Genomic DNA, 49919 nt, shown 5'->3' on the forward strand with positions numbered 1-49919 from the left:
CGCCCGCGAGGACACAAACTCCTTGATCACCGGGGCGCGCCCGAGATCTTGGAAGACTTCGGCGGTCATGGGGGCTGTTCAGTCCCATGACATCTGTCAGCGTTGAAGTCCCGATACATGTGTCACGTGGTAGGGATCTTGGGTCGGGTGGTATGTGCTGCCGGGCATGGCTTCTCGGCGGCATGTGATGAACCTGCTGGACGCGCTGCTGGCGGCGGGGGTTCGGGTGAACGCGGCCGAGTTCGCGCGTGAGCACGGGGTGTCGGTGCGCACGGTGTACCGGCACCGCGCACGTATCCGGGCCGAGGGTCAGTGGCAGGAACGATCCCGGCGGCCGCGTACCAGTCCGCGGGTCACGCCGCCGGAGGTGGACGCGTGGATCTGCAAACTGCGCGCTGAACTGGGCCCGGACAACGGGGCTGACTTCATCCGAGACGCGTTGGACGATGTGCGCCGGCGCACCGACGCGTCCTGGTCGGTGCCGTCACGCTCGACGGTCAACCGGGTGCTGGCCCGGCATGACCTGCTCGTGGCTACTCCGGCTAAACGACCGCGTAGCTCGTGGCGGCGTTTCAGCTATGCCCGGCCCCGCGACTGCTATCAGATCGACGCCACCGAAGTGAAACTCGCCGACGGCCGCACTGTCGTCGTCTTCGACGTCCTGGACGACTGCACCCGCACCCTGGTCGCCTGCCACGCCGCCGCCGCGGAGACCGCCCGAGCCGCGATCACCGCGATCAGACAGGCGTTCACCGCCTACGGCGTGCCGGCCATCGTGCTCAGCGACAACGGCATCGCGTTCACCAGCCGCCGCACCCGACCCGGATCAATCTCCACCTTCGTGCAGACCCTGATCGACCACGGCACCCGCCCGATCAACTCCAGCCCCTACCACCCACAAACCTGCGGCAAGGTCGAACGCCACCACCAAACCCTCAAAAAATGGCTGAGCACCCAACCCCCACCACAGACCCTCACCGCCCTGCAAACACTCCTGGACACCTACCGCCGCTACTACAACACCCAACGCCGCCACAGCGCCCTACCCCACCGCACCACACCCGCCCACGCCTGGACCCACGCACCCACCCTCGGCGGACCCACCAGCCCACCCCTGCAAACCGACGCCACCCTGCACCACTGCCCCGTCGCCAGCAACGGCGCCATCGCCGTCGCCGGACACCGCACCAGCGTCGGCACCACCCACGCCGGCACCACCGTCACCGCCATCCGCGACAACAACCACGTCACCATCTACCACCCCGACGGCCAACCCATCGGCTACCTCCACCTCAACCCCGACAAGAACTACATCCCCCTCACCCCCACCCCCACGATCCACAACCCCTGACACATCTATCGGGACTTCCCGTTGACACATGTCCCGGGACATGACAGCGGTCATGGGGGCACTTTCCTTCCAAGATCTCCCGCGACTCGGGGATCAAGGAGTTCGTGCTGGCGTCGGCGTGGATGGACCCGAACTCCTCGATCGCGAGAGGCCACCCCCCACCCCGTTGATCAAGGAGTTTGTGTCCATTTTCGAGGGCGACGTCCACACGAACTCCTTGATCACCGCCGGTTTCGGGGCGGGGGTGCACGCTCCGACGGGCGGCTTGGGGTGGGCGCTGTCGATCATGGAGTTGTGGCCCGGGCCAAGCTCGCGAAAGGGGCAGACGGAGGGCCGCAACTGCAAGATCGACGCGCTGAGGGGAGGGAGGGGCGGGGAGGGAGGGGTGGCGGGCGGGAGGGAGGAGGGTCAGGGGGAGAGGGTTCGGCGGATGGTGCGGGAGCTGCGCATCCGCTGGCGCGGCTGGGCGGCCGCTGCCTTCGGGCGCTTGAGGTGGTAGCGGTGCAGCTCGTTGTTGCCGGGCAGCGACGGGTCCTCGCTCATCGCGACCAGTTCCCAGCCCTGGTCACCGGCCCGGTTCAGGTGGGCCAGCGCGGTGTCGCCGTACGGTGTCACGTCGATCATGGAGCCGTCCGGGCCGTACCAGATGAAGACGACCTCGAACCCGAGGTCGGTCGACGCGGGTTGACGACGACGGACCAGCAGCGCGTACTCCCACTTGAGCATGCGCTCATTGTGGACCCGCGCGCGCCGGTCGGCATGGATCAGTGTTCGGCGATCCGTCCGTCCGCCACGCGCAGCCGCCGGTTGACGCTCACCGCGTCGAGCATCCGCCGGTCGTGGGTCACCAGCAGCAGCGTGCCCGGGTAGCTCGCCAGCGCCGATTCGAGCTGCTCGATCGCGGCCAGGTCGAGGTGGTTGGTCGGCTCGTCGAGCACCAGCAGGTTCACGCCGCGCCCCTGCAGCAGCGCCAGCGCGGCCCGGGTCCGCTCGCCGGGGGACAGCGTCGCCGCCGGCCGCAGCACGTGGTCGGCGCGCAGCCCGAACTTCGCCAGCAGCGTCCGCACGTCCGCCGGGGCGAGATCGGGTACGGCGGCGCCGAACGCGTCGAGCAGCGGCTGGTCGCCGAGGAACAGTCCCCGGGCCTGGTCGACCTCGCCGACGACCACACCGGGGCCGAGCGCGGCGTGACCCTCGTCCAACGGGAGCCGCCCGAGCAGCGCGGCGAGCAGGGTGCTCTTGCCGGAGCCGTTCGCCCCGGTGATCGCCACCCGGTCGGCCCAGTCGATCTGCAGGTCCACCGGGCCGAGCGTGAAGCCGCCTCGGCGTACCACTGCTCCTCGGAGCGAGGCCACGACGGCGCCGGCGCGGGGCGCGGCGGCGATCTCCATCCGCAGCTCCCACTCCTTGCGTGGCTCCTCGACCTCCTCCAGCCGCTCGATCAGCCGGGCGGTCTGCTTGGCCTTCGCGGCCTGCTTCTCGGTCGACTCGGCGCGGAACTTGCGGCCGACCTTGTCGTTGTCGGTGGCCTTGCGCCGGGCGTTCTTGACGCCCTTCTCCATCCAGGCGCGCTGGGTGCGGGCGCGCGCCTCCAGGCCGGCCTTCGTGTCGGCGAACTCCTCGTACTCCTCGCGGGCGTGCCGGCGCGCCACCTCCCGCTCCTCCAGGTAGGCCGCGTAGCCACCGCCGTAGTGGTTGACCTGCCGCTGGTGCAGGTCCAGCTCCACGATCCGGTTGACCGTGCGGGTGAGGAACTCCCGATCGTGGCTGACCACCACGGTCCCGGCGCGCAGGCCGGTGACGAAGCGTTCCAGCCGGTCCAGCCCGGCCAGGTCCAGGTCGTTGGTGGGCTCGTCCAGCAGGAAGACGTCGTACCGGCTGAGCAGCAGCGACGCGAGCCCGGCGCGGGCGGCCTGCCCGCCGGACAGGCCGGTCATCGGGTGGTCCAGGCCGACGTCGAGACCCAGCTCCGCGGCGACCTGCGCGGCCCGCTCGTCCAGGTCCGCGCCGCCGAGGTCGAGCCAACGTTCCAGAGCATTCGCGTACGCGTCGTCGGCGCCCGCCGCCCCGGCGGTGAGCGCCTCGGTGGCGGCGTCCAGCGCGGCCTGCGCGGCGCTGACCCCGGTGCGCCGGGCCAGGAACTCGCGGACCGTCTCGCCAGGCCGGCGCTCCGGCTCCTGCGGCAGGTAGCCGACGGTCGCCGTGGGCGGGCTGAGCGAGACCGTGCCCTGCTCGCGTGGGACCAGCCCGGCGAGGGTACGCAGCAGCGTGGACTTCCCCGCGCCGTTGACCCCGACCAGCCCCACCACGTCGCCGGGCGTGACGACCAGGTCGAGGTCTTCGAAGAGGAGGCGGTCACCGTGGCCGGCGGTGAGGTCCTTGGCGATCAACGTGGCGCTCATCAGGGCACCGAGCCTACCGGCGCGCGCCTCCGGATTACCGCGACCCGCGCTCGCGGCGGCACCGATCTGAGGGAGACTCACAGCCGTGGTGACCACACTGGCGATCGACTGCGGTGGCGGCGGGATCAAGGCCTCCGTACTGGATGCCGCCGGGACCATGCGCGCGCGGCCGTTGCGCGTGCCCACGCCGTACCCGCTGCCGCCTGCCCTGTTCGTCAAGACGCTGCTGGATCTCGGCGCCCGCCTGCCCACGGCGGACCGGCTCACCGTCGGCATGCCCGGCATGATCCGGCACGGCGTCGTGGTGGCGACGCCGCACTACGTGACCCGGTCCGGGCCGCGCAGCCGCGTCGACCCCGACCTGATGGCCGAGTGGTCCGGGTACGACGCGCGCACCGCGCTGGCCGAGGCGTTCGGCGTGCCGGCGCTGGTGCTCAACGACGCCGAGGTGCACGGCGCGGGCGTGGTCGCCGGGACCGGCTGCGAGCTGGTGCTGACACTCGGCACCGGGTTGGGCAGCGCGTTGTTCGACGGTGGGGTGCTGGCGCCGCACCTGGAGCTGTCGCACGCGCCGGTGCGGTGGAACACCACCTACGACACGTACGTGGGGGAGCCGGAACGGCGGCGCCTCGGCGACGCGTTCTGGTCCCGGCGGATCCGGCAGGTGGTGGACGGCCTGCGGCCGGTGTTCCGCTGGGACCGGCTGTATCTCGGCGGCGGCAACTCCCGGCTGATCCGGCCCGAGCAGGTGGCCCGGATGGGCGACGACGTGGTGATCGTCCCGAACACGGCCGGAATCGTCGGCGGTGTCCGGGCCTGGGACCTGGTCGGCGGCCGGTACGACCCGACCACCTGATCTTTCGCCCCGCAGGAACACTCGCGCTCGCGCCGGTGTTGTGCCAGCGTCGGACCAAGGCCTGGCACGACATGAGGAGGTGGGTCGAGTGGATCTTCTGGCGGAGTACCGGCGGGCGACCATGTTCTTCGAAGCGGGTGACCCGACCGGAGCGGCCCGGCTGCTCGAACCGATCATCGAGGCCGAGCCGGACAACTCGTCGGTCCGGCAGCTGCTGGCCCGCGCCTACTTCCAGTCGGCCCAGCTCAACCGGGCCGAGGAGCAGTTGCGCGCGCTGGTCGACCGGGACCCGAGCGACCACTACGCGCACCACGTGCTCGGCCGCACGCTGGAGCGGATGAACCGGCCCGTGGACGCGCTGCGGCACCTGCGCATCGCGGCCGCGATGTACTCGACGAACACCGACTACGCCACCGCCCTGCGCCGGGTGGAGGGCAAGGTCGGTCGTTGACTGATCACGCGGAAGGGCAGCCCAGGCGGGCTGCCCTTCCGCGTACCTAGGATGGGACCGTGAAGCTCAAGCTCGACCTCCACGACATCTACAACAAGGGCCACGACATCGACCGTGCGCTGCGCGGGATCATGGACGAGGCGGTGGCGAAGAAGGCCACGCTCGTGGAGATCATCCCGGGCAAGGGGTCGGGCGCGCTGAAGAAGAAGGTGCTGCGGTTCCTCGACCAGAAGGACGTGAAGCAGCTCTACCACCGGGTCGAGAAGGACTCGAAGAACTTCGGCCGGCTGTTCGTGCACTTCCGCTGGAAGTAGAGGCCGCATGCCCCCAGACCTGCATCTTGGGTCGTTCAGAGGGGGCCGGAAGCAAGGTCATGCCGTTTCCAGGCCGTCTACGGGCTCCGCAGGGTCGTCGTCCTCCTGGTCCTCACCCAGCGCCTTGTCGATGGCTTGCCGGGTGCGGTCCTCACTCGTTGGCAGCAGGTGCGTGTAGGTCCGGAGGGTGAAGCCCGGGTCCGCGTGCCCGAGGTAGGCCGAGAGCGCCTTGATGCTCTCCCCGGCGTCGAGGAGCACCGAGGCGTAGGCGTGCCGGAGCCCGTGCATCCCGTTGTGCCTGTCGTCCGGTGCCCCTGTGGCCCGGATCGCGGGTTTCCAGACGCCGGAGTTGAACATCGAGCGGTGAGGGCCGTTCCGGCGGGCGTCGACAGGTGCGCGTTCTTGGCGAACTCTGCAATACTGGCCTCCGTTCCAGTTGGACCGGAGTGTTAACGTCGACTCCCTTGAAGTGACTGACCTCCATCGCGATGTTTGCCGATGATTGACGTGCCGCTACTAGATTGAATTCTTGAAGCCCTCAAGGCGGCGCTGAAAACATGGGTCAGCCGTAGTGATAGCCGCAGGCCAACGGCTACTAACAGAATTCCAGCGCCGAGGAAGATTGCGAAAGCTGCCAAGGTGATAGATGGCGGAATCCACCCCGCGATAGCGGCCAGGCCCATCACCGTCGTCGCGATGAGTGCAACGCTCACAGCGACTGCCGCAACAGGGTCCGAAATCTTGTCCATAAACTCTCCGATCACGCCGCTCTTGCCGGAGGCATACAAAACGAGAGCGGCAAGAATGAGTGGGAGTACTGCGAGTATGTGAAGGTACCCAGGGCCCCATTTCCAGAGCCCGAAGAGCGAAAGCACGGCACGAACGAGACCCACCGTAGCGGGAAGAAGTATTGCTATGGCCAGTAGGACGATCCCGGTTCCACCAAACACCGAATCATCGATGAGATTCTGATTGATCCGGCGCCAGTCGCCTTCAATCTTCCGCTTTGGCTTGCCTCGCCAAAACGCGCCGGAGGCCAGCGAAACTACCGCCTGCGGCGGGAGTGCCCGCCATAGCCGGATTGTTTTTGCTGTTACTCCCGCCTTGCTTAAGAAATCCAAGCAAAAGGGAAAAGCGTATCTTGGGCTCACCTCGAAAAGCAGCCTGCGTAATGTTGCAGGTGGGGCGGATTCCGGATGCAGCAGCTCGAACGAATTTGGTCGCGGCTTGCCGTCCTTCTTTGCGGCTTCTTCAATCAGAGACTTTAGGCGATGAACCAGTTCGCGGTCTCTGAAGGGTAAATACTCTGCCTTATATTCGTTTGCGGTGGCAAGCGAGGCAAGCGGCATGGCAAGTCGTGCGTTGAGGGCGGGAACGGCTTCGGAAACGATATCTTCTGGCGAATTTGCAATTAGAAACGCAACTCGTCCCATGATGTTTCGTATGTAACCTTCACCGAACGGCTCCCAAACCCAGTCATGCCGTCGAGCATTTCGCGGGAAATCGATTGACGAGAGGCGAATCTCTTCTTCCACGTCTGCGCTACCTATCAAGGCGCCTAGCCGCCAGGCCGCCCGGTATGCGACGCGCGAGTCGTCCCATATCAGCTCACACAGTCCTAAGGCTGCGGACGGTGTCCCGACTTCCGCAATATTGTCGATCGCCTTGAGAGACCCGGCACGCGCAAGTGCCACCAACTCCGGCACCGCTTGTTCGCCCATTGACCTCAACGCCTCGTGGGCGCTCGATTGGTGCGAGGCAAGACGAGCCAGCAGTTTGACAGCCGCCGGCAGTCGGGAGGCGGCAAGGGCCTGCATTGCGGCGCGGCTCCTGCCCTCGTCTGTGTCCATCGCGGTCTGCCGCAAGAAGCTAAAAACGGTCTTACCTCGCGGCCCTGCGTCGCCCGCCACCGCGCCAAGAGCGGCAGTTACCAGATGTGACTCGCTGTTGATTGTTCCGATACGGTTCTGGAAATGACTAATGATACGCAGAGCGACGAGGTCATCGATCTTACGGGCCTCGGCCAGACACTCTAGGGCTAGGACTGGGTCGCCTCCGATGCCGAATATCTCGAGGATGACGTTCGTGCAGTCGCGATTGACGCCGGCGCACCAGAGCTTAACGGTCTCGCGCCATCGCGCAGGGTTGCCGTGGTAAAAGCCCAATAGGCGGTTTGGGTCATCGCCGAGTTCTACCGCTGCGAGGTACTCCTGCAGCGTCAGGTGGGGGAACTCGTAACGTAGCCGGGCGCCATCTAAGGGAATTAGCAGCTCGCTTCTGTCAACTATCTCCTCAAACATTGGGCGGGCATGCATGGGTTCCATGTTGAGTTCGGTTAGTAGTGCCTTCATGAGTTGGAGGGCGTCGGTCTCCGATAGCGTGCGGCCGTCCGACCCAGGGCGATCGGCGCCTTGCGTATGAAGCGCAATCCGGCGTAGCGCTAATAGTTTTGGGCCCGCTTTATAAGCGGCGACTTTCTCGTGTCGCCCCAAATCGAAGTCGCGTCTCAGTAGATGCTCGACTGCTTCACGATAAAATTCGGCGCGTGAATGAAGGAAGGAGGGCCCCAGTCCTGGGTCCATCCCGTGCAACGAGGCCATGATGGTGAGGAGCAGAGGGCTACGCGCTAGGCGTAGAACCGAGGGATTACTGCGCAAGTCCGCCATCATGCGATCAACCTGCTGGCGAACATTCCCCTTCAGTTCTTCACGATGTGTGAACCAAAGCAGCAGGAATCGACGCATGGCCGCATCGTCGAAGGCGGCTATAGTTACAGGATTCTCAAATGTCGGTGCAAGCCCGCCATCGTATACCGCGTCACGGCACGTGACTATAAGCTGAGAAGCCGGATATGTTTCCGCCACTGATCTTATCTCCTGCAGTGCTCGACCCCGTCGAGTGGCAGAGACTTCATCTAGGCCGTCGAGCAGTAAGCTGATCTTTCCACCCTCCAATGCTCTCTCCAACATGGATCGTGTACCTCGAAGGCCATTCCGCGCAAGAGCTTCCTCTGCTAGTGAGATTAGGGTGGACCCCTCTTCGTTGTATCGGTGAAGTTCGACTAGGATCGGTAGTCGGACACCTTGCGGTCGTTCTTTGGCCCACCGATAAGCCGAAGACTTCAAGAGCATTGACTTCCCTGCCCCGGCACCTCCCAGAATTACTACCCGGTTCCTGCCCCGTATCTCTTTGTAGACGTCAACTCGTCGTCCGTTATCCGTCATCTGCAATGGGACATAGATTCGGTCAATCTGAATCGTTTGGTCGCGGAGGAAGCCGAGGGGGTGCTTGCTCGTGTTTGACAGTAAGTGCTTTCGGTAGCGGTTCTGCCGTCTCCTCCCGAGGGTGCGGTTGCCGCCCATAAGCCAAGTCGCGAAGCGCTTCCCGAGCTCCTTGAATGACTCGCCAAGGAACTGCTTGAGGCACCATAGCGCCACAAGTACCACCGCGAGACCCACCCCAAATGGCATGAGTGGTTTCAGAAATTCCATTTACGCCCCTCTTATCGCGCTACGGTGATGCACCCTAGCAAGGAGGCCGCTAGCGAGCACTGTCCGTTCATCTTGAATTCTGGATCGGGGGGCCAGGATCGCCAGCCTCAACAGCCCTTGTTGATGCCTGCGCACGTTGCCTGGGCGCTACCTGGCCAAGCGGCCATGCGAGTGAAAGTCGCTGCAGGGGCAGTACGAACGAACTGTCGTAGCTGCCTCGGTTGCGGTCGAAGGCCCTGGACTCGTCCTGATGCCGCGACGAGGCACTCTGCCGTGACGGCACCGTGTGAGAAGTTCTTTACGAGATCAAGGCGGCCCGCTTCGCAGGCCGCTCGCGCCGCCGACAGGGCCGGGCCGATGGCTAGCCGCCGCGCCTCTGGCCTTCGGCCGCCAGCCCGCCAGCGGCGCGACATATGAAGAAGGCCCCGGGCCGCCATGATCGATGAAGGTTCCGGGGCGTCACGTTGGTCGAGACACAAGAAAGTGCCTCCGGCGGGGCGCTCGGGCGCTCTGGGACGGTGGCGCCATCCCGACAGCCTCCGTCCGGGCAAAGCCGAGCAGGTGGGGCCGCCCGGTCAAGATCGTTCGGACGGTGGGGTGCACTCCACCTTTGCCGGGCAGGCCCCACCCACTCCACGATGTCCGGACGAAGGCCGACAGGATGGCAGCGGTGGGCTTGTCACGATCTGCCAGCATCAGGAATCGGTCGGCGTTGCCGATTACCTATCGAGTGATTGTGAGGACATGCAGATAATGGGGTCTTCATGGTGGGCCGTGCCGGTATTGTCTGGCATCTTGGCTCTTGCGGGTCTCCTGCTCGGGCAGGCTGTGGTGATCGGAAACGAGCGGTGGAAAGCGAAACGCGAGGACTTGCATCGTTGGCACGATGAGCGCCTAAAGCTTTATCTGGATTTCGAAAATGCGTTCGAATCGTTTCGGGAAGAAGTCGCTCAGTTTTTGAAGCATGGGGTCGAGAGAGTGCCAGATCTGGGAATTGAAAACGCCAAACCCATGTTCGATCTAACGAACAAGATGCGGCTAATCTCGACAAAGCCTGTGAATGATGCGGCAGCAACAGTATGGGCAACTTCATTCTGCTATGTTGGTGAGCTGGTTGGAGCATTCGAAGACCACGTGAATTCTTTAGATGGGGATGGGCGCGGTGAATTCATTGAGCTACTGAAAGAGAATCCTGAGTCGGCACTGGGGTTCCTGGAAGAGGTAACTACGGCCTTTGGTGAAGACATGAGCAGGGCTAGCGTCGCTTTCATTGAAACCGTGCGGGCTGAACTTGGCGTGCCAGGCAGTACGGCTCCGCCGGAGTGGAGGCGGCGTAGATGGTTTACTCTTAAGCGCCTTCGCGCTAGACGTGCCTAAGGGTGACCAACGTGCAACTAGCGGCAGTGCGTATAAAAAGGTTGCGCCAATTCACCCCTGCGCTCCTGCGCTCGGGTTCATCTGGACTAGATCCGCCCCGACGCAGCTTCCAGAGTCATGCCGTTCTCATGCCGTCAAATGGGAGCTAGGCCGTGTTTCGTAGGGCGCGGAGCCATTGGTTGATGGCGGCGATGGTGAGGGTGGCTTCGTAGCGCACGGCGAGTTTGTCGTAGCGGGTGGCCATGGCGCGGTGTTGTTTGAGCTGGTTGATGCCGCACTCCACGGCGTGGCGTAGGCGGTAGAGGTCGGGGTTGAAGGCGGGTGGGCGTCCGCCTTGGGATCCTTTGGCCTTGCGGTGCGCGTCCTGGTCGGCCTTGCTCGGGATGCACGCGCGGATGCCCCGCGATCGCAGGTGGGCGCGGTTGGCCTTGGACGTGTACGCCTTGTCGGCCAACACGGTGTCGGGGCGGGTCCGTGGTCGGCCACCACCGGCTCGCCGGATGCGGATCTTGGCCAGCACGGGGATGAACTGGGGGCTGTCGCCGCGCTGTCCGGCGGTCACGACCAGGGCCATCAGTTTGCGGCCCTGCTCGCAGGCCAGATGGGTTTTGGTGGTCCAGCCGCCCCTCGATCGGCCGAGCCCATGATCTGCCGGCTCGGCCTGCACACCACCAGCAGGCTCCTTCTGCGCCTGGCCGTCGCGGCGGGCTCCTGCGGCGTGCTGGTGGGCGCGGCTGATGGTCGAATCCACGCTCACCGTCCAGCCAATCAACCCCGCCTCGTCCGCTCGGGCCTGCAACGAGGTGAGAATCCGGGCCCAGACACCGTCACGCTGCCACCGCCGAAACCATCGATACAAGGTCTGCCACGGCGGATACTCCGCAGGCACATCGCGCCACGGCGATCCGGTCCGGACCCGCCACCGGATCCCGTCGATGATCATTCTCATGGTCCATCTGCGCGGCCGAGCATGACCCATTCCGGCAGGCAGCAACGGCTCCAGCGCCGCCCACTGCACATCGGTCAGGTCATGTCGCCTCACTGCCGTTACGCTCGGCACGAGGTCTCCGGTGTGAAGTTCTAGCTTGGTCGCTGAACCAACTACCGGAGACCTCTCCCATTAGCGACCACCGCCACGCCCAACAACGACGCCCTACGAAACACGGCCTAACAGTGACCATCCACGCCATGTGTAGTCGCAGGTCGGAGGGATGCTCGTCCGGTTCGACCTCCTACGGTCCGACCCTTGATCAATACCGCTGGAAGTAGCCCCGCTCGCTCATGCTCCCCGGTCAGTCGGGGTCAGCACCGTTATGGGGGAGCCGAAGGTGGGTGTTCCGGGACCGTGGCCGGTGTGGATCAGGACCCGGTTGCCGAGCGGAGCGGCCAGGCGCACCACCACCTCACGCTCCTCGGCGTAGTCCAGCCGGATGCCGTCCCCGTCCAGGTCGACCTCTACCGGCGTGACGAGCACCGCCGTGTCCGTCTCGAACACCTCGGCGTCGGGGTAGTCGGCATACTGCCTGGGCGTCCCGGTGAACCGGTAGGTCAGAGTGCGCCCGTCGTCTGCGAGCACGGCTTCCTCGTGATGAACGGCTGCCAGGCCGGATGGCCGCCATGTCATCCGACGCTTCACGTCCGGGTCCATCGCGATGAACGGCCATCGCCGGTCGTCCGGGTACATCATCCACGCCGGGAGGTCACGTACGCCCCGGTCGGTGGCGAACGGCCCGTGCGCCCGGATGATGCGCGCCAACGGTCGCTGCGCCCCGCTCTGCACGTCCCGGCAGTAGTCGATGGCGTCTGGCGCGATCTCCGGCGGCAGGTCAGCCTCTGAGACGCCCGGACCATCGAACAACGCTCGCCACTCGGTGTCCGCCTTCAGCCGATCGAGTGCTGCGACGCCCATCTCCGTCAGCACGATCGGGCGCGGCTCGCGGTGGACGGGGAAGTCGTCCCAGAGTGCCAGCGCCTGCCGCGCACCCTCCACATCGATGGGCATGTCGCCAGCCTAGCCACCTGTGGATACTTGTCGGGGTGTCCCAGCCGGCGACCCGCCCCCGCCGCATCGATACCGCTGGAGGTGGCCGTGCGTGATTCGCTCCAGCCCACCGAAGCGGTGCCGCGTCAGGTCATCGGCCGGGACCTCGTCGCGGTCACCGAGGCCCGCCACTGGTCGGGCGGCCGGCGTAGTGGCGACGCGGAGAGCCTGTTGCACTTCTGGCTGCATTTTCAGGGCGTGCCAGTCCTCATGGCCCATGGATCCGGCGAGTCGCTGCGTCTTCAGTTCGCCGAGCCGTACGCCGCCTACGACATGGGGGAATTCGGTGAGACGCGCGTCGAACCGGCGCAGCGTCCTGATCTGCTGGCGCTGCTGCCGGGGCATCGGCTGCTGAACGCCGCGCCCATCCTCGGCGGCACGATGCAGCCCGCAGGTCTCCTGCTGCGGTTCGATCATTGCAGCCTGGTCGTCGCATCTCTGGGTGACGAGTGGCTGCTGCGGTTGGCAGACCACGAGTAGCCGGTTACGCCGGTCGCCCGCCGAACACCCAGTTGTGCACCTCGACTTCGGCGTACCGGTCGGCGGCCAGAACGGCGCGTGCCTCGTCCGGCCCGGTCGCCCGGACCAGCGCCGCAGTCCCCACCCACGTCCCGCCGTCGTCGGACAGCAGCGGCCCGTACGCGATCAGCTCGTCCTGCCGCTGCGGCAGCACCGGCCCGGCGCCCTGCTCCGGACCGAGGCCGAGCACCAGGTAGCGGTTGCCGCCCGTCCGGCCCCCGGGGAACTCCCACATGGTGCGGCCCAGCATGTTCGTCCACCGCCGCAGCATCACGTCCCGGTACGCGCCGGCCTGGTAGGTGGGCTCGTCGAAGGCGAACGCCCGGGCGGCGGCGGGGTCGTGCAGGCTCAGGATGTGCACGCTGCCGGTCGGTGAACCGTCGTCGGCGAGGGTCGGCCCGCGAGCGATCATCTGCTCCGCGTACCGGTCCATGTAGGACCAGTGCTCCTCGATCAGCTTCTGGCGCAGTGTTGCCGAGCCGAGCCGATCGCGGTGGTAGCAGAAGAACTCCATGACCCGAGTCTCGCCGTCGATCAACAGGCGTAGCCACTTTTTTGTGGGTACTTGTCCGCGTGCGCGACCGCGACGAACCTGGTTGTGGGTGGAGGCGGTGTCAGGAGGCGGTGCGGGCTTCGGCGAGTTTGTCCAGGCGGCGGTGGCCCCAGTCGGAGAGGGGAGCCAGCGCCTCGGCCAGTTCGCGGCCGAAAGTGGTCAGCGAGTACTCGGTCTTCAACGGCAGCACCTCGTACGCCTCCCGGTGCACCAGTCCGTCGCCCTCCATCTCCCGTAACGCCTGAGTCAGCACCTTCTCGGTGAGGCCCGGAAGCTGCCGGCGCAGCTCTCCGGGGCGGCGCGGGCCGGATTCCAGCAGCCAGAGCAGGGCTGTCTTCCACTTGCCGTCGATCACGGCGATCGCGGCTGTCACTCCACAGACGTTCAGGTCCTGGGCCCGGCTGCGCGTCATCTGCGTTCCGTTCAACAAGAGGAGTCTGCGTGAACACCAATCCCGACAAGTCTGTCACGGTGCTCGGTCTCGGGCCGATGGGTCGCGCGCTGGCCGGCGCATTCCTGGACGCGGGAGTGCCCACAACGATCTGGAACCGCACGCCCGGCAAGGATCGCGAGCTGGTCGAGCGGGGCGCGACAAGCGCACGGACCGCAGCGGAGGCGGTTGCCGCGAGCGAACTGACTGTGGTCTGCGTGGTGAACTACGACGCGTCGGACGCCATTCTGCGACGCGATGCGGTGGCTGCCGCGCTCACGGGTCGAACGGTCGTCAGCCTGACGGCCGACACCCCGGACCGCGCCCGCGACACCGCGCGGTGGGCGGCCGACCACGGCATCCGGTATCTGGACGGCGCGATCATGACGCCGACCACCACCATCGGCACCGCGGACGCGGTGCTCATCTACAGCGGTCCCGCCGGCCTCTTCCAGGAGCACCAGCCGGTGCTCGACGCGTTGGGCGGCACCCACACCCACCTCGGCGAGGAGATCGGGCGCGCGGCGGCGTACGACATCGCGCTGCTCGACATCTTCTGGACCGCGATGGCGGGCTACGCGCACGCGCTGGCGGTGGCGAGGACGGAAGGCGTCACGGGCCGGGAACTCGCGCCGTTCGCCACTGGCATCGCCGCGATCCTGCCGCCCATCTTCGAGGAGGGCGCGGTGGAGATGGACACGGGCACGTTCCCCGGAGACGGCAACCCGATCACCTCCGCGGTGTCGTCCATGGCGCACATCGTCCACACGTCCGAGGCGCACGGCATCGACGCCGGGGTGATGCGTGCGGTCGAAGGCATGGCTCGTCGGGCCGTTGGGCTGGGCCACGGCGCGGACGGTTTCCTGCGGGTCGCCGAGGTGCTGGGGCGGCGTTGATCCACTCCAGTACGCCGAAGTGGCGGCATCCCGGCATGGGAATACCGCCACTTCGGCGAGGTGGTGTCGATCAAGCGGTGGTGTCGATCAAGCAGGCCGGTCAGAGCGGGTACGTACGTGCCACCGCCAGCATCTCCGAACTGTGCGAGCCGACCACGCCCACATCGTCCGGCCGGGGCCGGAACCCGGGCACGGAGGAGAGCCCGTCACTGGCGTCCATCGCGCGCACCGACACGGCACCGCCGCGCGGCACAACAGTCAGCGTGACCTCGACACCCTCCGGCGGCGGGGCGTGGAACACGATTCCGAATCCCCACTTGCCGTCGCCCGGCTCGACCGGCACGTCCCGCCCGGCCACCGAGGCGGACCGAACGGTGGCGGTGCCGGTGTCGACGTGCAGCGTGAGCAGGCGTACCTGCCGCTGCGGCACCACCCGCACCCGCAGCACGCGCTGGTCACGCGAGGGAGGGTCGGAGAAGGAGCGGGTGTCGGAGAGCAGCTCGACCTTCGGGGCGGGCAGGGCCGCGGCGGTGGCCGGTCCGCCGCGCAACTCGGTGGCGCCCAGCCCGGGGAAGTCGTCGGCGATCGAGACCGTGCCGTCGACGTAGCCGTCGGTCCAGGGCTGCGGCTTCTCCTCCCGGGTCAGCCAGGTCGCCTTGCCGGTGCCCGCGTCCAGCGCGTACATCAAATGGGTCGGCACGGGATGCGCGGCGTCGAAGCGGTCCACGGCGAGGCCGACCCCGGCGAGCACCACCGCCGCCAGCGCGGCGGCCGCGGCGGGCAGCGCGCCGAGCCGGCGTGCGCGCAGCGCGAGCAGGCCGCGCTGGCCGCCGGCCCGGGGGTGCAGCAGGTCCACCACCGGGAGTACGGCGAGGCCGAGCAGCACCGCGACGAGCGCGGCTACCGCGCCCATGCCCATGCCGAGCGCGGGGAACAGCAGCACCACAGGAGGCAGCAGGATCACCACCGCCACCGCGGCGGCGAGCGTCACCGCGACCACCGGCCATGGTCCGTCGCGCCGGGTGGCGAGCGCCACGAAACCGGCGAGCGCGCCGGCCAGGGCGGGCAGTGTCGTCAGGTACGCCCCGCCGGGCACCGCCACCGCCAGCAGCACGCCGAACACGGCGAGCCAGGCCAGCCCGCCGAACGCCAGCGCGGCCGGGCCGACCCGGCGGCGCAGCAGCGCGTACCAGCAGAACAGCACCGCGGCGGAGAGCGCCACCACGGCGAGCCGGTACCAGACCGGGCGGTACGGGTCGAGCAGTTCGGCGTACCCGGGGCGGATCGTGGTGATCGCGGCCCAGAGCAGCCACGCGCCCAGCGGCGCCACGACGACCGGCAGCAGGGTCAGGCCGAAGCCGGCGGCGAGCGTGCCGGCGGTGGCCCGGCCCCGGCGGCGCAGGAGCCAGCCGAGCGCGCCGACGGCGAGCAGCGCGGCGACGGCGAGCGGCAGCGTCAGCCAGCCGGGGTAGCGGACGAGCCCGCCGAGCACGGGGAAGTAGGTGTCGTCGTGGCCGGCGCGCAGGTCGCCCAGGTCGGTACGGCCGAACTCGCGGGCCAGGCCGAGCGCGTTGTCGCCGTGCATCTGGAGGCTGCCCCGGTCCACCCGGGCCGGCACGTCCAGCGGGGTGTGGTAGATCGCGCCACCGTCGATGTACGCCGAGTTGAGGCCCACGAACTTGCGGTCGAGGAACGCGGTGAAGTCGGTGTCGTTCGGCAGCGCCCGGTAGATCTCCACGGCGAACGAGGTGCCCACCGGGTGCGGTGCGGCCTTGCCGAACACCTCGACGAGCTTCGCGTTGTTCCGGGACGTCTCGAACATGATCACCGGGCCGGTGGAGCCACGCGCCTCCAGGTTGAGCACCACCCCGCCGTCGCGGGCGAGCGGGTGGTCGGCGGCGAACCCGGCGGCCCCGCACAGGCACGCCTCCTCCGCGTCGGTGAGCACGAAGACGATGTCGTTGCGGGGGCGCGGGCCGGTGGTGAGCGCCCGGGCCACCTCCAGGATCGTGGCGGTGCCGGCGGCGTCGTCGTTGCCGCCCGGCCCGGTCTGCACCGAGTCGTAGTGGGAGACCAGGAACACCTTCCCGCTCGGATCGGTGCCGGGCAGGCGGGCCACCACGTTGCGGACCCGGGCCAGCGTGGCCCCGCCGGCCGCGCCGGACAGCTGTCCGGCCTCGGGCGCGACCGCGTCCTGCACCTCGGTCTGAAGGCCCAGCCCGCGCAGCGTCGCCACCAGGTGCTCGCGTACCCGGTCGTTGGCGGCGCTGCCTGCCACGTGTGGCTCGGCCGCGATCACTTCGACGTTCCGGTACGCCCGGGCGGCGCTGAACTCGCGCTCGGGCGCGTCGGCCGGGGCCGGGGCCGGGGTGGAGAGGCCGACCAGGACGCCCGCCCCGACGGCGAGCAGCGCGACCAGCGCGGCGACGGCGCTGGTCAGCCGTCGGCGGGGCCTGGTGAGCGCCCGGTCGGCGGGACGGGTGGGGGGTGCGCCCACGGGGACTCCTCGGGGTGGATCTACGGGGTGGGCATCATCCTGCACCCCCGAGGGCTGCGGCGGCACTCCCCGTCGGTGCGCCGCCGGTGCGACAACAGTTGCCGCGTAACATCGTCTGTCGACCGTGCCGCTATGGAAGTGGACCGGTCACACGCTCCGCCGCACCGGCAAGGTTCGCGTTGTGTGCGACTGTTGTCTGAGTCAGGATCAGCAGGGCATTCGGAAGGAGCCCGACATCACCAGCGAACTCCCGCGACTCGCGGCGGTTACCCGACCGCAGCGGGGTTCCGGCGCGTCGGGCGCCGTCCACGTGCCGTCGGCCGGGGCGGGGCTGCACGGCGGCGTACCGCCGGGCGAGCGGCTGCGGGTGCTGCTGGTCGAGGACGACGAGGGCGACGCCTTCCTGGTCGGCGAGCTGCTCGCCGAGACCAACTCGATGATCGACCTGCTGGTGGCGACCAGTCTCAGCGAGGCCCGGCAGCGGGTGATGGGCGTGGACTGCGTCCTGCTCGACCTGGGCCTGCCCGACGCGCAGGGGCTGGACGGGCTGCGCCGGGTGCTGGAGATGGCCAGCGGCGCGGCGGTCTGCGTGCTGACCGGCCGCTCGGACGAACACCTGGGCATCGTCGCGGTCGCCGAAGGGGCGCAGGACTACCTGGTCAAGGGCCAGGTCGACGGGGTCCTGCTGACCCGGGCGCTGCGGTACGCGGTCGAGCGCAAGCGGGCCGACGAGAACGCCCGCCGGCTGCGCGAGGTGGAGCTGCGCCAGGCCGAGTCCGCCCGCCTGGAACGCGGCCTGCTGCCGCAGCCGCTGATGACCACCGACGAGGTGTCGGTGCACACGTTCTACCGGCCCGGCCGGCACGCGGCGCTGATCGGCGGCGACTTCTACGACGTGGTGCAGACCCAGCCGGACCGGATCGACCTGATCGTCGGCGACGTCTGCGGGCACGGCGTGGACGAGGCGGCGCTCGGTGTCGAGCTGCGCGTGGCCTGGCGGGCGCTGGTGCTGGCCGGGGTGCCGGACGACGAGGTGCTGCCCGCGCTGGAGCAGGTGCTGATGAGTGAGCGCCGCCTCCAGGAGATCTTCGCGACGGTGGCCACCACCCGGCTCGACCTGGCGTCGGCGCGGGCCACCGTACGCCTCGCCGGCCACCCGCCGCCGCTGCTGCTCAGTGGCGGCAAGGTTGCGCCGGTGCCGGCCAAGGGCGGGCTGCTGCTGGGCGTACGGCCGCGCCGCCCGATCGCCTTCGACCTGGAGTTCGACACCGACGACTGGTCCCTGCTGATGTACACCGACGGCCTCATCGAGGGCCGGGTGGACGGCGGTGACGAACGGCTCGACGTGCCCGGTCTGACCGACCTGCTCGCCGACCCGGCCAACCGGGCGGTGCCGCTGTCCGAGCTGCCCGCCTGGCTGGTGGGGCGCGCCGAGCAGATAAACGGTGGCCCGTTGGCCGACGACGTGGCGATGTTGCTGGTCACGCGGGGCAGTGGCCGGTGAGCGCGAGGAGTGAGCCGATCCTGCGAGCCCCGCAGTCGCGAACGAGGACGACACGGTGAGCGCGAGGGCGAAGGGCGACGGGGAGGAACCGGTGAAGGCGTACCAGCAGGGGTGGACCCTGCGGCGGCGGGTCGGCGCGCTGCTCGGCGTGGTGGTGGTGCTGCTGCTCGGGCTGGCCGGCGCGGAGGCGGCGGTCGCCGCGCAGAACCGCCAGAACATCGACGCGGTGCTGCTCAAGACCGGTCCGCTGCGGGTGCAGGCGCAGGAGCTGATGAGCGCGCTGCTCGACCAGGAGACCTCGGTTCGCGGGTACGCGGTGAACGGCGACCGCAGCGACCTGGAGCCGTACCAGGAGGGTGTGAAGCGCGAGCAGAGCCTGGTCGCCTCGATCCGCGATCTGTCCGCCGACTACCCGGACGTGCGCCGGTCGCTGGACGTGGTGGAGCAGGAGACCGCGCAGTGGCGGAGCCAGGTCGCCGAGCCGGTGATCACCACCGTCGAGCGGGACGGCGCGGAGGCGGGCCAGGCGCTGATCACCGACGCGACGCGGCAGCAGTTCGACGGCATCCGTTCGTCGGTGAACACGCTCCAGGACGAGATCCTCACCGTCCGGGAGGAGACCGCGGACCGGGTCAACGCGACGAGCAACACTCTGGTCGTGCTGCTGATCATCGCCGCGCTGGTGGTGACGACGGCCGGCGTGGTCATGCTGCTCTCGCTGGACCGGATCCTGATCCGCCCGCTGGCCGCCCTGGTCAGCCAGGTGCGCGAGGTGGCCGACGGCGACTACCGGCACCGCATCGAGGGGTCCGGGCCGCCGGAGTTCCGCCGCCTCGCCGAGGACATCGACCAGATGCGGATGAAGATCGCCCGCGAGCTGGACGAGGTACGCGAGGCGCGGGAGCGCATCGAGTGGGTCAACAGCCAGTTGCAGAAGCAGGCCGAGGAGCTGACCCGCTCCAACCGTGACCTGGAGCAGTTCGCGTACGTCGCCTCGCACGACCTGCAGGAGCCGCTGCGCAAGGTGGCCAGCTTCTGCCAGCTTCTCCAGCGGCGCTACGCCGGGCAGCTCGACGAGCGGGCCGACCAGTACATCGCGTTCGCGGTGGACGGCGCGCAGCGCATGCAGCGGCTGATCAACGACCTGCTGGCGTTCTCCCGGATCGGGCGGTTGACCACCGGTTTCACCGAGGTCGACCTGAACAAGGTGATGGGCGACGTGGCGGGGCAGACCGAGGCGGCCGTGCAGTACGCCGACGCGGAGCTGACCTGGGGCGAGATGCCGACCATCCGCGGCGAGGAGCCGCTGCTGACCAACCTGCTGGTCAACCTGGTCAGCAACTCGGTGAAGTTCCGCCGTCCGGATGTGCCGCCGAAGGTGCACGTGTCGGCGCGGCTGGTCGGCGACGAGTGGGAGATCAGCTGCCGGGACAACGGCATCGGGATCGAGCCGGAGTTCGCCGACAAGATCTTCGTGATCTTCCAGCGGCTGCACTCGAAGGACGCGTACCCGGGCACCGGCATCGGGCTGGCCATCGTCAAGAAGATCGTGGAGTATCACGGCGGCCGGGTCTGGGTGGACACCGAGGCCGGCGAGGGCACCACGATCCGGTTCACGCTGCCCGCGCTGGAGGCGGACATCGAGGCCGCCCGGGCGGCGGAGGCCGCGCAGAACGCGGACGACGCCGCGGACGACGCCGAGGCGCCGGCCGCCGAGGGCGCCGAGGGTGACCCGGCGGCCGTCGGGCGGCAGCCGGACGGCGAAGCACGCGAAGAGCCGCCCGCGGAGGCGGACCGACACGGTACAAACGGTGGCATGAAGGAGACGGTGGGATGACCGCGCCCGCGGACGGCAAGAGCCCGATCGAGGTCCTGCTCGTCGAGGACGATCCGGGCGACGTGCTGATGACCCAGGAGGCGTTCGAGGAGCACAAGCTCCGCAACCGCCTCACCGTCGTCTCCGACGGCGCCGAGGCGCTCGCGTACCTGCGCCGCGAGGGCCAGTACGCGGACGCGGTGACGCCCGACCTGATCCTGCTCGACCTGAACCTGCCCCGGCGTGACGGCCGGGAGGTGCTGGAGGAGATCAAGAAGGACGGGGAACTGCGCCGGATCCCGGTCGTGGTGCTCACCACCTCGCAGGCCGACGAGGACATCCTGCGCAGCTACCAGCTGCACGCCAACGCCTACGTGACCAAGCCGGTGGACTTCGAGCGCTTCATCTCGGTGGTCCGCCAGATCGACGAGTTCTTCGTCAGCGTGGTCAAGCTGCCTCCTCGTGGCTGACCCGCTGCTGGAGGACGTCGGCACGCTGCTGCGGGAGGCGGCGGCCAAGGTCGTCGTGCCGTTGTTCCGCCGGCTCGACGAGGCCGACATCTCCGAGAAGGCGCCAGGCGAGGTGGTGACTGTCGCCGACCGCGAGGCCGAGGCGCTGATCTCCGAGGGTCTGCGTCAGTTGCTTCCCGGTTCGGTGGTGGTCGGCGAGGAGGCCGTTGCCGAGGACCCGGACCTGCTGCGGCACCTGCGCGGCAGCGGTGACGTCTGGCTCGTCGACCCGGTCGACGGCACCTCCAACTTCGCCGCCGGGCGGCGGCCGTTCGCGCTGATGGCGGCGCTGCTCACCGACGGCGTACCGGTGGCCTCCTGGGTGTACGACCCGCTGGACGGCACGATGGCGGCGGGCCGGCTCGGCGCGGGCACCCGGCTGGACGGAGCGACGCTGCGGACGCCGCCGGCGGAGCCGCGGGTGGGCGCGCTGCGGGGCACCGCGGCGACGAAGTTCCTGCCGCCGGACTTCCGCCGCCAGGTGGAGGAGGGCGGGCGCCGCATCGGTGAGCTGCTGCCCGGCCAGCACTGCGCCGGCCGGGAGTACCTGGACATCCTCACCGGGGCGCAGCAGTTCGTGTTGTTCTGGCGCACCCTGCCGTGGGATCACACGCCCGGCACGTTGCTGGTGCGCGAGGCCGGCGGTGTGGCCCGCCGGTTCGACGGCGCCGACTACCACCCGGCCGACGACGGCAAGGGACTGCTCGTGGCGGCCAGCCCGGACGTCTGGGACGAGGTGAGCGCCGCCCTGCTGGGCGGTTGAGCGGCGCTGCGCGACGGCCACGGCACGCTGCGTCGACGTCAGCCGCCGTACGCCGTCGTCGGCCTGGCGTGTCGCGCGTGTTCCGGTATCGTGACCGGCGGTCTCCGCCAGCAGGCCGCCGCCCGGCGCCGGCGGAGACGCCGCTCGGTGTACGGGGGCCGGCGGTCGACGGAAGGACCATCACGTGCCCAGGACCAGCTCTACCGGCCGGCGCGCCCGGCGGTCGCTGCTCGCCGCGTTCGCCGCGCTGGCCGTGCTTCTCGGCTCCGGCGTTGCCGCCGGGCCGGCCGCCGCCGTACCCAGCCCGAACGCCCCGAACGAGGGCGGCAGCAAGCAGCTGCGGGCGGCGCTGGAGGCGGCGGCGAAGGGCCACATCGAGGCCCAGAACAAGCTGGAGAACTCCAAGCGCCGGCAGAAGGCGCTCGACACCCAGCTCAAGGACATCGAGGTACGCCTCGTCGGGCTCAGCGCGCAGGCCGGTGAGGTGGCCGCGCAGTCGTACCGGATGGGCCGGCTGACCGCGACGTCGATGCTGCTGGCCAGCGCCGACCCGAACGACTTCCTCAAGCGCGCGGCCGAGCTGGACGTGATGGCCCAGCGGGACAGCAAGCGTCTGCGTGAGCTGGCCGACGCGAAGGCCGAGGCGGCCGAGGCGAAGCTCGCCATCGACGCCGAGGTGCGGGAGCAGGCCAAGCAGGTCGCGGTGCAGGCCCGCAAGAAGAAGGACGCCGAGGTGGCGCTGGCGAAGGTCAGCTCCGGCGCCGGGTCCGGGTTCAACGGCACCTCCTCGTCGGCGAAGCCCGCGCCGCGCAACTCGGACGGCTCGTGGCCGTCGGAGTCGTGCTCGGTGGACGACCCGACGCCCGCGTCCGGCTGCATCACGCCGCGCACGCTGCACATGCTCCAGCAGGCCAAGGCGGCCGGTTACAAGCGTTACGCCTCGTGTCACCGCAGCGGTGGCGGCGGCGAGCACCCCAAGGGCCGGGCCTGCGACTTCTCCGCCGCCAGCGGCGGGTTCGAGGACAAGACGGCCACCGGCGGCGACAAGGCGTACGGCGACAGCCTCGCCGCCTGGGCGAAGAACAACGCGAACCGGCTCGGCATCATGTACGTCATCTGGTATCGGCAGATCTGGATGCCGAACACCGGCTGGCGCGCGTACAGCGGTGGCGGCAGCCCGGCTGCGGACCACACAAACCATGTTCACATCTCGATGTATTGACGCGGCCCGCCGCCGGCGCTGCGTACCATCGCCACGGTGAGCAGCACATCGTCCGACGTCATGGCGGAACCGGCGGCCGACGCCCCGGTTCCGCCGCGGGCCCTCCCGAACGGGCTCGCCGCGTTCCTCGTCTTCTTCTCCAGCGGTGCGGTGCTGGTGCTGGAGACCGTCTCGTTGCGCCTGGTCGGCCCGTACGTCGGGGTGACGCTCCAGGTGACCAGCTCGGTCATCGGCATGGCGCTGGCCGCGATCGCCTACGGGGCGTGGTTCGGCGGGTGGCTCGCCGACCGGCGTGACCCGCGTACCCTGCTCGCCCCGGCGCTGGTGCTGGCGGGCATCGCCACCGCCGTCACGCTGCCGATCGTCAGGTACGCCGGTGAGGTGCTGCGCGGTGGCGCGGCGAGCGCGGTGCTCCTGCTGACCGCGCTGACAGTGGTGCTGCCGGCGGCGCTGCTGGCCGGGATCACCCCGCTCGTGGTGAAGCTTCAGCTCGCCGACCTGCGCCGCACCGGCCAGGTGGTGGGCAAGTTGTCCAGCATCGGCACGCTCGGCGGCATCACCGCCACGCTGGGCACCGGCTTCGTGCTGGTGGCCGCGCTGTCCAGCTCCGTCATCGTGCTGGGGCTGGCTGCCGCGCTCGGGGTGACCGGGCTGGGGCTCGGCGTGTGGCTGCGGCGGCAGGCCGGGGCCGGCGGGCCGTCCACGCCGGGCCGGGTCAAGGCCGCGCTGGCGTTGCTCGGTCTCGCCGCGGCGGGGCTCACCGCGGCCGCGCCGAACCCGTGCGACGTGGAGACCGCGTACCACTGCGCCCGGGTCGAGGTGGACCCGTCGTGGCCGCAGGGACGCACGCTCTACCTCAACTCGGCCGAGCACTCCTACGTCGACCTGAACGAGCCGAACCACCTGAAGTACGCGTACACGCAGTGGATCGGCCTGGTTGCGGACGTGGCGCGGCCGGCGAAGCAGCCGATGGACGCGCTGCACCTGGGCGGCGGCGGCTTCACCGTGCCGAACTACCTGGCCGCGACCCGGCCCGGCACCGACAACCTGGTGTTCGAGCTGGACGGCGGGCTGGTCGAGCTGGACCGGCGGGAGCTGGGCCTGCGCACCGGCCCGCTGATGCGCGCCGAGGTGGGCGACGCGCGGGTGCTGCTGCGCGGCGAGCCGACCGACAGCCGTGACTTCATCGTCGGCGACGCGTTCGGGCACCTGGTGGTGCCGTGGCACCTGGCGACCCGGGAGATGGCCGCCGACATCCGGCGGGTGCTGCGCCCGGACGGGATCTACGTGCAGAACGTCATCGACTACCCGCCGGGCCGGTTCATCCGGGCCGAGCTGGCCACGGTGAAGGCCGAGTTCGCGCACGTCGCGCTGATCGCGCCGCCCGGCGCGATCGACGGGGAGCAGGGCGCCAACTTCGTGATCGTCGCCTCGGACGCGCCGCTGCCGCTGGCCGCGATCCCGCCCGGGCTGAAGCTGCTGCCGGAGCGGGCCGAGCTGATGGACGAGGCGCGGGTGACCGAATGGGTGGGCGACGCGATGGTGCTCACCGACGACTACGCGCCGGTGGACCAACTCCTCGCGACCGCCTGAACGGGTGACTTTCCTGACCGATTCCGACCGCTGAGGTGTACCGGGGCCCACTTCGGGCAACAGGACCGACCATGGGTGGACCGGTCAGGAACGGCGTGCAACTGCTCGGCGAGCGATATCGGCTCGTCGAGCAGTTGGGTGCGGGCGGCATGTCGGTCGTCTGGCGCGGTTACGACGAGGTGCTGGGCCGCCAGGTGGCGGTCAAGGTGCTGGCCTCACGGCTGGCCAGCGACAAGGCGTTCCGGCACCGGATCCGGGTGGAGGCGCAGGCCGCGGCGCGGCTGTGCCACCCCAACATCACCAACGTGTACGACTACGGCGAGTCGGTCCAGGTCGGCCTGACCGTGCCGTACGTGGTCATGGAGCTTGTCGACGGCGGGCCGCTCAGCGGGCGGCTCGGCCGCGACGGGCAGCTTCCCTGGAGGGAGGCGATGACCATCGGCGCGGAGGTCGCCTCGGCGCTGGCCGCCGCGCACGCCCGTGGCGTGGTGCACCGGGACGTGACCCCGGGCAACGTGATGCTGACCCCGACCGGGGTGAAGGTGGTCGACTTCGGCATCTCGGCGCTGGTGGGGGAGAGCGACAAGGGGCCGGACGGCGCGCTGCTCGGCACGCCGGCTTACCTGGCGCCGGAGCGGCTGGACAACGGGCACGTCTCGCCCGCCACCGACGTGTACGCGGTCGGGCTGCTGCTGTACCGGATGCTCACCGGCCGTCTGCCGTGGCAGGCCAGCACCACCACCGAGATGCTGCGCGCGCACATGTACCGCGACCCGGACCCGATGCCGCCGGTGCCGGGCCTGCCCGAGCCGGTCGCCGCGCTGGTGCAGCGGTGCCTGGCCAAGCGCCCCGAGGACCGCCCGGCGACCGCCGAGGTGGCCCGTACGCTCGCCGAGGCGGCCGGTATCGCCGCCGTCGTGCCGGTGTCACCGGCGTTCGGCCGGATGGACCCGGCGCTCGCGGAGAACGCGGGCACCACGATCCTGCCGTGGTCGGCGGAGACCGACGCGTTGCCGTTCTCGGCGGTGCGTACCCGCACGCGGCGGGCGGTGGTGCGGCGGCGCAAGGTGGAGGCCGGTGTCGCCGCCGTCGGCCTGATCGCGGTGACCGCCACGATGTGGGGGCTGACGTCGCGGAGCCCGGCCAGCGGCGGTGTCGAGCCGACCGAGGCGCGGATGAGCCTGCCCGAGCCGACGCTGTGCGCCGTCGACTACTCGCTGCGCCGCGACACCGGCAAGGAGTTCTCCGCCGAGTTGACGCTTACCAACACCGGTGACCGGGAACTGCGCGGCTGGACCATGAACTTCACGTTCCCCGGCAAGCAGACGGTCACCACGGCCAAGCCGCCGGCGCGGCAGGAGGGGCGTACCGTGTCGATTCCCGCGCCCACCGCGACCCCGGCGCTGGCTCCCGGCGCGTCGGCGAAGCTCACGCTGGCCGGCCGCTACACCGGGAGCAACACGCTGCCGGTGGAGTTCACCGTCGGCGGCAAGAGTTGCGGCGTGCAGGTGTCCGGGATCGCCGGGTCGGCGCCGACCACCGCGCCGCCGGTGAAGACGCCGGTCAAGTCGCCCACCAAGACCACGGCGAAGACCACCACCAAGAGCGGGCCGGCGAAGCCCAAACCGGCGAAGCCCAAGGCCGCACCGAAGCCCGGCAAGGGCAAGGAGGGCCCCAAGGGAAAAGCACAGTAGACCAGTCGAAGGGGGGTGGGCCGGGCAAGGGCAAGGGCAAGGGCCCGAAGAAGGACTGACGGTCAGGCCAGCGCGGAGAAGCGTTGCACCTGGGTGATGCCGCCCTCCACGATGAGCACGCTGTCCGCCTCCAGCACGGTGTCCGGTCCGACGTACCGGAACGGTTCCCCGGCCTGCTTCTCGCCCACCACCATCACGCCGTACCGGTCCTGCGGCGCGATGTCGCGCAGCGCCCGCCCGACCAGCGGCGCCGGCACCTTGATCTTGGCGATGGCGAAGTCGTCGTCGAACTCGATGAAGTCGAGCATCCGGCTGACGATCAGATGCGCCACCCGCTCACCGGTCTCCGCCTCGGGAAAGACCACGTGGTGCGCGCCGACCGAGTGCAGGATCTTGGCGTGCTTCTCCGAGGTGGCCCGCGCCCAGATCTGCTCGATCCCCAGCTCGGCCAGGGCCAGTACGGTGAGCACGCTCGCCTCCAGCGACGCCCCGATCGCGACCACCACCCGGCCGAAGTCCGCCAGCCCGAGCTGGCGCAGCACCACCTCCTCGGTGGTGTCCGCCTGCACCACCCGGTCGAGGTCGGCCGACCAGTGCTGGACCCGCGCCGGGTCGTGGTCGATCGCCAGCACCTCGTAACCGAGGCGGGACAGCGAGTCCGCGAGGCGCGAGCCGAACCGGCCCAGGCCGATCACCGCGATGCCGGTCTCCTCCGGGCGTCTAGCCGACAATGGGTTGCTCCTCCGGGTAGCGGTACAGCCGTCGACGGGTGTTCAACGCGATGGCCGAGCCGAGCGTGAGCGGCCCGACCCGGCCGATGTACATGAGCGCGATCAGCACGTACTGGCCCGGCGGGGAGAGCTGCCCGGACACCCCGACGGTCAGTCCGGTGGTGCTGAACGCGGAGGTGACCTCGAACAACGCGGCCGAGAACGACACGTGCGAGGTCAACCCGATCAGGCCGACCGTCCCGCCCGCCACCAGCGCCACGCTCAGCAGCGCCACCGTCAGCGCCTGCCGCTGGCTGGCCGCCGCCACCCGGCGGCGCCCGACTAAGCGTTTGCATTCCACTTGGTCCACACCCACGTGAGGAATATGCCGGACCGCGTCTAGACTCTGAAAGAACATTCACTCGATTTTCGTTTAGAAAAAAGAATAAGCATACGCCCAAGGTGCTAGTCGTCCTGATGTAGGCAAGCGGCAAAGGTTATAGGCTGTACCTGACTAGCCATGATGTCCGCAGATTTCTTGAGAAATAGACGTTGTCCATTGTCGGCCTACGATGCTGCCGTTGGGCATCTTTGACCCTACAGGTCTTTAACTATGGAGCGCACTCTAGGCAGTGCACATCCCCCATTCCATGCACGTGACTATGGCTTCGCGTGTACGCGTAAAAACCCGGCGGCGCCCGACGGTGGTGTCCAGCTCGCCGCGCAGCTCGGCCCAGATGGCGAAGCCGAGCAGGAAGAACGTGGAGACCTTGATGCCGCCGGCGGTGCTGGCGCTGCCGCCGCCGATGAACATCAGGCCGATCAGCATGGGGTAGCTCTCGTCGGTGAGCCGCCCGACGTTTATGACGTCGAAGCCGCCGGTACGGCTCAACGCGATCTGGGTGAACGACGCCAGCAGCTTGCCCGGCACGTCGAAGGTGCCGATCGTGAACGGGTTGCCCCACTCGGCCATCAGCAGGTAGGCGACGCCGAAGACGGTCAGCACCACACTGCCCCAGATGGTCAGCTTCGTGGCGACCGCCCAGCGCGCCGGCTGCCGCCACTCGCGTACCGCCTCGAACAGCGCCGGAAAACCGAGGCCGCCGATGATCGCGCCGATGCTGAGCGGCAGCGCCACCCAGCCGTCGCGGGAGAACGCGATCAGGCCGTCGGAGTAGAGCGCGAAGCCGCCGTTGTTGAACGCCTGCACCGAGTGGAACACCGCCGACCAGAGCGCCCGGCCCGGCCGGTAGTCGTAGGCCAGGAACAGGCGCGCGGCGACCACCGCCGTCATCAGGGCCTCGGTGACGAAGACGGTCGCCGCGATGCGCAACAGCAGCCGGCGTACGTCGCCGAGGCCGAACTCGGCGGTCTCCGCCTGCACGAGCAGCCGGTTGCGCAGGCCGAGCTGGCGGGAGACCGCCAGGATCACCAGCGACGCCCCGGTCAGGATGCCCAGGCCGCCGAGCTGCGTCAGCACGGTGATCATCACGAGCCCGAAGCCGTTCCAGTAGTTCGGCGTGTCGGTCACCGCCATCCCGGTCACCGACACCGCCGACGTGGACGTGAACAGCGCGGTGACGAACGGGGTGTACCGCTCCTCGCTGGTGGCCCAGGGCAGCATGAGCAGACCGGTGCCGACCAGGATCACCGCCAGGAACCCCAACGGCACCAGCCGCACGGGCTTCCGGAGCAGGCGGCGCATCCCGTCATCTTCCGTCCGGAGATTCACCGGCAGGTCAGGAACCGACCAACTGGCGGTCAACCGCGCCCGGTCTGCTGTGCGTACCCATCGACGACAGGAGACGGCGTTGCGACGTACCCTTTCCGCCCTCGGCGTGGCCGGCGCGCTGCTCGCGGCGGCTGTGGTGGTGCCGGCCGTGGCCGCCCAGGCCGGCCCGGACCACCGCGCCGCCGAGCAGGCCCGCGCGACCCAGCGGCCGATCGTGATCGGCCACCGCGGCGCGAGCGGCTACCGCCCGGAGCACACCCTGGAGGCCTACCGGCTCGCCATCCGGCAGGGCGCCGACTTCATCGAACCGGACCTGGTCGCGACCAGGGACGGCGTCCTGGTCGCGCGGCACGAGAACGAGATCTCCGGTACGACAGACGTGGCCGCCCGCCCCGAGTTCGCCGCCCGCAAGGCCACGAAGACCATCGACGGGGTGACAGTCACCGGCTGGTTCACGGAGGACTTCACGCTGGCCGAGCTGAAGACGCTGCGGGCCAAGGAGCGGCTGCCGCAGGTGCGGGTCGCGAACACCGCGTTCGACGGCAGGTTCGAGATCCCGACCTTCCAGGAGGTCATCGACCTGGCACGGGCCGAGTCGAAGGCCCGGGGCCGGACCATCGGTGTCTACCCGGAGACCAAGCACCCCACCTACTTCGCCTCGATCGGCCGCCCGCTGGAGGAGCCGCTGGTGGCGGTGCTGCGCCGCAACCGGCTCACCCACCGCGCCGACCCGGTGTTCGTGCAGAGCTTCGAGACCGCCAACCTGCGCAAACTCGACAAGATGATCGACGTACGGCTGGTGCAGCTCATGGACGCCAGCGGCGCGCCCTACGACTTCGTCGCGGGCGGCGACAAGCGGACCTACGCGGACCTGGCCACGCCCGCCGGGCTGGCCTGGATCTCCCGGTACGCCGACGGCGTCGGCCTGAACAAGAACCTGATCGTGCCCCGGGACTCCGCCGGACGGCTGCTCGCGCCGACCCCGGTGATCCGCGACGCGCACCGGCAGAAGCTGGTGGTGCACGCGTGGACGTTCCGGGCCGAGAACCAGTTCCTGCCGGTGGACTTCCGCATCGGTGCCGACCCGAACGCGCGTGGTGACATCACGTCCGAGTACGAGCTGTTCTTCGACCTGGGCCTGGACGGCGTGTTCAGCGACCACCCCGACACGGCGGTCGCCGCCCGAGCCGGCCGCTGACCGTTGCTCCTGTTCACGGGGTGCCCGCCGCAGCGGCGGGCACCCCGTTAGGGTGCCCGGGGTCCGTCGCGCTCGCCCGCTCCCGAGATCTTGGTACGAAACGGCCCCCCGAGGGGCTGTTCAGTCCCATGACATCTGTCAGCGTTGAAGTCCCGATACATGTGTCACGTGGTAGGGATCTTGGGTCGGGTGGTATGTGCTGCCGGGCATGGCTTCTCGGCGGCATGTGATGAACCTGCTGGACGCGCTGCTGGCGGCGGGGGTTCGGGTGAACGCGGCCGAGTTCGCGCGTGAGCACGGGGTGTCGGTGCGCACGGTGTACCGGCACCGCGCACGTATCCGGGCCGAGGGTCAGTGGCAGGAACGATCCCGGCGGCCGCGTACCAGTCCGCGGGTCACGCCGCCGGAGGTGGACGCGTGGATCTGCAAACTGCGCGCTGAACTGGGCCCGGACAACGGGGCTGACTTCATCCGAGACGCGTTGGACGATGTGCGCCGGCGCACCGACGCGTCCTGGTCGGTGCCGTCACGCTCGACGGTCAACCGGGTGCTGGCCCGGCATGACCTGCTCGTGGCTACTCCGGCTAAACGACCGCGTAGCTCGTGGCGGCGTTTCAGCTATGCCCGGCCCCGCGGCTGCTATCAGATCGACGCCACCGAAGTGAAACTCGCCGACGGCCGCACTGTCGTCGTCTTCGACGTCCTGGACGACTGCACCCGCACCCTGGTCGCCTGCCACGCCGCCGCCGCGGAGACCGCCCGAGCCGCGATCACCGCGATCAGACAGGCGTTCACCGCCTACGGCGTGCCGGCCATCGTGCTCAGCGACAACGGCATCGCGTTCACCAGCCGCCGCACCCGACCCGGATCAATCTCCACCTTCGTGCAGACCCTGATCGACCACGGCACCCGCCCGATCAACTCCAGCCCCTACCACCCACAAACCTGCGGCAAGGTCGAACGCCACCACCAAACCCTCAAAAAATGGCTGAGCACCCAACCCCCACCACAGACCCTCACCGCCCTGCAAACACTCCTGGACACCTACCGCCGCTACTACAACACCCAACGCCGCCACAGCGCCCTACCCCACCGCACCACACCCGCCCACGCCTGGACCCACGCACCCACCCTCGGCGGACCCACCAGCCCACCCCTGCAAACCGACGCCACCCTGCACCACTGCCCCGTCGCCAGCAACGGCGCCATCGCCGTCGCCGGACACCGCACCAGCGTCGGCACCACCCACGCCGGCACCACCGTCACCGCCATCCGCGACAACAACCACGTCACCATCTACCACCCCGACGGCCAACCCATCGGCTACCTCCACCTCAACCCCGACAAGAACTACATCCCCCTCACCCCCACCCCCACGATCCACAACCCCTGACACATCTATCGGGACTTCCCGTTGACACATGTCCCGGGACATGACAGCCCCCCGAGGGGCCATCCCGTACCAAGATCTCGGGCCGCTCCACGGTGATCAGCTCGCGATCGTGCAGCAGTGAGAGAGCGCGGGACGCCGTGTTCATGTGGACTCCAAGATCGGCGGGGCGGGGCGGGATGATGCCGCCACCTCGGCGTAGTGGAGTTGATCAGGCCGGGGCGGCGAGTGATCAGCTCGCGATCGTGCAGCAGTGAGAGAGCGCGGGACGCCGTGTTCATGTGGACGCCGTAGGCTTCGGCGAGTTCACGGGTCGAGGGCAACTTGTCGCCGGGCTTCAACTCGCCACTCTTGATCTTTGCGGCGAGTTCGTTGGCGATCTGACGATACGGCGCTTCGGCTGTAGGCATGGTGAGGACTCCGGTCGGTTCGGCACCTCCGATCATGCCGGGCCTACACCAGTAACTGCAACAAGCAGAAAGCCCGATGTGGACGCTCGACCTACACAGGTATTTTGGGTAGGCTGACCCGCGTCCGGCTCCGGTTGGTTCGGCAAACCTCGGGAGTCGGACCCGGATTGGGCTCCGGGGTCGTACCGCCGAACGGGCTGCGGTCTCGGGGTCGGCGGCCCGCTCGCGTCCCCTGTCTGCGGGCGGGCCGCCTCCACGGCTCGGTGAGGAGGATCGGCGTGCGAAACGTGCTCAACCTGTTCCAGTCGGCGCGGCGTAACCGGACCCGGAGGCCGCCGAACCAGGGCTGGTACCGCTCGGAGTCGTGCCGGCCGCTGAGCGTCGGGCAGATCCGCGAGCGGAAGTTCCGCACCGTGCGGCACGGACTCGACCCGGCGGAGGTGCACGCCTTCCTCTACCGGGTGGCCGGTGACCTGGCGCTGGCCCGGCGCGACGCGTCCCGGTACGCCGAGGAGAACACCCGCATCAAGGCGGCGCTCAAGAGCTGGCAGTCCCGGTTCACGCCGGGCGCGCAGCGGTGAGCCGGGAGCGGTTCGTCGTACACCTGCCGGTTCTTGCGGCCGACCTCGACGGCGCGCGCGGGTTCGCGCGGGCCATCTGCCGGGCGCTCGGGTTCCTGGCCGACGTGGAGCGCGCCGGGACGACCGTGTCGCGGGAGGACGACCAGTCGGTACGCCACTGGGTCTGGTGCGACCGGCCGCGCGACGGTGGCCGGCGATGCGCACGGGCGGCCGACCACGACGGGGACTGCGGCGGGCGGTGACCGGCGCGCGATGGCGTGGGCCGACATTCCCGGCGAGCTGCGCGTGGTGGGTGCGGCCATCCCGGGTCGGCGCGGTTACGTGCCGATGTCCGGCGTTGTAACGAGCGGCCATCCTGTCCCGGGCACTTGTGTGCGCCGACCACATAGCCCGTGGGTGACGTCACTTCTAGCGTGAGCCGACAACTGACATTCCCCCTGTCCTCACCTGGAGTCGCAATGACGATCCGGCACACGCGACGGGTGTTCCTTACCGCCGCCACCTCGGTGGCGGTCGTTCTGGCCGCCACGGCCTGTGGCAGCCCGCAGGACACCGCATCCGGCGGCGGCGACGCCGCCGCCCCGGTCAAGGTCGGTCTGGTCTACTCCCAGTCCGGCCCGCTCGCCAGCTACGGCAAGCAGTACATCGAGGGCTTCAAGGCCGGCCTCGACTTCGCCACCAAGGGCACCGGCAAGGTCGGTGACCGCACGATCGAGGTGACCGAGGCCGACGACGCGGGCGACCCGGCCAAGGCCGTGTCCGCCGCGAAGGACCTGATCGGCAAGGGTACGAAGATCATCGCCGGGTCCACCTCCTCCGGGGTGGCGCTCCAGGTCGCGCCGATCGCCGCGCAGAACAAGGTGCTGTTCATCTCCGGCCCGGCCGCGACGGACGCGGTGACCGGCGCGAACAAGTACACGTTCCGTTCCGGCCGGCAGTCGTGGCAGGACGTGGTGACCGCCCGTTCGTTCATCGGCGACGCGGGCGGCAAGAAGGTAGTGGTGTTCGCGCAGGACGGCGCGTTCGGCGACGCCAACGAGGCCGCCGTCAAGGCCGTCATCGGCGGCGCGGGCGCGAACGTGAGCAGCGTCCGGGCCCCGGCCAGCGCCACCGAGTTCACGCCGTTCGCCAGCCAGATCAAGGCCGCCAAGCCGGACCTGCTCTTCGTCGCCTGGGCCGGCACCACCGCGGGCGCCATGTGGCAGACGCTCGACCAGCAGGGCGTCCTCGCCTCCACCACCGTCGTCACCGGTCTGGACATCCGCGCCTCGTGGCCGACGTTCGGCGCGGCCGGCAGCAAGATCTCGTTCCTGTCGCACTACTTCGACGGCGCGAGCGACACCGAGGCCGCCAAGGCCGCGAAGGCGAAGGTGCCGGGCGGCACGCTCGACCTGTTCCACCCGGACGGGTTCGCCGCCGCGCAGATGGTCGTCCGGGCCGTGCAGGAGGGCGGCGACGACGTGGAGAAGATGGTGAAGGCGCTGGAGGGCTGGGAGTTCGAGGGCGTCAAGGGCACCATGAAGATCCGCGCCGAGGACCACGCCCTGCTCCAGCCGATGTACCAGGCGAAGCTCTCCGGCAGCGGCACCACCTTCACGGCGACCGCGCAGAAGTCGCTCACCGGTGACGAGAGCGCGCCGCCGGTCGCGCAGATGAAGGGCTGACCGATGCTCGCCACCCGCGGTCTGACCTGGCGGATCGGTGAGGTCGCCATCGTCGACTCCGTCTACCTCGATCTGGCGCCGGGGGAGTTCCTCGGCGTGATCGGGCCCAACGGCGCCGGCAAGACCTCCCTGTTCAACCTGATCACCGGCCTGCGCCGGCCCACCGAGGGCACGGTCCTGCTGGACGGCGCGGACATCACCGCGCTTGCGCCGCACCGGCGTGCCCGGCTCGGACTGGGGCGTACCTTCCAGGCGTCCTCGGTCTTCGGCTCGCTGAGCGTGCGGGAGAACGTCCGGCTCGCCGTACAGGCACACCGGGGTGGCTCGATGAAGCTGTGGCGGCGGGCGGCGGCCGACCGGGAGGTGGCCGCCGCCGCCGACGCGGCGCTCGACCGGGTCGGCCTGCACCACAGGGGTACGGCGCTCGCCGGCACCCTGGCCCACGGCGAGAAGCGCAAGCTGGAGATCGCGCTGCTGCTCGCCGGGGAGCCCCGGGTGATGCTGCTGGACGAGCCGATGGCCGGGGTGAGCGCCGAGGACGTGCCCGAGCTGGTCAGCGTGATCAAGTCGCTGACCGGGGACAGCGGCCGGGCGGTGCTCATGGTGGAACACCACATGGACGTGATCCTGGAGCTGGCCGACCGGATCGCCGTGATGCACCACGGCGCGCTGCTGGCGTGCGACACCCCGGAGACGGTGATGGCGAACGCCACAGTGCAGGAGGCGTACCTGGGGGAGGCGCTCTGATGGCGGAACCTGTCCTGTCCGTGGTGGACCTGTCCGTGCGGATCGCCGGGCTGCACATCCTCCAGGGCGTGTCGTTCGAGGTCGCGCCGACCGGCGTGACGGTGCTGCTCGGGCGCAACGGCGTCGGCAAGACCACCACGCTGCGCGCGATCGTCGGGCTGACGCCGCGCGGCGGCGAGGTGCGCGGCAGCGTACGCATGGGGGCGCGCAGCCTGCTCGCCCGCCCCACCCACCGGCTGGTCCGCGACGGCCTCGGCTACGTGCCGGAGGACCGCTGCGTCTTCGCCGGGCTCACCGTCGCGGAGAACCTGCGGCTGGCCGAACGGCGCGGTGTCGCGCCCGCGTACGACAAGGTCTTCGCTCTTTTCCCAGAGCTGGAGCGGCGCGGACGGCAACGGGCCGGCTCGCTGTCCGGCGGGCAGCAGCAGATGCTCGCGATCGGCCGGGTGCTGCTCAACGACAACCGGCTGCTGCTCGTCGACGAGCCGACGAAAGGGCTGGCGCCGAAGGTGGTGACCGAAGTGGCCGAGGTGCTGGAACGGGTCGCGGAATCCGTGCCGGTGCTGCTGGTCGAGCAGAACCTGGCGGTGGTACGGCGGCTGGCGACCGACGCGGTGGTGCTCTCCGCCGGCAAGGTCGCCTGGACCGGTGACGCCCAGGAGTTGCTGCTGGAGACCGCGTTGACGAAGTCGTTGCTCGGTGTGGGTTCTGGCTCCGGGGAGGTGCACGCGTGAACACCGTGGTCCTGCTGACGCTGACCGGGCTGGGCCTGGCGGCGCTCTACTTCCTCGTCGCCTCCGGCCTGTCGCTGGTGTTCGGCCTCGCCGACGTGCTCAACTTCGCGCACGGGCTGTTCCTCGGCGTGGGCGCGTACGCGACGTGGTGGGCCTCGGGCAACCTGCCCGGCGCCGGACCGGACGGGTTCGGCTTCGTGCTCGCCGTCGTCTTCGGCGTGCTGGCCGGTTCGCTCGTCGCCGTGCTGGTGGAGCTGGTGCTGATCCGGCCGCTCTACTCCCGCACCATCGAGCAGGTGCTCGTCACCGTCGGCCTGTCGCTCGCCGGGGTGGCGCTGCTCCAGGCCACCTGGGGCGCCGACCCGCGACCGTTCCCGCGCCCGGAGTGGAGCCGGAACGTGACGTCGGTGCTCGGCGCGCAGGTGCCGAACGCCGGGCTGCTGCTGATCGTCGCCGCCGCTGTGGTGCTAGGCGCGTTGCTGGCGTTCCTGCGCTGGACCCGGTACGGCCTGATCATCCGGGCCGGCGTGGAGAACCGGGAGATGGTGACGGCGCTCGGCATCGACGTGCGCAAGGCGTTCACGCTGGTCTTCGCGATCGGCGGGGCCGCCGCCGCGCTGGCCGGCGCGCTCGGCGGCGTCTACTTCGGCACCGTCTCGCCGGGGCAGGGCGGCTCACTGCTGATCTTCGCGTTCATCGTGGTGGTGATCGGCGGGATGGGCTCGGTGGTCGGGTCCGCGTACGCGGCGGTCGCGGTGGGGCTGCTGCAACAGTTCGTCAACTACTACGGCACGTCCGGGCTGGGCGACCTGTGCGTGGTCGGTCTGCTCGCCGTGGTGCTGCTGCTGCGTCCGCAGGGCCTGGCCGGAAAGGTGGCTCACGCATGACCAACTCGGTGGTCGACGCGCCTCCGGCGCAGGTGCCCGACGAACTGACCCCCGGGCGTTCCCGCTGGCACGGCCTGCGTCCGTACCTGCCGTTGGTGGCCCTGGTGGTGGCGGCGATCCTGCCGTACTCGACGCTGAACCTGCCCGGGATCTTCGAGGGGCCGCTCAACTCGCCGGGCACGCTGCAACTGCTCGCCATCTGCCTGGTGTTCGGCGGGCTCGCGGCCGGATACGACCTGCTGTTCGGGCGTACCGGGATGCTCTCCTTCGGCCACGCCCTCTACTTCGCCGCCGGGGTGTACGGCACCGACATCCTGGTCACCAAGGCCGGGCTGCCGCTGTGGCAGGCCGCCGTGCTCACGGTGATCGGCGGAACCACGCTCGCCGCGCTGCTCGGCGCGGTGGCGCTGCGCACCGTCGGTATCGCGTTCGCCATGGTGACGCTGGCGTTCGCGCAGGTCGGGGCGATCCTGGTGGCCCGCGACTTCGGTGGCCTCACCGGTGGCGAGGAGGGCCTGCCGCTGGACGTGTCGGGGCTGCCGGCTGCCTTGGTGGGCGTCACCAACACGGTGAACCTGTACTGGCTGGCGCTGGCGTACCTGGCCATAGTGGTCCTGGTCGTGCACCGGGTCAGCGCCTCGCCGACCGGGCGGGTGCTGGCCGGGCTGCGCGACGACGAGCGACGCATCGGCGTGCTCGGGCTCGACCCGTACCGGTTCAAGCTCGTCGCGTTCACGCTCGCCGGTGGTCTCGCGTCGGCCGGTGGGGTGGTCTACGTGCTGATCGTCGGCGGCGCCAGCCCGCACATCACCTCGTCGGAGCTGACGCTGTCGCTGCTGGTCATGGTGGTGCTCGGCGGTCCCGGTACGCGGTGGGGGCCGGTGCTGGGCGGCGTCCTCTACATGTACCTGGACCACCGGCTCACCGCGTTCGGCAGCAGCGACGCGGTGAACAGCCTGCCCGCGTTCCTCAGTCACCCGCTGAGCCAGCCGCTGTTCGTCCTGGGCACCGTCTTCATCCTGGCCGTCTACTTCTTCCCCGGCGGCCTGGCCAGCCTGCGCTCCCGCGTGACCCCCCTCCTGAAGGCCCTCCACCGCCCCCGCTGACCTCCGGCCCCCTCCCTCCACCCCGTTGATCAAGGAGTTTGTGTCCTGATTTCGCGGTTAGGATGACGCAAACTCCTTGATCAACGGGGAGAGCGGGGACAGCGGGAAGGGGAGCGGTCATGGGGGAGCGGCGGCTGGCTGTGGTCAGTGGGGGTGGGACCGGGATCGGGGCTGCCGTGGCGCGGGGGCTCGTCGGGGACGGGTTCGACGTTCTCGTGGTGGGGCGGCGGGGGGACGTGCTCGACGCCGCCGCACGCCGGATCGGTGCCGAGAGCGGGCGGGACGGGGCGGTCACGGCCGTCGTCGCCGACCTGACCGATCCGGGGCAGGTCGGCGCGGTCGTGGACGCCGTGGGTGAGCGCGCCGTGGACGCCGTCGTCAACAACGCCGGTGGATTCCTGGGCGGGTCCACCGACTCGCTCGGCGGGGTGGCGGACTGGTGGCGGGCCAACCTGGACGCCAACGTGCTCACCGCCGTACTGCTCACCGAGGCGCTGCTGCCCGCCCTGCGCCGCCCCGGCGGCCGGGTTGTCCTGCTCAGCTCGATCGCCGCGCAGCGCGGCGGCGGCGGGCCGTACTCGGCCGCGAAGGCCGCGCTGCACGGCTGGGCGTACGACCTGGCCGCCCAACTCGGCCCGGACCAGATCACCGTGAACGTGGTCAGCCCTGGCTACGTGGCCGAGACCGAGTTCTTCGGCGACCGGATGACGCCCGAGGGGCACGCCAAGCGCGTCGCCGCCACGCTCGTCGGCCGGGCCGGTGTGCCGGACGACATCGCAGCGGCGGTCAGCTACCTGGTCGGCCCGTCCGCCGGGTACGTCACCGGGCAGGTGCTCGGCGTCAACGGCGGTTCCGTACTCGGCCGCTGACACGCGGAAGGGACGGCGGCCCCCGCCGCTCCTGGTAGAAATGCCGGATGAGCCAGGATCGGACGGCCGTACGGGAACGCGCCGAAGCGGTGCTGCGGCGGCTGGCGGGTGACCACGCCCGGCTGCGCGAGGACCAGTGGCGGGCCATCGAGGCGCTGGTGGTCGACCGGCGGCGGGTGCTCTGCGTGCAGCGCACCGGCTGGGGCAAGTCGGCCGTCTACTTCGTGGCGACCGCGCTGCTGCGCGAGGGCAACCGGCACGGGCCGACGGTGATCGTCTCGCCGCTGCTGGCGCTGATGCGCAACCAGGTCGAGTCGGCCGCCCGCGCCGGCATCCGGGCCCGCACCATCAACTCGGCGAACCTGGACGAGTGGGACGAGATCACCGCCGAGATCCACGCCGGGGCGGTCGACGTGCTGCTGATCAGCCCGGAGCGGCTGAACAACCCGGACTTCCGCGACGGCGTACTGCCGAAGCTCGCCGCCACCACCGGGCTGCTGGTGGTGGACGAGGCGCACTGCGTCTCCGACTGGGGGCACGACTTCCGCCCCGACTACCGACGGCTGCGGACGTTCCTGGCCAACCTGCCCGAGCGCACGCCGGTGCTCGCCACCACCGCCACCGCCAACGCCCGGGTCACGCAGGACGTGGCCGAGCAACTCGGTGACGCGCTGGTGCTGCGGGGCACGCTGGACCGGGAGTCGCTGCGCCTGGGCGTACTCGACCTGCCGACCCCGGCGCACCGCCTGGCCTGGCTGGCCGACCACCTGGACCGGCTCCCCGGCTCGGGGATCGTCTACACGCTCACCGTGGCCGCGGCCACCGAGACGGCCGACTTCCTGCGCGGCCGGGGCTGGTCGGTCGCCTCCTACACCGGGCAGGCCGAGGACGCCGACCGGCGGGCCGCCGAACAGGACCTGCTCGACAACAAGATCAAGGCGCTGGTCGCCACGAGCGCGCTCGGCATGGGCTTCGACAAGCCCGACCTCGGCTTCGTGGTGCACCTGGGCGCGCCGCCCTCGCCGATCGCCTACTACCAGCAGGTCGGCCGCGCCGGCCGGGCCGTCGAGCACGCCGAGGTGCTGCTCCTGCCCGGCGTGGAGGACGCGGCCATTTGGCGGTACTTCGCCTCGCTCGCCTTCCCGCCCGAGGAGCAGGTCCGCGCCGTGCTCGCCGCGCTGGACACCGAGCGGCCGATCTCCACCCAGGCCCTCGAACCGGTGGTCGACCTGCGCCGGGCCCGGCTGGAGCTGATGCTCAAGGTGCTCGACGTGGACGGCGCGGTCCGCCGGGTGCGCGGCGGCTGGCTCGCCACCGGCGAGCCGTGGGTCTACGACGAGGCCCGGTTGCGGCGCGTCGCCGACGCGCGCGCCGCCGAGCAGCGGGCCATGCGGGAGTACGCCTCGACGTCCGGCTGCCGCATGCGCTACCTGCGGGAAGGGCTGGACGACACCGGGGCGGCCGACTGCGGGCGGTGCGACAACTGCGCCGGCCCGCTGTTCGAGGCAGCCGTCTCCGACGAGGCGCTGACCGCCGCGCAGACGTTCCTCGGGCGCCCCGGCGTCGCGATCCCGCCCAAGAAGCTCTGGCCGACCGGGTTGGAGGCGGTCGGCGTACCCCTGAAGGGCCGCATCCCCCCGGCGGAGCAGGCGCTGCCCGGCCGGGCCGTGGGACGCCTCTCCGACCTGGGGTGGGGCGGGCGGCTGCGCGGGCTGGTCGGGCCGGAGGCGCCCGACGGCCCGGTGCCCGACGACGTGGTGGCGGCCGTGGTCGAGGTGCTGAAGGCGTGGGCGCACGGTGACGACCCGTGGCCCCGGCGGCCGGTGGGCGTGGTGGCGGTCGGCTCGCGGACGCGACCGCTGCTGGTGGGCTCGCTGGCCGAGCGGATCGCCGCCGTGGGCCGGCTGCCGCTGCTCGGCCACGTCGTCCCGGCCGGTCCGTCCGGCGGCGGCGGGCCGCGCGGCAACAGCGCCCAGCGGGTACGCACGCTGCACGACGCCTTCCGCCTGCCGGACGAGCTGGCCGACGCGCTGCCGGGGCTGGACGGGCCGGTGCTGCTGGTGGACGACCTGGTCGACTCGGGCTGGACCATGGCCATGGTGGCGCGGCTGCTGCGCCGGGCCGGCGCGCCGGACGTGCTGCCGCTGGCGCTCGCGGTGGCCGCCTGACCCGTCGCGTCCGCGTGACAGGTCCCGGCCGTCGAAAAGTTCCCGGCGCGGCCGGAATGCGAGCGTCGCCACCGTCGGCGGACCGTCGGCGGAGCCGCAGGTGACCGGCGGTACCGTGGGGCCATGACCGAGCAGCTACCCGTCGTCCAGACGTACGCCGTGACCGGGATGACCTGCGAACACTGCGTCCGGGCGGTGACCGAGGAGCTGTCCGCGCTGCCCGGCGTCGAGGAGGTCCGGATCGATCTGGCCGGTGGCACCGCCACCGTCACCAGTGACGCCCCGCTGGCGGTCGAGTCGGTCCGTGCCGCCGTGGACGAGGCGGGTTACGAGCTGGTCGGCGGCGGTGCCTGAGTCGTCGTCCGGCACGTCCGGCACCGGCGTCGTCCCCGACGACGCCGTGGCCGGCGCGACACCGCCCCGCGCCGGGGTGGCCGCGGGCGGCCCGGTCGCGGTGGATCGGGAGACGCTGCGGTTGGCCCTGGTGGTGGGCGGGCTCGTGCTCGCCGTGCTGCTCGGCTTCGGGCTCGGCCGGATGAACGCGCCCGCCGACCTGGCGCGGCCCGCAGCCACGGCGAGCGGGGCCACCACGGGCGACGGCGGCATGCACGCCCACGCGCCTGGCACCGGCGCGCACTCCCACGACGGCGCCACCGTCACCCAGGGCGGCGGCGACGGCGCGGCCGGGCTGTCGATCACCTCGGCCGGTTACACGCTGGTCCCGTCGAACGCCGAGCTGACCGCCGGCCGCGCCGGTGAGCTGCGCTTTCAGATCCGCGACGACAAGCGCCGCGCGGTCACCCGGTTCGCCGTGGTGCACGACAAGCCGATGCATGTGATCGTGGTGCGCCGTGACCTGAGCGGTTACCTGCACCTGCACCCCACGATGGCCGCCGACGGCACCTGGTCGGTGCCGCTCGGGCCGATCGAGGCGGGCTCCTGGCGGATGTACGCGGACTTCACCGCCGTCGCCGACGACGGTGGACAGGTCGCCGTGGTGCTCGGCGCCGACCTGGCCGCGCCCGGCGCGTACCGGCCCCGGCCGTTGCCCGCCGCCGCGACGTCGGCCACCGTCGACGGGTTCACCGCCGCGTACACGGGCACCCCGGAGGTGGGACGCTCGGTGCCGCTGCGGTTCCGGATCACCGGCGCGGACGGCGCGGCAGCGCCGCTTCAGCCGTACCTCGGCGCGTTCGGGCACCTGGTCGCGCTGCGCGAGGGCGACCTCGGTTACCTGCACGTACACCCGGAGCCGGTGCGCGACGGCGACGAGGTGACGTTCTGGCTGACCGCGCCGGGGCCGGGCAACTACCGGATGTTCCTGGACTTCCAGGTCGGCGGCGTGGTGCGGACCGCCGAGTTCACGCTGACGGTGGCCTGAGCCCTCGGTCAGCCGGCGCGGCGGACCGGGCGGCGGGCCAGGTAGCGGAGCAGGTCGCGGATGTGGTGCTTCTCCTCGGCGGGCACGCTCGGGTCGGCCAGCCGGTCCAGGATCACCCGCACGTCGGCCTCCACCGGACCCTCCTCGGCACCTCGGCGGCGCGGCACCGGCCCGGCGTCGGGCAGGCCCAGCGCGCGGAACGCGGCCGCCACGGGCAGGTCGAGAGCGGCGCAGAAGCCGCGCACCTTGGCGAGTTCGGGGTAGTCCTGCCAGTCGCCGGCCAGCCAGCGGAACACCGTCGAGCGGCCGACTCCGGTGTGGGTGGCCAGATCGGTGACCGTCCAGCCGCGTTCCTCGCGCGCGTCGTCGATGGCCCGGCGTACGAAGCGCGCGAAGGCCATCTGCGGCGAAACGTCTGCCGAACCCATCCCTGTCGGATCTGCCCCTCCCGCCGGTGGCCCGGCTCTGCCGATCGAGCCTAGTACGCCGGGGCGCAGAAGTAACTGACTGATCGGTCCGGAGATCTCGTCGGCGGGACTCGGGTGAATGCGGAAGCTTGCTTCGGGTAATGCGCTTCGGGTAATAGGCTGAGTGAACCCTGAGAATCGATGGAGGAGAAGCATGGCCGAGCCGGACCGTCCCGTACCGCATCGCCCCGGCGCGGTGAGCCTCTTCTTCGTGGCCAAGGCCGCGTTGTTCGCTCTCGGCTTCTGGATCTGGCTGCTGGTGCTGGCGGTACGCGGTGGCGAGGCGACCGGCGTACACCTGATCGCCGCGACCGGCGCGATCTGCACCACGCTGGCCTCGGTCGTGTTGGGAGCGCGGGTGGCGTTGCAGCGCAACGCCGCCCTCCGGCATGCCGAGCTGAAGCGGATGCTCGTGGACATCTCGTGGAACGCCTTCGCCGCCGCCGGCAACGCCGAGCAGCTCGGCGGGAAGGTGGTGCCGTTCCCGACCGCGGCCGAGGACGGCGAGCGGCCCGCCAACCGTGGTGAGCGCGTGTCTGTGCTGGACCGGGGCGATCGCAACCGGGGCGACCGGGGGCGGTAGCGCGCCCCTCAGGCCCGCTCCGCCAGCAGCGTCTCCAGCCGGGGCGTCACGCCCCACTGGCCGACCAGCTCGCGATACTCGGCGCGCTGCCCGTCGGTCGGCGCTCCGGCCGTCCGGCGTGCCCGGATGAGCAGGTTGCGCGGCGTGTGCTGGGAGTCGACGAACTCCACCACCTCGGCGCGGTACCCGTGCAGGCGCAGCAGACCGGCCCGCAGCGCGTCGGTCAGCACGTCGGCGAACCGCTCCCGGAGGATGCCCTGCCGGGTCAGCAGCTCGTACGGCCCCGGCGCCGGGCGCGCCCGGAGCTGGGCGGCCAGGTCGTGGTGGCAGCAGGGCGCGGCGAGCACCCAGCGGGCGTCCCAGCGCACCGCCCGGGCCAGCGCCTCGTCGGTGGCGGTGTCGCAGGCGTGCAGCGCGAGCACCAGGTCCGGCGCCGGTTCGACGGGCGCCTCGGCGATGGTGCCGGCCACGAAGCTGACCCGGTCGGCCCAGCCCAGCCGCTCGGCCAGCTCGGTGTTGCGGCGGCGCTGGTCCTCGCGTACGTCCACTCCGACGAGTGTCACGTCCAGGCCGCGCCGCAGCAGGTAGCGGTAGGCGGCGAAGGTCAGGTACGCGTTGCCGCAGCCCAGGTCCACCACCCGCAGCGCGCCGGTGAGGTCGTCGGGCAGCGTCGCGGCCAGCGCGCGCAGGAACGCGTCGACCTGCCGGCGTTTGGCCGCCGAGCCGCCGATCTCCTTGAAGAGGGGATCACCCGGGTCGAGCAGCCACTCCTTGGCCCGGTCGTGCCGCTCCGGCTCGCCGGCGGTACGGCTGGCCGCCGCGCGGTGCACCTGCGCCTCACCGGACTTCGTCACCCGGAGCTGGATCGTGGCGTCGGCGGTCTCGACGTGCCAGTTGCCGAACGGCTCGGCGAGCAGTTCGTCCACCGCGGCGTCGGCCTCGGCTCCCGGCGCCACGTTGCGGGTGTGCGGCCGTGACCCGTCCGAGGTGGCGATCTGCAACCGGGGGCCGCTCTTGAGCGCGACCGGGCGCAGTTCCGCGCGTACCACCGAGGGACGCTGCCCACGACGCCGCCCGGCGGCCACCGCCCGGGTCAGCCCCGGCGCGAGCAGCAGCGTCCGTACCTCGGCGAGCGCCGATTCCAGCGCTTCCGGCATCCCTACCTACCTCTCCAGTTCTCCACCCACCCCGCCGACCTGGTCGATCATGAGGTTGGCCGTACGTGAGCACGGCGTGTCGCGCCGTCAACTTCATGATCACCGCGTGGGTCCGGCGGTCGTGGGACGGGGACGGCCTCCGGGACCGGGGTCCGGGAGGCCGTTTCCGTTGGTGTTCGTCAGTCGGCGTTGCTGGCTTCGGCGGGCGCGCCGGTGCTGCCGCTGCGGCGGCGACGACGGCGACGCGGCTTGCTCGCCGTCTCACCCTCCGCGGCCTGCGGTGCGGCGGGGGCCTCGGTCGAGCCCTCGGTGCTGATCACCGCGGTCGGCTCGCCGGCCACCGTCTCGCCGGCCCGGCGACGCCGCCGCCGACGCGGCGTACGGGTCGCCTCGCCGTCCCCGGCCTCGGCCTGCCCGGCGGGCGCGTCCCCGCCGTCGCTGGTACGGCCCCGACCGCGGTCACCACGGTCACGGTCGCCGCGCTCGCGGCCCCGGCTGTCACCCCGACGCGCGCCCCGGCGTGCCCGGCCGCCGCCACCCAGGTCCTCCTCGACCTCGGCGGACAGCCCGGCGCGGGTGCGCTCGGCGGTCGGCAGCGTGCCGCTGACGTCGGTGGGGATGGCCAGGTCGGTGTAGAGGTGCGCGGAGGTGTGGTACGTCTCCGGCGGCTCGGGCATGTCCAGCCCGAGCGTCTTGTCGATGATCCGCCAGCGGGGCATGTCGTCCCAGTCGACGAACGTCACCGCGACACCCGTGGCCCCGGCCCGGCCGGTACGGCCGATGCGGTGGGTGTAGGTGTCCTGGTCCTCGGGGCAGTCGTAGTTGATCACGTGCGTGACGCCGGTGACGTCGATGCCCCGGGCCGCCACGTCGGTCGCGACCAGCGTGTCGATCTTGCCGGCGCGGAACGCCCGCAGCGCCCGCTCCCGCGCGCCCTGGCCGAGATCGCCGTGCACGGCGGCCACGGCGAAACCACGGAAGTCGAGATCCTCGGCGACCCGGTCGGCGGCCCGCTTCGTACGGGTGAAGATCATGGTCAGGCCACGGCCCTCCGCCTGGAGGATGCGCGCCACGATCTCGACCTTGTTCAGCGAGTGCGTGCGGTACGCGAGCTGCGTGGTCTGCGGGGACGGGCCGGTCTCGGCGGTGTGCCCGGCGTGGATCGTCACCGGCCGGCGCAGGAACCGCCGCGACAGCGCGACGATCGGGTCCGGCATGGTGGCCGAGAACAGCATGGTCTGCCGGTCCTCCGGCAGCATCGCCAGGATCTTCTCGACGTCGTCCAGGAAGCCCAGGTCGAGCATGCGGTCGGCCTCGTCGAGGACGAGCGCGCGGACCCGGTCGAGCCGCAGGTGCTTCTGCTTCTGCAGGTCCAGCAGGCGGCCGGGGGTGCCGACCAGGATCTCGACGCCCCTGCGCAGCGCCTCGATCTGCGGCTCGTACGCCACGCCGCCGTAGATCGGCAGCACCCGGACGCCCCGGGTGCGACCGGCGGCGTCGAGGTCCTTGGCGACCTGGATGCCCAGCTCACGGGTGGGTACGACGACGAGCGCCTGCGGGACGCCGTCGCTGCCCTCGGACGGGGCGAACACGCGCTCCAGCAGCGGGATGCCGAAGCCGAGCGTCTTGCCGGTGCCGGTCGGGGCCTGCCCGATCAGGTCGACGCCGCGCAGCGCGATCGGCAGCGCGTACTCCTGGATGGCGAAGGCGCGGGTGATGCCGGCGGCGGCCAGCGCCTCGACGGTTTCCTGCCGCGCGCCGAGCGCGGCGAACGTGGGTGCCTCCGGCGGGACCGGAGCGGTGGGGGCCAGTGGCTGGCCGGAAATCTGGTCGCTCATGTGGATGTGGGGGTGCCCTCTCGTGGTGCGCCCCTCATGTCCTCAGGGCGCGTTCGGTGTGTGGCGCGGGCCACGCGGTCGGGGGCGAATCGCCGAGCCGGACCGGGCCGCACGCGCGTCGGGGACCGGTCTTGATCAGCGAAGCTGACCGAATCGGTGCCCACGGCAACTGTCTCATCCTACCTGAACGGCCCCTGAGTCGTCCCGATTCCCAGGTGGTGGCCGTGCGCGCGGGGCGGCTCGATGTGACTTGAGTCACAGCGTTGGCGCCGGTAGCCTGCGCTCGTGGCCGCCCCCGACCCCGCCGCGACCGGCTCTGCCGCCGCCGGTCCCACCGCCCCCGATCCCGCCGCGATCGACCTGTTCGGGCTCGTCGCGTACGGCGAACTGCTCGCCTTCGACCGCCTCGCCGCCGACGCCCGCCTCGCGCCCGACCTGGGCCGCCGCGCCGCGCTCAGCGAGATGGCCGCCGCGGAGATCGCCCACTATCGCTGGCTGACCGACCGCCTCGCCGCGTGGGGCGTCACCCCGGAGGAGGCGATGGTCCCCTACGTCGAGGCGCTGCGGGCGTACCACGACTCGACCGAGCCGCGGGACTGGGCGGAGGCGGTGACGAAGGCGTACGTGGGCGACGCGATCACCGACGACTTCCTGCGCGGGATCGCCGACGGCCTGGACGGGCCGGAGCGGACGCTGCTGCTCGACGTGCTGCACGACTCCCGGTACGCCGAGTTCGCCGCGGCCGAGATCCGGGCCGCGATCGAGGCCGATCCCCGGGCCGCGGGCCGGCTCTCCATGTGGGCCCGGCGGCTGCTCGGGGAGGCGCTGTCCCAGGCCGGCCGGGTCGCCGCCGCCGACCGGGGCGCGCTCAGCGCGTTGATCGGCCGGACCGGTGGGGACGTGCCGGGGCTGCTGCGCCGGCTGACCGAGGCGCACACCGCGCGGATGACGGCGGTCGGGCTGAACAACTGAGCCGCCGTGGCGGGAGGCCCGCCACGGCGGCCGGCGCCGCGGGAATCAGCGAACGGTGAACCCGACCGCGCGAGGCGACGCCTCGGCGATCTCGACGTAGGCGACCTTGCCGACCGGCACGATCACGCGCCGGCCCTTCTCGTCGGTCAGGGAGAGCGTGCCCTCGCTCCTGGCGAAGGCGTCGGTCACGATCTGCTCGATCTCGGCCGGCGACTGCGCGCTTTCCAGGACCAGCTCCCGCGGCGCGTACTGCACGCCGATCTTGACCTCCACTGTGCCTCCTCAACTGGGGCGAAAAAGCCACCGTGGGAAGGCTATCCGATCCGGCGGCCCGATGTTCAGGCTGACTCACCTTGCAGCGGGAAGCTGGCGATGCCCCGCCAGGACAGGGCCGCGACCAGCGCCTCGGCCTCCGCCTTGGGCACCTGACGGCCGCCGGCGAGCCAGAACTGGGCGGCCGTCTCGGCGGCGCCGACCAGGCCCGATGCGAGCAGCTCGGCGTGCGACCGGCTGACGCCGGTGTCCGAGATGATCGTGTCGGTGATGGCCGCGATGCAGCCCTGCTCGACCCGCTCCACCCGCTGCCGCACCGCCGGGTCGTTGCGCAGGTCGGACTCGAAGACCAGCCGGAACGCCTCGCTCTCGTGGTCGACGAAGTCGAAGTACGCGCGGACCGCGGCGCTGACCCGTTCCTTGTTGTCGCTGGTGCTGCTCATGGCGCCCTGCACGTTTGCCACTATCGCGTCACAGTGCGTGTCCAGCAGCGCCAGGTAGAGCTCCATCTTCCCGGGGAAGTGTTGGTAGAGCACCGGCTTGGAGACCCCGGCCCGCTCGGCGATGTCGTCCATCGCGGCGGCGTGGTAGCCCTGCGCGACGAACACCTCCTGAGCAGCGGCGAGCAGCTGCTTACGGCGTGCCGAGCGGGGCAGGCGGGTGGGCCGACCGGCGGTCTGTGCACCGTTCCCCACTGCGGTCATGGGAACCTCCGAGTATCTGCGTACGAGCCGGCACGTATCACCCGAACCGGTGCGGGTTCGTGAACCCGTCGCGGAATTGGCCCGCCGCTGTAACTTATCGCCACTGTCACCACACGGTAGCCTCAGCGGGGGCGACCAAGGAGCGCGCGGTGAGTGAAACAGGGCAACCCGGAGCCGCCACCCCGGGAGAGCACGGCGACGGGACGGGCCGGCAGGACGAACCAGCCCGTACCGGCGGCGGTTGGGCGCCCCCGCCGAACGGCTGGTCCCGTGGTGCTCCGGCGCCCGGCGGCTGGCCCTACGGCGATCTCGGCGGCTGGGCCGCCTCCTCGCCCCGGCACGGTGACCTGCCGGCTCCGCTACCCGGCCGACCGGAGCCGGGACCGGTGAACGGCCGCCACGTCAACGGCGTGCACCACGCCGGGGAGGAGTCGCGCGTGACCCGCCAGGCGCCGGTCAGTGCCCCGCCGGCGGACGAACCGCCCCGGCAGAGCGACGGCGAGCGACTGGCCGTACCGGCCCCGCGACCGGGGCCCCCGGCCGAGCAGCAGGTGAACCCGGCCGACGCCGCCGGCTCCCGGCACGCCGCCGACGACCCGGCCGCCGCGCCCCGCTGGGCCGAGAGCGGCCCCGCCTCCGCGCCCCCGGCCCTGCAGGTGCCGCCGGTCGGCGCCGCCGCATCCGGCTTCGAGGTGCCACCGGGCTTCCACGCGCCGAACACCGAGTCCACCCCGTCGCTCTCCCGTGGCTGGGCCGACCGGGCGGCCGGCGAGCCGTCCGCCGACCCGGCCGGCCGTTCCGCGCAGCCCGTGGGCGACGTCCGCCCGCCGGACGGACCGGCGGGCGCCGCCGGGCCCCGGGCCGCCGCCGACTCCCGGGAGCCCGCCGCGGACGACCCGGGCGCCGGTGAACCCGACTGGTCCGGACCGTCCTGGAACCGCCCGAGCTGGGGCGACGGCTGGGCCCCGCCGTGGGCCCGCACCGACGAGCCGGCGGCGCGCCGCGCCGCGGAGCCCGCCGACCGGCGCGAGCGGGAGGACGACACCGCCGGCCGCCGCGCCGCCCGCGACGACCGCGCGGCCCATGACGACCGTGCCAGCCACGACGACCGCGCGGCCCACGACGACCGTGCCGGCCATGACGACCGCGCGGGCTGGGACGACCGGGCGGGCTGGGACGACCGGCCGGCCCGCGACGAGCGCGCGGCCGAGTGGGCGCCCGAGCCGGTGCGGCCGTACATGCCGGCCCGCGTCGAGCCGCCGTCCGGCTACGAGCCGCCCCGGCCCGAGCCGGTACGGCCGTACGAGCCGCTGCGCGCCGAGCCGGCCGCCGGACCGGAACCGACCCGGCCGTACGAGCCGGAACCGCCGCGTCAGTACGAGTCCGAGCCGGGCACCGGTCCGGAGCCGGCGCGTGAGGCGACCCGGCCGTTCCGGCTGGCCCGGGGCGACGGCGAGCCGCCGCACGGGTACGAGCGACCCTCGTGGGCCGGGCCGCCGGTGCCGGTCCCGCCGGTGAACCCGGCCACCGGTCCCGAGCCGGCGAGCGCCCCACCCGCCCCGGCCGGCGGGTACACGCCGACGTTCCCCGGCTACCCCGCCGCGCCCGCCGGGCCGCCGCCTGCCGCCGCGCCCGTCGCCAACCCCGCGACCCGGGCCACCGGTGAGACCGCCGACGATCCCCGGCAGCCGCCGGCCGCCCCTGCCCGGCCGATCTCCGGAGTCCCGGCGCAGCCGGCCTCCGGCCTCCCGGCACAGCCGATCTCGGGCGTGCCGGCCCGGCCGACGTCCGGCGTCCCGGCCGGGCCGATCTCCGGTGTGCCGGCGCGGCCGATCTCCGGCGTCCCCGCCACGAGCGGCGCGGCCCACACCGACCGCACCTCCGCGCCCCAGCCGGCGAGCGCGCCCCCCTACGCCGCCCGCCGGTCCGCGCCGGAACCCGTGCCGGCCGCCGACGCGGCCACCGAGCCCCGACCGGAGGAACCGGCCCCAGTGGTGCTGCCGCAGCGCGTCCCCGCCGAGCCGGACGTGCAGTCGTGCCGGAACCGCCCGCAGTGGAACCCGTCCGCC

Annotated in this window: 45 protein-coding genes and 3 pseudogenes; 30 read left to right on the forward strand and 18 right to left on the reverse strand. The window is 71.0% G+C overall.

Annotated elements, in window-relative coordinates; translation table 11 throughout:
* Positions 1 to 166 precede the first annotated feature (166 nt).
* Positions 167 to 1351 (forward strand): DDE-type integrase/transposase/recombinase, encoded by a 1185-nt coding sequence (locus tag MCBG_RS22850; protein ID WP_083297081.1) that lies wholly within the window; start codon positions 167 to 169, stop codon positions 1349 to 1351.
* Between the two features lie 408 nt (positions 1352 to 1759).
* Here the strand turns inward: MCBG_RS22850 and MCBG_RS22855 are convergent, their stop codons facing one another.
* Positions 1760 to 2077: a hypothetical protein gene (locus tag MCBG_RS22855; RefSeq protein WP_043328117.1), complete on the reverse strand. Its 318-nt coding sequence runs from the start codon at positions 2075 to 2077 to the stop codon at positions 1760 to 1762.
* Positions 2078 to 2115: 38 nt separating this feature from the next.
* Complete coding sequence (locus MCBG_RS22860) at positions 2116 to 3753, reverse strand: ABC-F family ATP-binding cassette domain-containing protein (RefSeq protein ID WP_043328119.1); 1638 nt, start codon at positions 3751 to 3753, stop codon at positions 2116 to 2118.
* Positions 3754 to 3838: 85 nt separating this feature from the next.
* Here MCBG_RS22860 and MCBG_RS22865 point away from each other — a divergent pair, with 85 nt between their 5' ends.
* The 3 genes from MCBG_RS22865 to MCBG_RS22875 all read left to right on the forward strand — a co-directional run bounded on the left by MCBG_RS22865 (position 3839) and on the right by MCBG_RS22875 (position 5374).
* On the forward strand, positions 3839 to 4609 hold the full coding sequence (locus MCBG_RS22865) for an ROK family protein (protein ID WP_043328120.1): 771 nt from the start codon (positions 3839 to 3841) through the stop codon (positions 4607 to 4609).
* Between the two features lie 88 nt (positions 4610 to 4697).
* Positions 4698 to 5060, forward strand: a complete 363-nt coding sequence (locus MCBG_RS22870; protein WP_013288725.1) for a tetratricopeptide repeat protein — start codon at positions 4698 to 4700, stop codon at positions 5058 to 5060.
* Positions 5061 to 5119: 59 nt separating this feature from the next.
* Positions 5120 to 5374 (forward strand): Smr/MutS family protein, encoded by a 255-nt coding sequence (locus MCBG_RS22875; RefSeq protein ID WP_013288724.1) that lies wholly within the window; start codon positions 5120 to 5122, stop codon positions 5372 to 5374.
* A 57-nt stretch (positions 5375 to 5431) separates the two neighbouring features.
* Here MCBG_RS22875 and MCBG_RS22880 read toward each other — a convergent pair whose 3' ends face one another.
* Positions 5432 to 5731 (reverse strand): tyrosine-type recombinase/integrase, encoded by a 300-nt coding sequence (locus tag MCBG_RS22880; RefSeq protein ID WP_084789598.1) that lies wholly within the window; start codon positions 5729 to 5731, stop codon positions 5432 to 5434.
* 92 nt (positions 5732 to 5823) lie between these two features.
* Positions 5824 to 8865, reverse strand: a complete 3042-nt coding sequence (locus tag MCBG_RS31985) for an NACHT domain-containing protein (protein ID WP_084789601.1) — start codon at positions 8863 to 8865, stop codon at positions 5824 to 5826.
* A gap of 744 nt (positions 8866 to 9609) precedes the next feature.
* Here MCBG_RS31985 and MCBG_RS32625 point away from each other — a divergent pair.
* Positions 9610 to 10242 carry a hypothetical protein gene (locus MCBG_RS32625; RefSeq protein ID WP_223201303.1) on the forward strand — a complete coding sequence of 211 codons (633 nt, stop codon included), beginning with the start codon at positions 9610 to 9612 and terminating at the stop codon, positions 10240 to 10242.
* 145 nt (positions 10243 to 10387) lie between these two features.
* Here the strand turns inward: MCBG_RS32625 and MCBG_RS22885 are convergent, their stop codons facing one another.
* Complete coding sequence (locus MCBG_RS22885) at positions 10388 to 11284, reverse strand: IS5 family transposase (RefSeq protein ID WP_181373814.1); 897 nt, start codon at positions 11282 to 11284, stop codon at positions 10388 to 10390.
* Between the two features lie 237 nt (positions 11285 to 11521).
* Positions 11522 to 12244: a hypothetical protein gene (locus tag MCBG_RS22890; RefSeq protein ID WP_043328123.1), complete on the reverse strand. Its 723-nt coding sequence runs from the start codon at positions 12242 to 12244 to the stop codon at positions 11522 to 11524.
* Between the two features lie 87 nt (positions 12245 to 12331).
* Between MCBG_RS22890 and MCBG_RS22895 the strand changes: the two genes are divergently transcribed.
* Positions 12332 to 12763 (forward strand): hypothetical protein, encoded by a 432-nt coding sequence (locus MCBG_RS22895; RefSeq protein ID WP_223201304.1) that lies wholly within the window; start codon positions 12332 to 12334, stop codon positions 12761 to 12763.
* 4 nt (positions 12764 to 12767) lie between these two features.
* Here MCBG_RS22895 and MCBG_RS22900 read toward each other — a convergent pair whose 3' ends face one another.
* Together MCBG_RS22900 and MCBG_RS22905 are read right to left on the reverse strand one after the other, a co-directional pair.
* Positions 12768 to 13316 carry a YciI family protein gene (locus MCBG_RS22900; protein ID WP_043328125.1) on the reverse strand — a complete coding sequence of 183 codons (549 nt, stop codon included), beginning with the start codon at positions 13314 to 13316 and terminating at the stop codon, positions 12768 to 12770.
* A 100-nt stretch (positions 13317 to 13416) separates the two neighbouring features.
* Entirely contained in the window at positions 13417 to 13767 is a 351-nt protein-coding gene (locus tag MCBG_RS22905) for a winged helix-turn-helix transcriptional regulator (RefSeq protein ID WP_013475175.1), read from the reverse strand.
* A gap of 29 nt (positions 13768 to 13796) precedes the next feature.
* Between MCBG_RS22905 and MCBG_RS22910 the strand changes: the two genes are divergently transcribed.
* Positions 13797 to 14681, forward strand: coding sequence for an NAD(P)-dependent oxidoreductase (locus tag MCBG_RS22910; RefSeq protein WP_043328127.1), 885 nt, complete (start codon positions 13797 to 13799; stop codon positions 14679 to 14681).
* A 100-nt stretch (positions 14682 to 14781) separates the two neighbouring features.
* On the opposite strand, the gene MCBG_RS22915 is transcribed toward MCBG_RS22910, so the two are convergent.
* Entirely contained in the window at positions 14782 to 17178 is a 2397-nt protein-coding gene (locus MCBG_RS22915) for a M28 family peptidase (RefSeq protein ID WP_043328128.1), read from the reverse strand.
* Between the two features lie 310 nt (positions 17179 to 17488).
* Here MCBG_RS22915 and MCBG_RS22920 point away from each other — a divergent pair, with 310 nt between their 5' ends.
* The 7 genes from MCBG_RS22920 to MCBG_RS22950 all read left to right on the forward strand — a co-directional run bounded on the left by MCBG_RS22920 (position 17489) and on the right by MCBG_RS22950 (position 26279).
* A complete protein-coding gene (locus tag MCBG_RS22920) occupies positions 17489 to 18682 on the forward strand; it encodes a PP2C family protein-serine/threonine phosphatase (RefSeq protein WP_043328129.1) in 1194 nt (397 codons plus the stop codon).
* Between the two features lie 91 nt (positions 18683 to 18773).
* A complete protein-coding gene (locus MCBG_RS22925) occupies positions 18774 to 20519 on the forward strand; it encodes a sensor histidine kinase (protein WP_043330916.1) in 1746 nt (581 codons plus the stop codon).
* A complete protein-coding gene (locus MCBG_RS22930; protein WP_043328130.1) occupies positions 20516 to 20968 on the forward strand; it encodes a response regulator in 453 nt (150 codons plus the stop codon). Before MCBG_RS22925 ends, MCBG_RS22930 begins: the two co-directional genes overlap by 4 nt.
* The gene (locus tag MCBG_RS22935; RefSeq protein WP_043328131.1) at positions 20961 to 21770 is read left to right on the forward strand and encodes an inositol monophosphatase family protein; all 810 of its coding nucleotides are present in this window, start codon (positions 20961 to 20963) and stop codon (positions 21768 to 21770) included. Before MCBG_RS22930 ends, MCBG_RS22935 begins: the two co-directional genes overlap by 8 nt.
* Before the next feature lie 184 nt (positions 21771 to 21954).
* The gene (locus MCBG_RS22940; RefSeq protein WP_043328133.1) at positions 21955 to 22992 is read left to right on the forward strand and encodes a hypothetical protein; all 1038 of its coding nucleotides are present in this window, start codon (positions 21955 to 21957) and stop codon (positions 22990 to 22992) included.
* Positions 22993 to 23052: 60 nt separating this feature from the next.
* Positions 23053 to 24585 (forward strand): fused MFS/spermidine synthase, encoded by a 1533-nt coding sequence (locus MCBG_RS22945; protein WP_181373815.1) that lies wholly within the window; start codon positions 23053 to 23055, stop codon positions 24583 to 24585.
* Positions 24586 to 24656: 71 nt separating this feature from the next.
* Positions 24657 to 26279 (forward strand): serine/threonine-protein kinase, encoded by a 1623-nt coding sequence (locus MCBG_RS22950; RefSeq protein ID WP_043328137.1) that lies wholly within the window; start codon positions 24657 to 24659, stop codon positions 26277 to 26279.
* A 62-nt stretch (positions 26280 to 26341) separates the two neighbouring features.
* Here MCBG_RS22950 and MCBG_RS22955 read toward each other — a convergent pair whose 3' ends face one another.
* From MCBG_RS22955 to MCBG_RS22965, 3 genes and pseudogenes are all read right to left on the reverse strand, one after another.
* Positions 26342 to 27010 (reverse strand): potassium channel family protein, encoded by a 669-nt coding sequence (locus MCBG_RS22955; protein ID WP_043328140.1) that lies wholly within the window; start codon positions 27008 to 27010, stop codon positions 26342 to 26344.
* Positions 27000 to 27332 (reverse strand): annotated as a pseudogene (locus MCBG_RS22960) (potassium transporter TrkG); the annotation flags it as partial. The gene MCBG_RS22955 and the pseudogene MCBG_RS22960, both read right to left, overlap by 11 nt.
* A gap of 306 nt (positions 27333 to 27638) precedes the next feature.
* Positions 27639 to 28694 (reverse strand): annotated as a pseudogene (locus MCBG_RS22965) (potassium transporter TrkG); the annotation flags it as partial.
* A gap of 106 nt (positions 28695 to 28800) precedes the next feature.
* Here MCBG_RS22965 and MCBG_RS22970 point away from each other — a divergent pair.
* Positions 28801 to 29919, forward strand: coding sequence for a glycerophosphodiester phosphodiesterase (locus MCBG_RS22970; RefSeq protein ID WP_043328144.1), 1119 nt, complete (start codon positions 28801 to 28803; stop codon positions 29917 to 29919).
* A 208-nt stretch (positions 29920 to 30127) separates the two neighbouring features.
* Positions 30128 to 31312, forward strand: a complete 1185-nt coding sequence (locus MCBG_RS22975; protein WP_084789603.1) for a DDE-type integrase/transposase/recombinase — start codon at positions 30128 to 30130, stop codon at positions 31310 to 31312.
* 5 nt (positions 31313 to 31317) lie between these two features.
* Here MCBG_RS22975 and MCBG_RS34315 read toward each other — a convergent pair whose 3' ends face one another.
* A complete protein-coding gene (locus tag MCBG_RS34315) occupies positions 31318 to 31755 on the reverse strand; it encodes a GntR family transcriptional regulator (protein ID WP_369799323.1) in 438 nt (145 codons plus the stop codon).
* A gap of 242 nt (positions 31756 to 31997) precedes the next feature.
* Here MCBG_RS34315 and MCBG_RS22980 point away from each other — a divergent pair, with 242 nt between their 5' ends.
* The 11 genes from MCBG_RS22980 to MCBG_RS23030 all read left to right on the forward strand — a co-directional run bounded on the left by MCBG_RS22980 (position 31998) and on the right by MCBG_RS23030 (position 41856).
* A complete protein-coding gene (locus MCBG_RS22980; RefSeq protein ID WP_043328146.1) occupies positions 31998 to 32300 on the forward strand; it encodes a DivIVA domain-containing protein in 303 nt (100 codons plus the stop codon).
* Positions 32297 to 32542 (forward strand): hypothetical protein, encoded by a 246-nt coding sequence (locus tag MCBG_RS22985; RefSeq protein ID WP_043328148.1) that lies wholly within the window; start codon positions 32297 to 32299, stop codon positions 32540 to 32542. The genes MCBG_RS22980 and MCBG_RS22985 overlap by 4 nt, the downstream gene beginning before the upstream one ends.
* Before the next feature lie 216 nt (positions 32543 to 32758).
* Entirely contained in the window at positions 32759 to 33964 is a 1206-nt protein-coding gene (locus tag MCBG_RS22990; RefSeq protein WP_043328150.1) for a substrate-binding domain-containing protein, read from the forward strand.
* Between the two features lie 3 nt (positions 33965 to 33967).
* Positions 33968 to 34711 carry an ABC transporter ATP-binding protein gene (locus tag MCBG_RS22995; RefSeq protein ID WP_043328151.1) on the forward strand — a complete coding sequence of 248 codons (744 nt, stop codon included), beginning with the start codon at positions 33968 to 33970 and terminating at the stop codon, positions 34709 to 34711.
* Positions 34711 to 35445 carry an ABC transporter ATP-binding protein gene (locus tag MCBG_RS23000; RefSeq protein WP_043328153.1) on the forward strand — a complete coding sequence of 245 codons (735 nt, stop codon included), beginning with the start codon at positions 34711 to 34713 and terminating at the stop codon, positions 35443 to 35445. Before MCBG_RS22995 ends, MCBG_RS23000 begins: the two co-directional genes overlap by 1 nt.
* Complete coding sequence (locus tag MCBG_RS23005; RefSeq protein ID WP_043328154.1) at positions 35442 to 36332, forward strand: branched-chain amino acid ABC transporter permease; 891 nt, start codon at positions 35442 to 35444, stop codon at positions 36330 to 36332. The genes MCBG_RS23000 and MCBG_RS23005 overlap by 4 nt, the downstream gene beginning before the upstream one ends.
* On the forward strand, positions 36329 to 37438 hold the full coding sequence (locus MCBG_RS23010; RefSeq protein WP_043328156.1) for a branched-chain amino acid ABC transporter permease: 1110 nt from the start codon (positions 36329 to 36331) through the stop codon (positions 37436 to 37438). The genes MCBG_RS23005 and MCBG_RS23010 overlap by 4 nt, the downstream gene beginning before the upstream one ends.
* 119 nt (positions 37439 to 37557) lie before the next feature.
* Entirely contained in the window at positions 37558 to 38307 is a 750-nt protein-coding gene (locus tag MCBG_RS23015) for an SDR family NAD(P)-dependent oxidoreductase (protein ID WP_043328158.1), read from the forward strand.
* 47 nt (positions 38308 to 38354) lie between these two features.
* The gene (locus MCBG_RS23020; RefSeq protein WP_043328160.1) at positions 38355 to 40475 is read left to right on the forward strand and encodes a RecQ family ATP-dependent DNA helicase; all 2121 of its coding nucleotides are present in this window, start codon (positions 38355 to 38357) and stop codon (positions 40473 to 40475) included.
* Between the two features lie 123 nt (positions 40476 to 40598).
* Positions 40599 to 40829, forward strand: coding sequence for a heavy-metal-associated domain-containing protein (locus tag MCBG_RS23025; RefSeq protein ID WP_043328162.1), 231 nt, complete (start codon positions 40599 to 40601; stop codon positions 40827 to 40829).
* The gene (locus tag MCBG_RS23030) at positions 40822 to 41856 is read left to right on the forward strand and encodes a hypothetical protein (RefSeq protein WP_043328164.1); all 1035 of its coding nucleotides are present in this window, start codon (positions 40822 to 40824) and stop codon (positions 41854 to 41856) included. The genes MCBG_RS23025 and MCBG_RS23030 overlap by 8 nt, the downstream gene beginning before the upstream one ends.
* An 8-nt stretch (positions 41857 to 41864) precedes the next feature.
* On the opposite strand, the gene MCBG_RS23035 is transcribed toward MCBG_RS23030, so the two are convergent.
* Positions 41865 to 42284: a helix-turn-helix domain-containing protein gene (locus tag MCBG_RS23035; RefSeq protein WP_043328166.1), complete on the reverse strand. Its 420-nt coding sequence runs from the start codon at positions 42282 to 42284 to the stop codon at positions 41865 to 41867.
* Between the two features lie 193 nt (positions 42285 to 42477).
* Between MCBG_RS23035 and MCBG_RS23040 the strand changes: the two genes are divergently transcribed.
* On the forward strand, positions 42478 to 42906 hold the full coding sequence (locus MCBG_RS23040; protein WP_043328168.1) for a hypothetical protein: 429 nt from the start codon (positions 42478 to 42480) through the stop codon (positions 42904 to 42906).
* Positions 42907 to 42914: 8 nt separating this feature from the next.
* On the opposite strand, the gene MCBG_RS23045 is transcribed toward MCBG_RS23040, so the two are convergent.
* On the reverse strand, positions 42915 to 44063 hold the full coding sequence (locus tag MCBG_RS23045) for a class I SAM-dependent methyltransferase (RefSeq protein ID WP_043328170.1): 1149 nt from the start codon (positions 44061 to 44063) through the stop codon (positions 42915 to 42917).
* A 179-nt stretch (positions 44064 to 44242) separates the two neighbouring features.
* On the reverse strand, positions 44243 to 45901 hold the full coding sequence (locus MCBG_RS23050; protein WP_043328172.1) for a DEAD/DEAH box helicase: 1659 nt from the start codon (positions 45899 to 45901) through the stop codon (positions 44243 to 44245).
* 285 nt (positions 45902 to 46186) lie between these two features.
* Here MCBG_RS23050 and MCBG_RS23055 point away from each other — a divergent pair, with 285 nt between their 5' ends.
* Positions 46187 to 46873 carry a ferritin-like fold-containing protein gene (locus MCBG_RS23055; protein WP_043328173.1) on the forward strand — a complete coding sequence of 229 codons (687 nt, stop codon included), beginning with the start codon at positions 46187 to 46189 and terminating at the stop codon, positions 46871 to 46873.
* A 45-nt stretch (positions 46874 to 46918) separates the two neighbouring features.
* On the opposite strand, the gene MCBG_RS23060 is transcribed toward MCBG_RS23055, so the two are convergent.
* Together MCBG_RS23060 and MCBG_RS23065 are read right to left on the reverse strand one after the other, a co-directional pair.
* Entirely contained in the window at positions 46919 to 47146 is a 228-nt protein-coding gene (locus tag MCBG_RS23060; protein ID WP_030502928.1) for a DUF3107 domain-containing protein, read from the reverse strand.
* 65 nt (positions 47147 to 47211) lie between these two features.
* Positions 47212 to 47850, reverse strand: coding sequence for a TetR/AcrR family transcriptional regulator (locus MCBG_RS23065; protein WP_030502929.1), 639 nt, complete (start codon positions 47848 to 47850; stop codon positions 47212 to 47214).
* 149 nt (positions 47851 to 47999) lie between these two features.
* On the opposite strand from MCBG_RS23065, the pseudogene MCBG_RS23070 reads away from it, so the two are divergent.
* Positions 48000 to 49919: pseudogene (locus MCBG_RS23070) on the forward strand (hypothetical protein); the annotation flags it as partial.

It is taken from the genome of Micromonospora sp. M42, from assembly GCF_000568915.1.
GTDB classification, from domain to species: domain Bacteria; phylum Actinomycetota; class Actinomycetes; order Mycobacteriales; family Micromonosporaceae; genus Micromonospora; species Micromonospora chalcea.

Coding starts and splice junctions, on each gene's coding strand:
- MCBG_RS23050 (WP_043328172.1), bottom strand. CDS start 45,901: ATGAGCGACCAGATTTCCGGCCAGCCACTGGCCCCCACCGCTCCGGTC.
- MCBG_RS23010 (WP_043328156.1), top strand. CDS start 36,329: ATGACCAACTCGGTGGTCGACGCGCCTCCGGCGCAGGTGCCCGACGAA.
- MCBG_RS23035 (WP_043328166.1), bottom strand. CDS start 42,284: ATGGGTTCGGCAGACGTTTCGCCGCAGATGGCCTTCGCGCGCTTCGTA.
- MCBG_RS23065 (WP_030502929.1), bottom strand. CDS start 47,850: ATGACCGCAGTGGGGAACGGTGCACAGACCGCCGGTCGGCCCACCCGC.
- MCBG_RS23040 (WP_043328168.1), top strand. CDS start 42,478: ATGGCCGAGCCGGACCGTCCCGTACCGCATCGCCCCGGCGCGGTGAGC.
- MCBG_RS23025 (WP_043328162.1), top strand. CDS start 40,599: ATGACCGAGCAGCTACCCGTCGTCCAGACGTACGCCGTGACCGGGATG.
- MCBG_RS23000 (WP_043328153.1), top strand. CDS start 34,711: ATGGCGGAACCTGTCCTGTCCGTGGTGGACCTGTCCGTGCGGATCGCC.
- MCBG_RS22900 (WP_043328125.1), bottom strand. CDS start 13,316: ATGGAGTTCTTCTGCTACCACCGCGATCGGCTCGGCTCGGCAACACTG.
- MCBG_RS22850 (WP_083297081.1), top strand. CDS start 167: ATGGCTTCTCGGCGGCATGTGATGAACCTGCTGGACGCGCTGCTGGCG.
- MCBG_RS23015 (WP_043328158.1), top strand. CDS start 37,558: ATGGGGGAGCGGCGGCTGGCTGTGGTCAGTGGGGGTGGGACCGGGATC.
- MCBG_RS22990 (WP_043328150.1), top strand. CDS start 32,759: ATGACGATCCGGCACACGCGACGGGTGTTCCTTACCGCCGCCACCTCG.
- MCBG_RS23020 (WP_043328160.1), top strand. CDS start 38,355: ATGAGCCAGGATCGGACGGCCGTACGGGAACGCGCCGAAGCGGTGCTG.
- MCBG_RS22880 (WP_084789598.1), bottom strand. CDS start 5,731: ATGTTCAACTCCGGCGTCTGGAAACCCGCGATCCGGGCCACAGGGGCA.
- MCBG_RS31985 (WP_084789601.1), bottom strand. CDS start 8,865: ATGGAATTTCTGAAACCACTCATGCCATTTGGGGTGGGTCTCGCGGTG.
- MCBG_RS22855 (WP_043328117.1), bottom strand. CDS start 2,077: ATGCTCAAGTGGGAGTACGCGCTGCTGGTCCGTCGTCGTCAACCCGCG.
- MCBG_RS22975 (WP_084789603.1), top strand. CDS start 30,128: ATGGCTTCTCGGCGGCATGTGATGAACCTGCTGGACGCGCTGCTGGCG.
- MCBG_RS32625 (WP_223201303.1), top strand. CDS start 9,610: ATGCAGATAATGGGGTCTTCATGGTGGGCCGTGCCGGTATTGTCTGGC.
- MCBG_RS22930 (WP_043328130.1), top strand. CDS start 20,516: ATGACCGCGCCCGCGGACGGCAAGAGCCCGATCGAGGTCCTGCTCGTC.
- MCBG_RS34315 (WP_369799323.1), bottom strand. CDS start 31,755: ATGATCGGAGGTGCCGAACCGACCGGAGTCCTCACCATGCCTACAGCC.
- MCBG_RS23045 (WP_043328170.1), bottom strand. CDS start 44,063: ATGCCGGAAGCGCTGGAATCGGCGCTCGCCGAGGTACGGACGCTGCTG.
- MCBG_RS22950 (WP_043328137.1), top strand. CDS start 24,657: ATGGGTGGACCGGTCAGGAACGGCGTGCAACTGCTCGGCGAGCGATAT.
- MCBG_RS22995 (WP_043328151.1), top strand. CDS start 33,968: ATGCTCGCCACCCGCGGTCTGACCTGGCGGATCGGTGAGGTCGCCATC.
- MCBG_RS22905 (WP_013475175.1), bottom strand. CDS start 13,767: ATGACGCGCAGCCGGGCCCAGGACCTGAACGTCTGTGGAGTGACAGCC.
- MCBG_RS22890 (WP_043328123.1), bottom strand. CDS start 12,244: ATGCCCATCGATGTGGAGGGTGCGCGGCAGGCGCTGGCACTCTGGGAC.
- MCBG_RS22945 (WP_181373815.1), top strand. CDS start 23,053: ATGGCGGAACCGGCGGCCGACGCCCCGGTTCCGCCGCGGGCCCTCCCG.
- MCBG_RS22860 (WP_043328119.1), bottom strand. CDS start 3,753: ATGAGCGCCACGTTGATCGCCAAGGACCTCACCGCCGGCCACGGTGAC.